Origin of the sequence: Pseudomonas oleovorans subsp. oleovorans, assembly GCF_002197815.1 — a bacterium.
In the GTDB taxonomy this organism is placed as follows: Bacteria; Pseudomonadota; Gammaproteobacteria; order Pseudomonadales; family Pseudomonadaceae; genus Aquipseudomonas; species Aquipseudomonas oleovorans.
Genome location: NZ_NIUB01000011.1, coordinates 56,509 through 114,179, shown reverse-complemented (window position 1 = coordinate 114,179; position 57,671 = coordinate 56,509). Strand labels below are relative to the sequence as shown.

Here is a 57,671-nt window from a genome sequence, read left to right as displayed (position 1 = left end):
TCTATGCCGAGGGCGACTCGATCATCAAACCCAGCGATGGCCCGGTCGAGCACTTCTACATCGTCAAGCAGGGCCGCGTGCACGGTGAACGCCCGCACAGTGCGCGGCGTGGCACCGAGACCACCTTCGAGATCACGGCTGGCGAGTGCTTTCCCCTGGCGGCGCTGATCGGCGAACGCGCCACGCGTACCGAGCACCTGGCCGCCGAGGACACCTTCTGCCTGCTGTTGGCCAAACACGCCTTCATCAAGCTGTTCGCCGTTTCCAACCCGCTGCGCGACTTCGCCCTGCGCGGGGTCAGCAGCCTGCTCGATCAGGTCAACCAGCAGGTACAGCTGCGCGCGGTGGAAACCCTCGGCGCGCAATACTCGCTGGACACCCGTCTGGGCGAACTGGCCATGCGCCAACCCATCGGCTGCGCGCCCGACACGCCTGTTCGCGATGCCGTGCGGCTGATGCACGAGCAGCACGTGGGCAGCATCGTGGTGCTTGATCCGGCCGACAAACCGCTGGGCATATTCACCCTGCGCGACCTGCGCCGGGTGGTCGCTGACGGCGTCGACCTGGCCCAGCCGATCAGCAACCTGATGACCCCCAGGCCCTTCCACCTGGCGCCGGACGCCAGCGCCTTCGACGCCGCCATCGCCATGACCGAGCGGCATATCGCTCACGTCTGCCTGGTGGAGCACGAAAAACTCTGCGGGGTGATTTCCGAGCGCGACCTGTTCAGCCTGCAGCGCGTCGACCTGGTGCATCTGGCACGCACCATCCGCCACGCCGGCAAAGTCGAGACCCTGGCCGGGCTGCGCAGCGACATCCGCCTGCTGGTCGACCGCATGCTCGCCCACGGCGCCAGCTCGACGCAGATCACCCATATCGTCACCCTGCTCAACGACCACACCGTATGCCGAGTGATCGAACTGACCCTCGAGGACATGGGCGATCCGGGCATACCCTTCACCTGGCTGTGCTTCGGCAGCGAAGGCCGCCGCGAGCAGACCCTGCACACCGATCAGGACAACGGCATTCTCTTCGAGGCCGAAAGCGCCAGCGAGTCTGCTGCCATCCGCGAGCGCCTGCTGCCGATCGCCCGCGAGATCAACCAGCGCCTGGCGCAGTGCGGCTTCACCCTGTGCAAGGGCAATATCATGGCCGGCAACCCCGAGCTGTGCCTGTCGCGCGAGGAGTGGTCGCGGCGCTTCGCCGGCTTCGTCCTCGAAGCCACGCCGGAAAATCTGCTGGGCTCGACCATCTATTTCGACCTGCGCGCGATCTGGGGCCCGGACGAAGGCTGCGAACAGCTACGCGAGGAGCTGCTCGGACGCATCGCCAACAACAGCCTGTTCCAGCGCATGATGGCGGAGAACGCCCTGCGCCACCGCCCGCCGGTTGGACGCTTCCGCGACTTCGTGGTGGCCCGTTCGGGCGCCGACAAGGACACTCTCGACCTCAAGGTGCAGGGCCTGACGCCCTTCGTCGACGGCGCCCGTTTGCTCGCGTTGGCCAACGGCATCAGTGCGGTCGGCACCCTGGAGCGCCTGCGCGCGCTGATCACCAAGGGCGTGATCGAGGCCCTGGACGGCGCCGCCTATGAAGAGGCCTACCACTTCATTCAGCAGACGCGCATGCAGCAGCATCAACTGCAGGCACGCGACGAGCTGCCCTACTCCAATCGGGTCGACCCCGACCACCTCAACCACCTGGACCGGCGTATTCTGCGCGAGTCGTTCCGCCAGGCGCAGCGCCTGCAGAGCAGCCTGGCCATGAGGTATCAGTTATGAGCAAGTTCACCTGGTTCACCGGCCGCGGTCCGGCCCTGACCCAGCAGCAGTTGCAGCGCCGCGAGGCCTTGAGCGCCCCGGCGCTGTTCGACGAACGTCCGCTGCACCAGCAGCGCTTCGTCGTCCTCGACCTGGAAACCACCGGGCTGAACATGCGCCGTGATCAGGTGCTGGCCATCGGCGCGGTGGTGATCGACAACGGCGCCATCAATTTCGCCGAACAGTTCGAATGCACCCTGCACCGCCCCGACCATCAGGCCAGCGCCAGCACGCTGATCCATGGCATCGCGCCCAGCGCAGTGGCCCGGGGTGTGGAACCGGCTGAGGCGCTGCTGGATTTCATGGAGTTCGTCGGCAGCAGCCCGCTGCTGGCCTTTCATGCCGAATTCGACCAGCGCATGCTGGCTCGCGCACTGCGCCAAAGCCTGGGCTATCGCCTGCAGCACCATTTCTTCGATGTCGCCGAAATCGCCCCGCTGCTGTGCCCGCAAGCGCGCATTCGTCAGGGCGGGCTCGATGACTGGGTCGCCGAATTCGGCCTGCAGGTGCACCAGCGCCACAACGCCAGTGCCGATGCGCTGGTGACCGCTGAACTGGCGCTGATGCTGTTCAGCAAGGCGCGCCGTCAGGGCATCGACAGTCTTTGCGATCTAGAGCGCCAACTGGCCAGCCAACGCCGGCGTCAACACGCCATGTAAACAGACGCCACGTCGGCTCGTAGGGGGGATCGGGGCGCGTAGTCGACGCTCTTTTCATCCACCTCGAGGGCAACAAACCTGGTGAATGGGTGAAGCGTCATCCACCCTACGAAGCTTATCCACAACTTCAAGGTGCGCACAGCGCACCCTACGGACTGGCCAGCCGGCGTCGGCGTCGGCAGGCCATATACAGCACATCGCCCGCAAGCGGGCTCCCACGACGCAATCCCCCGTAGGAGCCGGCTTGCCGGCGATCCATCTTGGCCGCTCTACAGATCGCGCATCAGCAATCCATAATCCAACCCCACTTCCGCCGGCAACGGCAGGTACAGCACGTGACCGTCCCCCGGCGCCACCTGCTGCGCCTGGCCCTGCGCGTTCTGCAGGTGTTCCAACGTGAAACGCAGATTGCCCTGCGGCGTCATCAGCTCCAGGCCGTCACCCACGGCGAAGCGGTTCTTCACCCGCACCTCGACCAGCTCGCCACGGCGCTCGCCGGTGAGCTCGCCAACGAACTGCTGGCGCTCCGCGACCGAGCTGCCGCGCTCGTAATTCTGGTATTCGTCGTGCACATGACGACGCAGAAAGCCTTCGGTGTAACCGCGATGCGCCAATGACTCCAGGCTGCCCAGCAGGCTCGGGTCGAATGGCTTTCCGGCCAGGGCATCGTCGATGGCTCGGCGGTAGACCTGCGCCGTGCGCGCCACGTAGAAATGGCTCTTGGTGCGCCCCTCGATCTTTAGCGAATGCACGCCCATGCGCACCAGGCGCTCGACGTGCTGCACCGCGCGCAAGTCCTTGGAGTTCATGATGTAAGTACCGTGCTCGTCCTCGAAGGCGGCCATTTCCTCGCCCGGCCGGCCGGCCTCTTCGAGCACGAAGGCTTGCGCAGTCGGCGCACCCTGGCCAAGCGTCGGCTCGACCACGCGGACGATCTCACCCAGCTCGTTCTCGGTCGCGGGCGTGGCCTGGTATTGCCAGCGGCAGGCGTTGGTGCAGGTGCCCTGGTTGGGGTCGCGGCGATTGATGTAGCCCGACAACAGGCAACGCCCGGAATAGGCCATGCACAACGCGCCATGGACGAACACCTCCAGCTCCATGTCCGGTACCTGACTGCGGATTTCCTCGATCTCTTCCAGCGCCAGCTCGCGCGAGAGGATCACCCGGCTCAGCCCCTGCTGACGCCAGAACTCGACACTGGCCCAGTTCACCGCGTTGGCCTGCACCGAGAGGTGAATCGGCACCTGCGGATAGTGCTGACGCACCAGCATGATCAGGCCCGGGTCGGACATGATCAGCGCATCGGGCGCCATCTCGATCACCGGCGCCAGATCCTTGAGGAAGGTCCTGAGCTTGGCATTGTGCGGGGCGATGTTGACCACCACATAGAACTGCTTGCCCTGCGCATGTGCCTCGGCGATGCCCAGGGCCAGGTTGGCGTGGTCGAACTCGTTATTGCGCACGCGCAGGCTGTAACGCGGCTGCCCGGCATACACCGCATCGGCGCCGTAGGCGAAGGCATAACGCATGTTCTTCAGGGTGCCGGCTGGCGACAACAGCTCAGGGAAACGGGGCATGACCGCACGCTCGAAAATCAGGGGCTGGCGATTCTATGCAGGTGGCAGGCGTGGATATTGATCTGGGTCTATCGGGCGCGGAGAAGCACCTGGTGGGTTAAATGGATCAGGCGGTCGCGTAGGGTGCGCCGTGCGCACCACTGCCGCGACACAAGAATGGCGGGCTAGCGACACACTTGGCGGTACAGCGCGTCGTCCTTGTCGATGCGCTTGAGCTGGGCAAGCTGAGGCTGTTTCTTCTCGTCCAGCGGCAGCAACTCGCCAGTTGTGCAATTGAGCAGATGAGCGCGGTGCGATACGTGGTCGATGTGCTGCTTCTCGAAACGATAGAGCATGAACTCGGCCACTTGCGCGTCCGCCACCTGCTCGCGCACGACGCTCTTGCTGTCGAGCACGGTGAACGCGGTGACCATCGGCACGAAGTAGCTCCACGGGCGCCAGAACACATGACCCGCCTCGGTCGCAACGACGACCGATTCCGCGGGCTGACGTGCCTGCTGATGCTCGAACCAGGAGTACTCGTAGAACACCTGATAGCCCAGCATCCCCAGACCACCAAACAGTGGCACGATCCACCGCGGCAGCTTGTTGCGCGTCAATTTGCGTAGCAGCAGAGCGATACCGGCAGCGCCGAGCCCCGCGACCACGATGGCAAGCAAAGTCCACAACATATGACTGTTCCCGAAAAAAGACGGGCCTCCACTGGAGGCCCGTCTGTCAGACCCTGGACCATCGGAAGATGGCCTCAGGCCAGGATTATGCTTAGTGGTTCAGAGCGGCACCAGCACCTTTGGGGGTACGCACGCTTTCCACCAGGTCCTGGATTTCCTGCGGTGGGGCAGCAGTGACGCTCGACACCGCGTAAGCCACGGCGAAGTTGATCAGCGCACCAACGGAACCGAAGGAAGCCGGGGAGATACCCATGAACCACTGGTCCGGAGTGTTGGGCAGCATGTTGGTCTCCGGAATGAAGAACCAGCCCAGGTAGGTGAAGATGTACAGCAGGGTGACCACCAGACCGGCAACCATACCGCAGATCGCGCCCTTGTCGTTCATGCGCTTGGAGAAGATCCCCATCATCAGCACCGGGAACAGGGTCGCCGCCGCGATACCGAAGGCCAATGCCACCACCTGCGCGGCGAATCCGGGTGGATTCAAGCCCAGGTAGGTCGCCAGCAGGATCGCTGCAGCCATCGACAGCCGCGCTGCCAACATCTCGTTCTTCTCGCTGATCTTCGGATTGATCAAGGTCTTGATCAGGTCATGACTGATCGCCGAAGAAATCGCCAGCAACAAACCAGCCGCCGTCGATAGCGCCGCTGCAATTGCACCGGCCGCGATAAGACCGATTACCCAGCCAGGCAGGTTGGCAATCTCCGGGTTGGCCAGAACCAGGATGTCGTTGTTCACGGTCAGCTCGTTACCGTTCCAGCCACGCTCCTGAGCGGTCGCGGTGAAGGCCGGTGCAGCATCGTTGTACATCTGGATGCGGCCGTCACCGTTCTTGTCTTCCCACTTGATCAGGCCGGTCTGTTCCCAGGTCTTGACCCACTCAGGACGCTCTTCATAGGACAGAGCCGGGGCGGAAGCGCCTTCCGGATAAATAGTGGTCATCAGGTTCAGGCGCGCCATCGAGGCAACGGCCGGAGCGGTGAGGTACAGCATGGCGATGAAGATCAGGGTCCAGCCAGCGGACCAGCGCGCATCGGCTACCTTCGGTACGGTGAAGAAGCGAATGATCACGTGCGGCAGACCGGCAGTACCGATCATCAGCGACAGGGTGAACAGCACCATGTTCAGCTTGTTGTCGACATCCGCGGTGTAGGCAGCGAAGCCCAGGTCACGCACCACTTCATCGAGTTTCTGCAGCAGCGGCACGCCGGACTCGACGTGGTCACCGAACAGGCCCAGCGGCGGGATCGGGTTACCGGTCAGCTGCAGGGAGATAAAGATGGCCGGGATGGTGTAGGCCACGATCAGTACCACGTACTGAGCGACCTGGGTGTAGGTGATGCCCTTCATGCCACCGAATACGGCGTAGGCGAAGACCACCGCCGCAGCGATCCAGATACCAGTGGAGTTGCTCACTTCGAGGAAGCGCGAGAAGGCAACACCGGCACCGGCCATCTGGCCGATCACGTAGGTCACGGAGATGATCACCAGGCAGATCACCGCAGTCAGGCGTGCGCCTCGACTGTAGAAGCGATCACCGATGAAATCCGGCACGGTGAACTTGCCGAACTTGCGCAGGTACGGTGCCAGCAGCATCGCCAGCAGCACGTAGCCACCGGTCCAGCCCATGAGGAAGGTGGAGTTGGCATAACCACCGGCGGCAATCAGGCCCGCCATGGAAATGAAGGAAGCAGCGGACATCCAGTCAGCGGCCGTCGCCATGCCGTTGGTGATCGGATGCACACCACCGCCAGCGACGTAGAACTCCTTGGTGGAGCCGGCACGCGCCCAGATGGCGATGCCGATATAGAGCACGAAGGACGCCCCTACGAACAACATGTTGATAACGAACTGGCTCATGACCACTTACTCCTCAACGCCAAATTCTTTATCAAGTTTGTTCAGTCTCCACGCGTAGTGAAAAATGAGCCCGATAAAGAAGAGGATTGAGCCTTGCTGGGCGAACCAGAATCCGAGGTCGGAACCGCCAACGGAGATTCCCGCGACCATCGGACGCAGGATCATGGCGAATCCGTAGGAAACCAGCGCCCAGACAATCAGGCTCCAGGTGATGAGCCGCACATTGGCCTTCCAATAGGCCGCGGCATTGCTTTGTTCAGAAGTCATAGACGCCTCCGGTTATTGTTATTCTGATGCATCTTCAAGCTAGCAGCAGGCCAGCACCTACCGACAGCTAGACATTGGTATTAGCAGGCTGCTGAACACCCCCCCCGGCACTGGCCCCCTGCCCCATGCAGTTGTTGCCCGAACCATCAACGGCCTGCCAGAACTGTAGAAGAAAAGTGGCGTTTTCAAAGGTGACCGGCAACATCACCCCGCATGGCGGGTGATCGGCGGCTATGCCTATGTCGACGCCGAAGTGACCGAAAGCACCACGACCACCATACCGGTGGGCTCGCGCCTGGCCAACGTGCCACGGCATAGCTTCAACCTGCTCGACACCTACGAGTTCGACAGCGGCGCACTGGCCGGCCTGGGCCTGGGCGTTGGTCTGAAATATGTCAGCGAGCGTCAGGGCCAGGCCAGCAACAACACCTTCGACATGGACGGCTACGGCCTGGTCGACCTGCTGGCCTACTACCCGCTGACCGAGAACGTGCGCCTGAACCTCAACCTCAACAACGTCTTCGACAAGCACTACGAGGAACGTCTGGAGCTATCCGGGCGAACCGCGCACCCTGCATGCGGGGATTTCGCTCAGCCTGTAAAAACGGGCGCCAGGTGAACCCGGTTCATCTGGCTTGCCACCTCGTCTCACCATGCAAGCACGCCTTCTGCCGCACCTCGGTATATAACCTCTGACAGGTCCGTTGTTGCGTCTGCCATTGACGAAACAATCCGGCAATCCGCCGCGCCAGCAGATGCCCGGCACGCGCCTCCTCGCGCAGACCGATATGCCCGCCCATGAGCGATACCACAGGCGCATAAAGCCCAGCGCCAGCAGCAGGCCGACCAGGGCGTACTGCATCGGATGCACGGCCAGGCGTTTGAGCACCTCGAAGAGGAAGAAGGTGGCGAAGGTCAGGGCGATGAACAGCAGCGCATATTTGATCGCGCGGTCGGTCTTCAGGTACTGATCCACCGGGTCGACAAAACTCACCCCGAAGTTGCGGCCGAATAGGCCCTGGCAACGCTCGGCGCCCACGCAGTCGCGCAATGCCTCTTCCAGGTTGGTGGCGAAGAAGCTGGTCTGCCACTCGGCGCTGAAGCCCTTGTCAGAGATTTCGCGGCGGCTCGGCAGGTATTCACCGACGAAGCTCGGGTGCGGCCAGTCGGAACTCAGCTTGACCCGGCTGTCGCGCCCGACCGGCACCACCGACAGTTGCTCGGTGCCCTGCAGCTTGAGGTCGAAGGCGAAGTCGAGCGTCTGCCCACTCTGCGCGTCCAGCGCAGGAAGCGGCGCATGCACGCCAGCGCCGAAATTGTCGTCACCGCTGCCCGGCGCGAAGCTCTGGGTCTGGCCATTGAGGCGCAGTTGCAGGTCGTTGCTGATGCCACGGATATCGCTGATGCCGACCGAGAGGAAGGGTTTCTCAAAGCGGTAGAAACCGAGGTCGTCGCCCAGCCCCAGGCGCGCCGGCAGGCGGAATTGGCCGCTGACCTGGCTGTCGCTGCGGTACAGGCGCGCCTCATAGATGCCACGGGCACGCAGCTCGGTGCCAACCGCTCCTTCAAGCACGAAGCGCTCCGGCAGGAAGTACAGGCGACCACGCCGTTGACGCTTTTCGCTATAGCGCTCGCCGGTCTTCTCGTTGGTTTTCCACTCGTGGGTGGTCTTGATGTAAGGCAGCACCAGGATCGGCCCGGTGATCTGCTGGCGGTAGCTGGAACTGCGGGCAATGCCCTGCATCACCTCATAGCGCAGGCCCTGGCGCTCATCGACCAGGCCATCGATCATCAACAGGGGAATCATCAGCAACAAAATCAGCAGGGCGATGGCGCCCAGCTTGAAGCCTAGGGAACGGCTCATGGTACGGCTCTCCGTAGCGAGTGAAGGTACGGCAGAGTCTGCGCAGCGATGGTGGGAGGCGTGTGGGGCGCACGTGGAGATTGTGTGGAGAATGCGGGAGCGCTGTACGCCGATTCGTCATCCAGCAGCTCGGCGGCACTGGCATCTGTATAAAAAACCAGTAAAACTTCGCCCCATGCTCAGCCTCGACGCTCCCGAACTCTATTATCTGGCCAACTTCCGCAAGGCCCTCGCCTGGCTCGACACCCATCACCGTGAACTGATGGATGACGCCGAGCGCGCCTTCGTTGCGGACTTTCCCCAGTTGCCATTGCCCACCCAGGCGCTGCTGGTGCGCCTGGTGATGCGCAAGGGCATTCACTTTCGCGCGAGCAAACTGCGCTACGCCGAGATCGGCGATATCCCAACTGCCGCAGAACCATTGCTGGAACTGGGCTGGCTGATCGACTGCGCCGCACTGAGCTTCGAAGAACTCGGCGCCCTGCTGCTCAAGGACGAACTGGCCGCGCATTTCGCCGCCGACCTGCCGCGCGGGACGTTGAAGAAAAGCGAAGTGCTCGAGCACCTGCGTGAGCTGCATATCGAACCGCGCAGCCTGGCCGACTGGTGCCCGCAACTGGACGAGCGCCTGCTGAGCCTGGCCATCGGCCCACTGTGTGACCGCCTGCGCCTGATGTTCTTCGGCAACCTGGCGCAGGACTGGTCGGAATTCGTGCTCGCCGACCTGGGCATCTTCCGTTACGAACAGGTGCCGATCACCCCAGGTTCGCGCGGTTTTCGCAGCCGCCAGGATGTGGACGACTACCTGCATCTGCGCGCCTGCCGCGAGGCCTTCGAGGCCGGCATGGCGGTCACCGAGGTGCTGCAGCAGCTCGGCGATTTCTGCAGCGACAGCGCGCATATCGGCGAACGCCACCAGCGCCTGCTGCTGCAACTGGCGCAGCATCTGGAACGCGCCGGTAAACTGGACTCAGCGCTTGCGCTATATCGCGACACCCGCGCGGTGGGCTCACGGCAACGGCAGATCCGCGTGCTGGAGCGCCTGGGCCAAGATGCCGAAGCATTAGCGCTGGCCGAACAGGTGATCGCGGCGCCGTACAACGCCGAAGAGGCGCAACTGGCCGAACGAGCCCGCACACGTCTGCGCAAACGCCTCGGCCTGCCGCCAACGGCCAAGGCGGCGAAGCTGATCGAGGATCGCCTCGACCTGCGCCTGCCGCGCGCCGCTAGCGTCGAGCTGGCCGTAGCCATGCACCTGGCCGAACCCGATGCACCGGTGCATTACGTGGAGAACACGCTGATCTGCGGGCTGTTCGGCCTGCTCTGCTGGGAAGCGATCTTCGCCCCGCTGTCCGGCGCCTTCTTCCACCCCTTCCACACCGGCCCGGTGGATCTGCACCGCGCCGACTTTCACGCCCGTCGCAGCGAGCTGTTCAGCGCCTGCCTGGCGCGCCTGGAGGACGGCAGCTACATCGAGGCCATGCGCCGCACGCACGCCGAGAAGTTCGGCATTCAGTCGCCCTTCGTGTTCTGGGAACTGCTCGATACCGAACGACTGGAGCAGGCGCTGGCCTGCCTGCCACCGGCGCACCTGGGCGCCTGGTTTCGCCGCCTGCTGGCCGATATCCGCGAAAACCGCGCCGGCATGCCCGACCTGATCCAGTTCTGGCCGGCCGAGGGCCGCTACCGAATGATCGAGGTGAAAGGCCCGGGCGACCGCCTGCAGGACAACCAGAAACGCTGGCTGGCCTTCTGCGCCGAACACGGCATGCCAGTCAGCGTGTGCTACGTGGAGTGGAGCGATTGAGCCTGCGTATCGCCGTGCGCGAGCTGTGCGAGTTCACCGCCAAGGAAGGTGACCTCGACCTGCGCTTCACCCCCTCGCCCACCGCGCAGGAAGGCATGGCCGGGCACGCCACGGTGGTGGCCCGGCGCGGCCCGGATTATGTCTCCGAGCTGCCACTGATCGGCCAGTTCGAGGGGCTGACGGTCAGCGGCCGCGCCGATGGCTTCGACCCCGAGTTTCGCCTGCTGGAAGAGATCAAGACCCATCGTGGCGACATCTCGCGCATCCCGGCCAACCACCGCCTGCTGCACTGGGCGCAGGTGAAGATCTACGGCTGGCTGCTATGCCAGGAGCTGGGCTTCGATGAACTGGATCTGGCGGTGGTGTACTTCAACGTCATGACTCAGCAGGAAACAGTGTTCCGCGAGCGCCATAGCGCCGCCTCACTGGGCGAGTTCTTCGCCCTGCACTGCCGCCGTTACATCGAATGGGCGCGGCAGGAGCAGGCGCATCAGCAAGCACGCAATCAGGCATTGGACGCGCTGGAGTTCCCCTACGGCGAATTTCGCCATGGCCAACGGCAACTGGCAGAAGCCGTGTACCGCGCCGCGCGCGACGGCCACTACCTGCTGGCGCAGGCCACCACCGGCATCGGCAAAACCCTCGGCACCCTGTTCCCGCAGCTCAAGGCCATGCCTGGCCAGCAGCTCGACCGCCTGTTCTTCCTCAGCGCCAAGACGCCAGGCCGGCGCCTGGCACTGGATGCCCTGCAACGCCTGCGCGAACCCGACACGCCGCTACGCGTGCTGGAACACGTGGCCCGTGACAAGGCCTGCGAACACCCGAGCAAGGCCTGCCATGGCGACTCCTGCCCGCTGGCCAAGGGCTTCTACGACCGCCTGCCGGCAGCACGCAGCGCGGCGCTGAAGGAACGCTGGCTGGATCAGCAAGCCGTGCGCAATATCGCCATCGCCCATGGCGTGTGCCCCTACTACCTGAGCCAGGAGCTGTGTCGCTGGAGCGACGTGGTGGTGGGCGACTACAACTACTACTTCGACCTCGGCGCCCTGCTACACAGCCTCACCCTGATCAACCAGTGGCGCGTCTGCCTGCTGGTGGACGAAGCGCACAACCTGGTGGAGCGCGGACGCGGCATGTACAGCGCCGAGCTGGATCAGGCGCGCTTCAAGGCCATGTGCCGCGATGCGCCGAAGCGTCTGAAAAGCGTGCTGGAACGGGTCGACCGCCACTGGGATCAACTGCACCGCGAGCAAGAGGTGCCCTATCAGGTCTACCCGCTGGCGCCGGACTTGCTGCTTGCCGCGCTGGGCAAGGCGGTCAGCGCCATCACCGACCTGCTTACCGACCAGCCCGAAGGCAATGGCGGTGAACTGCTCAGCTTCTACATGGACGCCATGCTGTTCTGCCGCCTGGCGGAAAGCTTCGGCCCGCATTCGCTGTTCGACATCAACCGCATCGAGGCGGGCAACGGGCGCAGCTACTCGACCCTGTGCATCCGCAATATCCTGCCGGCGCCCTTCCTCGGTCCGCGCTTCGAGGACGCCCACAGCGCCACGCTGTTCTCCGCCACCCTCAGCCCCAGCCACTACTACCTCGACCTGCTCGGCCTGCCGGAAGAGACCCAGTGCCTGGACGTCGCCTCACCGTTCAGCGCCGAACAACTGCACGTACAGGTGGTGCGCAACCTGTCGACCCGCTACCAGCACCGCGACGCCTCGTTGGCGCCGATCTGCCAGTTGATGGCGCGCCAATACGCCGAACGCCCCGGCAACTACCTGGCCTTCTTCAGCAGCTACCAGTACCTGGAACAGGTACTGCAGGAGCTGCGCTGCGACCACCCGCAGATCCCGGTGTGGACGCAGTCCCGGCAGATGGACGAAGCGGCGCGCCAGGGCTTTATCGAGCGCTTCCAGATCGGCGGCCGCGGCATCGGCTTCGCCGTTCTCGGCGGTGTATTCGGCGAAGGCGTCGACCTGCCCGGCGAACGCCTGATCGGCGCCTTCGTCGCCACCATCGGCCTGGCCCAACTCAACCCGATCAACGAAGAAATCCGCCAGCGCATGGACACCCTGTTCGGCAACGGCTACGACTACACCTACCTCTACCCCGGCCTGCAAAAGGTCGTACAAGCCGCCGGCCGGGTGATCCGCACCCCAGAAGACCAGGGCGTGCTCTACCTGATCGACGACCGCTTCGCCCGCCCCGAAGTCCGCCGCTTGCTGCCGAGCTGGTGGCAAGTTGAACTGCTGCGCTTGCCATACAAAACACCCACACCCGAGCCGCAACCCGACCTGTAGGATCGGGTGGGCGGCATTCCGTTTTAGCCGCGATCATCACCGCCAGAGAACCGTAGCCAGGGCTGAGCGAAGCAATACCCGGGAGGATCGTGAGCGTCAGCACGCCACGACTGAATACGAGTTGCCAGCGGTTATCCGACATGGTGTATAACCTGCCAAACACCCCACCGCCTCGCTGCAGGCCGCGAGATAGAGAAGGATTTCGAAAATGACCAGAAAGGTTATCCACCAAAACCACCCGCAGGTTATGCGCCATTTGGTGTCTATTTATAGTTAGGCTATTTCAAAGCATGAGTATGATTGCTCGCATCACCGTAGCCCTTATCCTAGTTATTGTTATAGGTAGCATATATCTAAACTTCACAACGCCTCATACAGAAGAGCAGTCGTTTGACACCACCTTATGGAGTGAGCTCAATAAAGAATCCATGTTAAACGACCCTGGCTGCGTTCGGGGCGGGATGGCTCTATCTCTAATACGAAATGAACGGTTAACTGGCCTTAAAAAACATGAGGTAGATAAACTTTTAGGAGAAGCTACAACACCTTCAACTACTAATGAATTTCGCTATAGCCTCGGTCAGTGCCATTGGGACTGGAAACACAGCTCTATGGTAGTGCGCTTCAATGCCAGCGATGTTGTAACAAGTACATTTATCGAAGTTGAATAAATTACTAAAATCAGTACAGAAACTAAATTACCAATCAGTCGGGGCACAGCGTCAGCGCTACACCGCCTAACAACTTATATGGACTCTCCCCACAAGTAGTGAGCAAAGCTTTGCCTTTGCACCTGTCGTCAGCGCGGTTGCATTCGTATATCCGGCCTGTTCTGAGCGCTAAGGAAGACATAGTGGCGTGGACAACGCGAAGCTTGTCCACCATGCCTGGATTGAGCGCAGCGAAAACAGGAACGTCGCGTTGCTACCCATCCTAAACAGCCGAGAAGTTTCGCGGCTGAAGCGGAGTGCCGCCCAGCCGCTCCTACAAAGGCTGACGCTCAGGCTGTTGAGGGAGGCGCTTTAGCGGCGAGTCGCGGCTAAAGCCCCTCCCACAAGGCAACAGCAGCGCTGCCTACGCGGGTAGTGTCAGACGTACTTCCACACCGCCTTCGACATTACCGATCTGCAACTCGCCACCATGCAGCTCGGCCACCTCCTGCACGAAGTTCAGGCCCAGGCCGGTGCTCTTGCGGCCGCCGTTGGGGCGCGGCAGGGAGTAGAAGCGCTCGGTCAGGCGTGCCAGCGCGTAGCCGGGGATGGCTTCGCCCTGGTTGAACAGACGCAGCGTCACGCGCTCGTCCTGGCGCTCGGCGGCGATGCGGATGCGCCCGCCTGGCGGAGTGAAGTCGAGGGCGTTGTCCAGCAGATTGGCCAGTGCCTGGCGCAGCAGGAAGCGCTCGCCGCGCAGCTCGATGCCGGTAGGCAGTGCCTGTTCGATCTGCAGATTGGCGGCGGTGATGCGTGCCTGCTGCGCCTGCAGCAGTTCGTCTACCAGCGCCGCCAGCGGCACGGCAACGCGCTCTTCCAGGCCCTGGCGCTGCTCCACCTGCGCCAGGTGCAGCAACCGCTCGATCAGGTTCTGCAGGCGTGCGCTTTCCTGCTGGATATTGGCCACGAAACGCTGGCGCTGCTCGGCCGGCATGTCGCCGTCGAGCAGTTCGGCGGCGCCGCGGATGGCGGCCAGCGGGCTCTTCAGTTCGTGGGTCAGGGTGTGCACGTAACGCTCGACGTAGGCCTTGCCTTCCAGCTCGGTGCGCATGCGCTCCACCGCCTTGGCCAGTTGCCCCAGTTCGCCGCCGCGCACAGTGGGCGCCTCGGCGCGCTGCCCCTCGCTGACCGCCTGGGCATAGCGAGTGAGCTTGCCCAGTGCGGCGCTGAGCCACCAGGACAGCCCCGCGCCAATCAACAGGCCAAGGCCGATCAACCCGGCACCGAGCCAGCCAAGACGCGTTTGCGAGCGCTCGATATAGGGCTGCAGGGTGCGGTTGGGTTTGGCCACCGAGACCACGCCAATGATCTGCTCGCCATCCCTGATAGGTGCGGCGACATACATCACCGAAGAGTCGGGATCGTCCGGGTCTTCGCGGGTCGAGCGGGCGCCGTACTGGCCGCGCAGGGTCAGCAGCACATCGTTCCAGCGCGAATAATCCTGGCCGACCGCCAGGCCAGTGGAGTCGAGCAGGACGATGCCCTGGGCGTCGGTGACGTAGATGCGGTGGTTGACCTCGGCCTTGGTCAGCCCCCAGATGCTGGCCTGGGCTGGCGCCGGCCATAGGCCTCCAGTGCGTCGTTCAGGCGGCCCTCGCCGAGGGTGCCGGCCTTGACCTCGTCACGCAGGATCTCGGCCAGCAGGTTGGCGGTGTCGACCAGCGCCTCCTCGGTGCTCTGGCGTACACCGGGCGAATCTCGTCCATCACCGTGCTCAGCACGAACCAGCCGGCCAGGCCGACGAAGAGGAAGTAGACGAGGACGATGCGTACGCCAAGTGGCATGACTCAGGCCCCCCGCTTCGAAACTGTAGCCCAGGCCGCGATGCATCTGGATCGCCTCTTCGCGCGGGGCGATGGCGCGCAGTTTGGCGCGCACACTCTTGATATGGCTGTCGATGTTGCGCTCGTAGCCGGCCTCACTGGCCACGCCGAGGGCATCGAGCAATTGCTCGCGCGCATAGACCCGGCGTGGCTGGCCGAGCAGCGTGCGCAGCAGGCGAAATTCGTGGCGGGTCAGGCTCAGGGCCTGGCCATGGTAGTGAATGCGAAAGGCGGCATCATCGATCTGAAAGGTTCTCGGCGCGCTGGCTGCTGGTGCTTCACGCGGCGCCACGCGTTTGAGGATGGCCTTGACCCTGGCGGCGACCTCACGCGGGCTGAAGGGTTTGACCACGTAGTCGTCGGCGCCGATTTCCAGACCCACCACGCGGTCGATCTCCTCGCTGCGCGCGGTGAGGAAGATCACCGGTAGTTCGGAGAAGAGACGCAGGCGCTTGCACACTTCGAAGCCGCTGATATCGGGCAGACCGACGTCGAGAATGGCCAGGTCGAAGGCGCCATTTTCCAGCAGCGTCAGCGCCTCGCCGCCCAGGCTCGACCAGTGCGTGACGAAGCCTTCAGCCTGCAGGGCATAGACCAGCGTATCGGCAATCGCGGCTTAGTCTTCGTCTACGAGTATCTGCGGCATCGGGCGTCCTGCACCTGTTGGGCAACAGCGGCAGACTGCCGGGGGCCGGATCATGCATCAAGCGGGCGATAGCGTAGGACTGGGGCAGCCCGTCAGGGGTGGTTGGCGGGTTGCACCCGCCCTACGCAACTGGCAAAACGGGAGGAGTCCATATACGGATGGAATCCGGGGGAGTGAACGGACGACTTCCCGGATTGCATTGGGCTACGCGCTCAGGGAATCTCGCCGCGGATGTACTGCTCCAGCTGACGGATCAGGTCGGCCTGTTCGGCAATGGTTTCCTTGACCAGGTCACCGATGGACAGCAGGCCAATCAGTTCGCCCTCGGCCAGCACCGGCAGGTGACGCAGGCGACGCTCGGTCATCAGTTGCATGCAATATTGCAGATTGTCACGCGGGCTGACGCTGATCACCTCACGGGTCATGATCGTGTTGACCTTGGCATCCAGCATCGAGCGGTCGGCCAGTGCCGCCTTGCGCACGTAATCGCGCTCGCTGACGATGCCGACCATACGTCCGCCGGAGAGCACCACGAGCGCACCAACGCCCTTTTCCGCCATGATGCGCAGCCCATCGAGCAGGGAGTCGTCCGCGTCGACGCTGTAGAGAAAGGTGTTGGACTTGGTTCTGAGCAGTTCGGCAACCGTTTTCATGCTGGGGGCTCCGCGTTGTTTGCAGTGTTTTTAGCAGAGTTGGCCAGCCAGGTCAGCCCGGTAATGTTCTACAAGCCGTTTATCGGCGACAGCAACCCGGATATTCCGGGCGCCCGCCTGCGTGGATCATGACGACCTCTGCAATCTTTCCCTGGCTTCAGCTGAGGGTGAAGCGCCCGGTATATTCTGCACCAGCCCTTTCGCTGCCTAGGCGCAGTTGCTCGGCAGCGCTGCTCACGGCCTGGGCGCCATCGAGCAGTTGTCCGGCGGCCTGATCGACCTGCTGGATATTGCCACTGACCTCATCGGCGGTGGCCGCCTGCTGCTCGGCAGCCGTGGCGATCTGCGCCAGTCGGTCGCTGACGCGCTGCACCGAGTCGACGATGTTCTGCAGTTCATCACCCATGGCCAGCACGCTGCCGATGTCGCCGTCGGCCTGGCTGCAGGCTTCTTCCATCAGGGTGACCGACTGTCCAACCACGCGCTGCAGGTTGTCCACGGTCTGGGCGATTTCCTGGGTCGAGTCCTGGGTGCGATTGGACAGCGAGCGCACTTCATCAGCGACCACGGCGAAGCCTCGCCCAGCCTCACCCGCACGCCGTCAGGGAAACACTGAAAAAATCGTCATGCCCGCGCAGCGGGTATCCAAAACCTGCAAAGCATCTGGGCTCACGCCATAGCGGGAGTGACGACAGATGGCTTTTGCAGCACAGTCTCAGCGGCCGCGCCCCTCCAGATCCATCCCACTCCACAACTCGTCGAGCCGCTCGAACCCCCACTCTTCGGCCGACTCGCGCCCGACGATACGGTCCTGGTCGGTAATCTTGCTCAGGTCGACGATGCTTTGCGGCAGCGGCAAGCGCGACTTGGTCGAGAAGAACACCTTGACCCTGGGCGCCAGCAGCGCCTTGGGATTCTGCTCCATGACCACCGCCAGACGCCCGCTCTGCAGGCGCACCAGCGCGCCGACCGGGTAGATGCCAACCGTTTTGACGAAGGCCTGGAACACGGCCTCGTCGAAGTGCCCCTTCCACTCGGCCATCTTGCGGATCGACTCGGCCGGGTCCCAGCCCTGCTTGTAGGGACGGTTCGAGGTGATGGCGTCATACACGTCGCAGACCGCGCCCATCTTCGCCATCAGGCTGATCTGGTCACCCTGCAGACGGTGAGGATAGCCACTGCCGTCGACCTTTTCGTGGTGATGCAGGCATACGTCGAGCACCAGCGCGCTGATCTGTTTGCTCGCCAGCAGAATGCTGCCGCCTTCCTCCGGGTGCTTGCGCACCTTGGCGAACTCGGTGTCGGTAAGCTTGCCGGGCTTGTCCAGCAGCTCCTGCGGGACGGCCATCTTGCCGATGTCATGCAGCAGCCCGGCCAGCCCGGCCTCACGCACGGCATCGTCGGGCAAGCCGAGCTTGCGCGCCAGCGCGATCATCAGCGCGCATACGGCAACCGAGTGCATGTAGGTGTATTCGTTGCTGTGCTTGAGCCGCGCCAGGCTGATCAGCACGTTGGGATGACGCAGAACCGATTCGGAAATCTCCTCGACCAGGGCCTCGGCCTGCTCGAACTGCAGCGCCTGCCCCATGCGCGCATCGTTAAACATCTCCATGACCGCCTGCCGGGAACGCGCGCAGAGTTTGACGGCCTGTTCCAGCTCCTGCTCCATCGACAGGGCTTTGACCTTGGGCGGCTCGATGGCGGCCAGCAGCCGCGCTTCGGCCTCGCATTCGGCCTCTTCTTCGGTCGTGGCCTGCACACCTGGGGCTACATCAGCCCCCTTGCCGACATCGATCCACAGCTCGGTGATCGCACTGCTGTGAATGCGGGCCAGATCCTTTTCCGAGCTGAGCATGAACTTGGACTTCCAGAAGGGGTGATCCATCCATGATCCGCAAAACTCCTGGATGTACATACCGATCCGCAGATCGGCCACCGCAATGCGTTTCAACATCGACATCATCCAGAACGGGTTGGCGAGGGAGTCCGGGAGCTGGGCCTTGTCATTGTCGGATAATTCCCTGTTTTTTCACACTGACCCGCATCAGGGCTTTGACAAAAAATGGCCATAGGCCACTGGTGACGATTTTGAGCCACACCCAACAGGTGCTTATGATGCGGCGTCCACGCCTGCCAAGGAGTTGCCATGCGCCCCCTGTTGATCGGTCTACTCAATGTCATTCTGCTGCTGGGTAACACCCTGCTGCTGATCGGCCCACTGCTGCTGATCGCCCTGGCCAAGTTCGTCCTGCCGGGCCAGGCGGCGCGCGATGCCTGCTCGCGCGGGGTGATGTGGGTGGCCGAATTTTGGGCGGAGAACTGCAAACGCATCTTCGCCCTGCTGACGCCGACACACTGGGACATCCGCGGCAACGCCGAGCTGCGCAGAGACCACTCCTACCTGGTGATCAGCAATCACCAGTCGTGGGTCGATATTCCCGCCCTGGTGCAGGCCTTCAACCGCAGGACGCCCTACTTCAAGTTCTTCCTCAAGCAGCAACTGATCTGGGTGCCCTTTCTCGGCCTGGCCTTCTGGGCGCTCGATTACCCCTTCATGAAGCGTTACTCCAAGGCCTTCCTCGACAAGAACCCGCACATGAAGGGCAAGGATCTGGAGATCACCAAGGCCGCCTGCGAGAAGTTCAAGCGCTTGCCGGTGACCGTGGTCAACTTCCTCGAAGGCACTCGCTTCACACCCGCCAAGCAGGCTCAGCAACAATCACCCTACCGCTACCTGCTCAAGCCCAAAGCCGGCGGTGTGGCCTTCGTACTCGCTACATTGGGTGAGCAGATCGACGCCGTGCTGGACGTTACGTTGGTCTATCCCGAGGGCAATCCCCCTGGCTTCTGGGCCTTGCTCAGCGGCCAAGTGGGCAAGGTGATCGTCGATATCCAGACGCGCAACCTGGCTGCCGAACTGTGGCAGGGCGACTACCAGAACGACCCGGTATTTCGCCAGTACATGCAGGACTGGGTCACTCAACTCTGGCAGGAGAAGGACGCGCGCATCGCGCAAATCCGTGCCGAGTGGCAGTGATTGCACGTAACAGAAAATGGGAGCCCGCAGGCTAATGCCAGTCAGTTAAGCCGTTGCACTCGATCTTTGTAGGAGCCGGCTTGCCGGCGATCCGCCATAAAAAGCATCGCCAGCAAGCTGGCTCCTACGAAAAGCGCCCCCTCTACTGCAAGTAGGAGGGGGTGGTGACGAACTTATCTGATCAGCATTAGCCTGCGGGCTCCCGAAAGACGACGCCAACAACTGCGCCTTTGTCGTGAAAGGTAGCGGCCTGGGACTAAGCCCAGGTCACGACGTCACGCCGCACTGAAGGTCTTATGCGGGTCGATGACGAATTTCTTCGGCACGCCGGCATCGAACTCGCCGTAGCCACGCGGCGCATCGTCCAGGCTGATGACCTGCACACCGACCACCTCGGCGATGTTGATGCGATCCCACATGATGGCCTGCATCAGCGCGCGGTTGTACTTCATCACCGGGGTCTGGCCGGTGTGGAAGCTGTGCGACTTGGCCCAGCCGAGGCCGAAGCGGATGCTCAGGGCGCCGATCTTCGCCGCCGCGTCCACCGCGCCCGGGTCTTCGGTGACGTAGAGGCCGGGAATACCGATCTTGCCGGCCACGCGGGTGACCTGCATCAGCGAGTTGAGCACGGTGGCCGGGGCCTCGTGCTGCGCGCCGTCATGGCCGTGACCGCGGGCCTCGAAGCCCACGCAGTCGATGGCGCAATCGACTTCCGGCTCGCCGAGCAGCTCGGCGATCTGCTCATGCAGCGGCGTGTCCTTGGACAGGTCGGCGATCTCGAAGCCCACCGCCTTGGCATGGGCCAGGCGCACCGGGTTGACGTCGCCGACTATGACCACGGCGGCGCCGAGCAGACGCGCCGAAGCGGCGGCGGCCAGACCGACCGGGCCGGCACCGGCGACGTAGACGGTGCTGCCCGGGCCAACGCCCGCAGTGACCGCACCGTGGTAACCGGTGGGCAGAATGTCGGACAGGCAGGTCAGGTCACGGATCTTCTCCATGGCCTTGTCGCGGTCCGGCAGCTTGAGCAGATTGAAGTCGGCGTAGGGCACCAGCACGTATTCGGCCTGACCGCCGGTCCAGTCGCCCATGTCGACGTAGCCGTAGGCGCCACCGGCACGCGCTGGGTTGACGGTCAGGCAGACGCCGGTGTGCTGTTCCTTGCAGCTGCGGCAGCGACCGCAGGCGACGTTGAAGGGAACGGAAACCAGATCGCCGATCTGCAGACGCTCGACATCGCGGCCCTTCTCGATCACCTCACCGGTGATCTCGTGGCCCAGCACCAGGCCGACCTGTGCGGTGGTACGGCCACGCACCATGTGCTGGTCGGAGCCACAGATATTGGTGGAAACGACTTTCAGGATGACCCCGTGCTCGATCTTCTTGCCGCGCGGATCCTGCATTTTCGGGTAGTCGATCTTCTGCACTTCGACCTTGCCCGTACCGAGATAAACCACACCACGATTACCAGACATGCGTAACTCTCCTTTCTTGTTGTGGACACAAGACGCGACCGACGGGCCGCGCGACCTTGCACTGGAGCTTGTTGCATCTGTTGCCGGAAACCGCCGGTAAAGCCTGGCAGGGCGGTTTCCGTAGGGTGGGCCGAGCGGCGATCCGCCTTAGCCCACCAATTACGTTCTTCCGTTGCGCCTGGTGGGCTAAAGCCCACCCTACAAATGGCACCGTTGTTACCGTAGGGTGGGCTTTAGCCCACCAAATAGCGTTTTACGTTGCGACTCCTTCTCTAGGGTGGGCCGGGCGGCCTTCCACTTTAGCCTACCGAAAAAGCCTGTGGGCTGAAGCGGAGCGCCGCCCGACCCACCCTACAGCCAGGTAGCCTCGTGTTCAGGCGTTGAGCACCACAGTGCGGTTGGCATTGAGGAACACACGGCGGTCGATGTGGTAGCCGACGGCGCGGGCCAGGGTCAGACATTCGATATCGCGGCCCTTGGCGATCAGGTCCTCCGGGTAATGCGCGTGATCCACCGCCTCCACGCCCTGGGCGATGATCGGCCCCTCGTCGAGGTCGTTGTTGATGTAGTGCGCCGTGGCACCGACCAACTTGACGCCCTTCTGGTAGGCCTGGTGGTAGGGCTTGGCGCCCTTGAAACCGGGCAGCAGCGAGTGGTGGATATTGATCGCCCAGCCGTCCAGCCGGCGACACAGCTCGGGCGACAGCACCTGCATGTAGCGGGCGAGCACCACCAGCTCCGCGCCGGTGTCCTCGATCACCTGCAGCACCTTGCGCTCTTGCGCCGGCTTGTCGGCCGGATCGAGCGGGAAATGGTGGTAGGGAATGCCGTGCCAGCGCGCCAGCGGTTCCAGATCCGGGTGGTTGGACACCACCGCCACCACGTCCATGGCCAACTGGCCGATGCGCTGGCGATACAGCAAGTCATGCAGGCAGTGGTCGGCCTTGGACACCATCAGCACCACCTTGGCGCGGTAGCCCGGCGGGGTCAGCTCGACCTGCATGTCGAAGGGCGCCAGACGCTCGGCAACGCCAGCGCGGAAGGCGGCCTCGTCGAAGTCCTGCGGTTGGCGGAACTCGACGCGGATGAAAAAGCGCGAGGACAGCCGGTCATCGAAGCTGTGGTGCTCGGTGACGTAGCAGCGCTGCTCGAAGAGAAAGCGCGTCACCGCGTCCACGGTGCCGAGCACGCTCGGGCAATGGGCGGTGAGAATCCAGGTGTCGGGGGTGCGGCTCATAATAGACTCCATTGCTGTTCACCCCTCTCCCTTGGGAGAGGGGCCGGGGGTGAGGGCTATCCGACACAACTCGGTCTGCCCCTTCCCTCACCCCACCCCTCTCCCGGAGGGAGAGGGGGTTGTTCGTGGCTGCTTGTGAGACCCACGCCAGACACACGTAATAGCGAACTCCCCTCAGCGTTGGCATCCTGCGCCCCCTACCTCCTGCTCCATGCAGTCGTCTCCGGGAGGAAGAGGGAGCTGTCCGCGTATACCTCAGGTTCAGCTTCAGGCCTCAACCGCCAACCCATACTCGGCACTGGCATCCTGCAGCCACAGCCAGAAGTAGTCGGCGAAGCTGCGGCGGATCACCAGCTCCCAGGTCTCCTCGCCAGTGTGGCGAATCACCAGTTGGGACTTGGCGAACACCGTGCCCACCGCCTTGCCCACCGGGAAGTTGCTCGGGTGCACGTCGTAGCTGGTCGATTTCATCAGCAGCTCACGCACCTTCGGCCCGGACAGCTCCAGCAGGGTCTGTCCGCCGCTGACGTTGACCACCGAGATATGCTGGCCATCCAGCGCTTCGCGCAGCCGGCGCTCGACCTCGAACTCGCTGCCGCCGGGCACGATCAGCAGCCATTCGTCCGGGCCCAGCCACTGCAGCGAGGTGTCGCCGTCGGCGACCAGGGTCAGCGCCACCGGCAGTTCCAGACCCAGGGCCTTGTGCACACCGCCGGAGAAACCGGCGTCCTTGGCATCCCCACGAATCACCAGATGCCCGCGCAGTTTCTTCTCGCGCAGGGTGATACCGGCGTTCTTGCGGCCCTTGCCGACCAGCTCATGCAGGCCGGCGTGGTGCAGCGGCGATTGCCCGGCGATGTCGGCGGGACGTTGTGAGTAGACGTTGACGTTAGACATTCTGGCGATCCCCTTTCGGGTCATAGAACACGGAGCTGCAGATTTCGGCTTCGATCACGCTGCCATCGGCCAGCGGTGCGAACACACGCTCGCCCATGCGCTTGAGGCCGCCTTTGACCACCGCCATGGCGAAGCTGTAACCCATCGCCGCGCTCATGTAGCTGGAGGTGACGTGGCCGACCATCTGCATCGGGATGGACTGTTTCGGGTCGAACACCAGTTGCGCACCTTCCGGCAGCACCTGATTCGGGTCGACCGGTTTCAGCCCGACCAGCTGCTTGCGGTCTTCGCGCAGGCAGTCGGCGCGGTTCATGCCGCGCTTGCCGATCCAGGAGAACGGCTTGGTACGGCCGACGCACCAGCCCATGTTCAGATCGTCCGGGGTCACCGAGGCGTCGGTGTCCTGGCCAACGATGATGAAGCCCTTCTCCGCACGCAGTACGTGCATGGTCTCGGTGCCGTAGGGAGTCAGGTCGAACTCCTTGCCGGCTTCGATGATCTGCTCCCACACGCCCAGAGCGTAGTCGGCCTGCACGTTGACCTCGTAGCTCAGCTCGCCGGTGAAGGAAATGCGGAACACCCGCGCCGGCACACCGCCAACCAGACCTTCCTTCCAGCTCATGAAGGGGAAGGCGTCCTTGTCCAGGTCGATATCGGTGACCTTGGCCAGCAGCTTGCGGCTGTTGGGGCCGGACAGGGTCATGGTCGCCCAGTGGTCGGTGACCGAGGTGAAGTACACCTTCAGCTCCGGCCATTCGGTCTGGTGGTATATTTCCAGCCATTCCAGCACGCGCGCCGCGCCGCCAGTGGTGGTGGTCATGAGGAAATGGTTGTCGCCGAGACAGGCGGTAACGCCGTCGTCGAAGACCATGCCATCTTCCTTGCACATCAGGCCATAGCGCGCCTTGCCCACATCGAGCTTGGTCCAGGCGTTGGTGTAGACGCGGTTGAGGAACTCGCGCGCATCCGGGCCCTGAATGTCGATCTTGCCCAGGGTGGAAGCATCGAGGATGCCCACGCTGCTGCGCACGGCCAGGCACTCGCGGGCCACGGCTGCGTGCAGGTCCTCGCCATTTTTCGGGAAGTACCAGGGGCGCTTCCACTGGCCGACGTCCTCGAACTCGGCGCCGTTCTTCACATGCCAGGCCTGCATCGCGGTGTAGCGCTTGGCATCGAACAGCTCACCACAGTGGCGACCGGCCACGGCGCCGAAAGTCACCGGCGTGTAATTCGGACGGAACATGGTGGTGCCCATCTGCACGATGCTGATGCCCATCGAACGCGCGGCGATAGCCAGGCCGTTGATGTTGCCCAGCTTGCCCTGGTCGGTGCCGAAGCCCAGTGCGGTGTAACGTTTGACGTGCTCGACCGACTCGAAGCCCTCGCGCGTGGCCAGCTCGATGCCGGCGGCGGTGACGTCGTTCTGCAGGTCGACGAACTGCTTGGGTGCGCGCGCGGTGGATTTGTCGTGCGGCACCTGGAACAGCGCCAGCATCGGCTCCTCGTGCAACGCCTCGACCTGCGGCAGGCTGCCGCTAACCGCCTTGTAACCGGCCTCGGCAGCTGCCTTGGCGCCCGCCTCGAAGCCATTGGCGAGCACGTCACCGAGGGCGAACACGCCATTCACCGCACCCGCGTCGATGCGCTGCTGGATGCCGTTGCCCGGCCCCGGCACGAAACCGAGGATGTCCTCGCGCCATTCGGGGCGACCACCCAGGTGCGACGCCAAGTGCACCACCGGGCTGTAGCCACCGGAGCTGACGATCAGGTCGCAGTCGAGCACTTCGCCAGGGCTGGTGACCTTGTGTGCCTTGGCATCGATGGCGCAGATACGCGCGCCGGTGACGCGCTTGCTGCCGCGCGCTTCGATCACCGCGCTGCCGGTGAGAATGCGCACGCCACGGGCACGTGCTTCCTCGACCCAGGCGCCACGCGGGTTGCTGCGTGCATCGGCGACAGCAACCACCTTGCGACCGGCATCGAGCCAGTCGAGCACCACGCGGTAGGCATAATCGTTGTTGGTCGACAGCACCAGTTCCTGGCCCGGTGCCACGCCGTAACGGCGGACGTAGGTCGACACGGCGCCAGCCAGCATATTGCCCGGTACATCGTTGTTGGCGTACACCAGCGGCCGCTCATGGGCGCCGCTGGCCAACACCACACGCTTGGCACGCACGCGGTGCATGCGCTGACGGGCCTGTCCCATCGGCGCGGTTTCGCCGAGGTGATCGGTCAGGCGCTGGTGAATGGTGAGGAAGTTGTGGTCGTGGTAGCCGTTGACCGTGGCGCGGGGCAGCAGGGTCACTTCCGGCATGGCCTGCAACTCGGCGATGGCTTGCGCCACCCAGTCGGTGGCAGGCTTGCCGTCGAGGGTCTCGCGGGTGTCGAGCAGGCTGCCACCGAACTCTTCCTGTTCATCGGCGAGGATCACCCGCGCACCGCTACGGCCAGCCGCCAGCGCGGCGGCGAGACCGGCAGGGCCGGCGCCGACGATCAGCACGTCGCAGTGCTGGTTGAGCTGGTCGTAGATATCCGGGTCGACCTCGGTGGGCGAACGGCCTAAGCCTGCGGCCTTGCGGATGTACTTCTCGTAGGTCATCCACAGGTTCTGTGGATACATGAAGGTCTTGTAGTAGAAACCGGGCGGCATCATGCCGCCACCAACCTTGCCGAGGATGCCCATCAGGTCGGTGTTGACGCTCGGCCAGCCATTGGTGCTGTTGGCCACCAGGCCGCTGTACAGCGCCTGCTGGGTCGCACGCACGTTGGGGATCTGCGCCGCCTCGCTGGAGCCGATCTGCAACACGGCATTGGGCTCTTCCGCGCCCGCAGCGACGATGCCGCGTGGGCGCGAGTACTTGAAGCTGCGGCCGACGATGTCGACGCCGTTGGCCAGCAGCGCGGCGGCCAGGCTGTCGCCGGCGAAGCCCTGATAGGTCTGGCCATTGAAGGTGAAGCTCAGCGCCTGGCTGCGGTCGATGCGACCGCCCTTGGCAAGACGATTGACCTGACTCATGCCGTTACTCCTTCTGCCACGACTTGCTTGTCGGGGGCCCCGGCTGCGGTGACCGAAGGCTTCTCGCCGACCTTGTAGGTCTCGAGAATCTCGTAGGTCACGGTGTGGCGGGTGACATTGAAATACTTGCGGCAACCGGCCGCATGCACCCACAGCTCGTGGTGGATACCACGCGGGTTGTCGCGGAAGAACATGTACTCGCCCCACTCTGCATCGCTGCAGGCATCGGGATCGAGCGGGCGAGCGATGTGCGCCTGGCCCTTGGCGTGGAATTCCTCTTCGGAGCGCAGTTCGCCACAGTAAGGGCAGAAGATGTGCAGCATGTTGGCCTCCTGAAACACTCCCCGCTCGCAGATGCCAACGGGGTTTATCTTGTCTCCCCTCTCCCACTTGTGGGAGAGGGGTCGGGGGAGAGGGCATTCGGTGTTGGCCGCGCTACCCTCTCCCGGCCCTGCGGGCCACCCTCTCCCGCAAGCGGGAGAGGGTCATCAGCTTTGCGCTACGCGCGCTTTTAGTGAGCCACCGCAGCGGCGCCGTGCTCGTCGATCAGTGCGCCGGTGTGAAAACGGTCGATGGAGAACGGTTTGGCCAGCGGGTGCATCTCACCCTTGGCCAGGCTGGCGGCGAACACGTGGCCCGAACCCGGCGTGGCCTTGAAGCCACCAGTGCCCCAACCGCAGTTGAAGAACAGGTTGTCCACCGGGGTCTTGGAGATGATCGGGCAGGCATCGGGGCTGGTATCGACGATGCCGCCCCACTGGCGATTCATGCGCACGCGCGAGAGCACCGGGAACATCTCGACGATGGCCTGCAGGGTGTGCTCGATAGTGTGGTAGGAGCCGCGCTGGCCGTAGCCGTTGTAGCCGTCGATGCCGGCACCGATGACCAGATCGCCCTTGTCCGACTGGCTGATGTAGCCATGCACGGCGTTGGACATGATCACGCTGTCGATGATCGGCTTGATCGGCTCGGACACCAGCGCTTGCAGCGGGTGCGATTCCAGCGGCAGACGGAAGCCGGCGAGCCCCGCCATGTGCCCGGAATTACCGGCAGTGACCACACCGACGCGCTTGGCGCCGATGAAACCCTTGTTGGTCTCCACGCCGATCACCGCACCGTTCTGCTTGCGGAAACCGATCACCTCGGTGTTCTGGATCAGATCGACGCCCAAGGCATCGGCGGCACGTGCGTAGCCCCAGGCCACGGCGTCGTGACGGGCGACGCCACCGCGACGCTGTACGGTGGAACCCATCACCGGGTAACGGGTGTTCTTGCTGCAGTCGAGGTAGGGAATCTCCGCCTCGACCTGCTTGGCATCCAGCAGTTCACCATCCACGCCATTGAGGCGGTTGGCGCTGACGCGGCGCTCGGCGTCACGCATGTCCTGCAGGGTGTGGCAGAGGTTGTAGACACCGCGCTGGGAGAACATGACGTTGTAGTTGATGTCCTGCGACAGCCCTTCCCACAACTTCATCGCGTGTTCGTAGAGCTGCGCGGACTCGTCCCACAGGTAGTTGGAACGCACGATGGTGGTGTTGCGCGCGGTGTTGCCGCCGCCGAGCCAGCCCTTCTCCACCACTGCGACGTTCTTCACGCCGAATTCCTTGGCCAGGTAATAGGCCGTGGCCAGGCCGTGGCCGCCACCGCCGACGATGACCACGTCGTACACCGGCTTGGGCGTCGGGTTACGCCACATGCGCTGCCAGTTCTCATGGTGGCTGAACGAGTGCTTGAACAGGCCGAAGCCGGAATAACGTTGCATGGAGATGCTCCTTGAATCTGTTCTCGAACGCCTAACCTGTAGGAGCCAGCTTGCTGGCGATCCATTACAACGAGCTCGGCTGGATCGCCAGCAAGCTGGCTCCTACAACAGAGCAGAAGGCTTTAGCGGTATACGGGGTAGTCCGCGCACAGCCCGGCGACCAGCTTGGCCACCTGCGCCTCGACATCGGCATCGCCGAGGTGATCGAGGATGTCGCAGATCCAGCCGGCCAGCGCCTGGCACTGGGCGACCTTGAAGCCACGGGTGGTCACCGCCGGCGTGCCGATACGGATGCCCGACGTGACAAACGGCGACTGTGGGTCGTTCGGTACGGCGTTCTTGTTCACGGTGATGCCAGCGCGGCCAAGGGCGGCGTCAGCCTCCTTACCGGTCAGCCCTTGCTTGATCAGGCTGAGCAGGAACAGATGGTTGTCGGTGCCACCGGAGACCACCTCGTAGCCGCGCTCGATAAAGACCTTGGCCATGGCCTGGGCGTTGTCGATCACCTGCTGCTGGTAGGCCTTGAACTCCGGCTCCATGGCCTCCTTGAAGCACACGGCCTTGGCGGCGATGACGTGCATCAGCGGGCCGCCCTGGGCACCGGGGAATACGGCGGAGTTGAGCTTCTTCTCGATCTCTTCGTTGGCCTTGGCCAGGATCAGGCCGCCACGCGGGCCACGCAGAGTCTTGTGGGTGGTGGTAGTGACCACATCGGCGAAGGGAATCGGGTTCGGGTACAGACCGGCGGCGACCAGGCCAGCGACGTGGGCCATGTCGACGAACAGCAGCGCACCGACCTTGTCGGCGATGGCGCGAAAGCGCGGGAAATCCAGGGTCTTGGAGTAGGCGGAAAACCCGGCGACGATGATCTTCGGCTTGTGCTCCACGGCCAGGCGCTCGACCTCGTCGTAGTCGATCAGCCCGGTAGCGGTGTCCAGGCCGTACTGCACGGCGTTGTAGAGTTTGCCCGAGGACGACACCTTGGCGCCGTGAGTCAGGTGGCCGCCGTGGGCCAGGCTCATGCCGAGGATAGTGTCGCCGGCATTGAGCAACGCCAGGTACACGGCGCTGTTGGCCGAGGAACCGGAGTGCGGCTGAACGTTGGCGTAATCGGCGCCGAACAGCGCCTTGGCGCGGTCGATGGCCAGTTGCTCGACCTTGTCGACATACTCGCAGCCACCGTAATAACGCTTGCCCGGATAACCTTCGGCGTACTTGTTGGTCAGGCCGCTGCCCTGCGCTTCCATCACCCGCTGACTGCAGTAGTTCTCCGAGGCGATCAGCTCGATATGCTCTTCCTGACGGCGTTCTTCCTGATCGATCGCCGCGAGCAACTCGTCGTCGTAACCCTGAATCTGATCCTGCTTGCTGAACATCTCAACTCTCCTGCAGCGCCTGTGGGCGGCGGTCTTGGACGGGCAGGCCGGCAAGGCCCTGTGCAGCGATGGTAGGGCCGCCCCTGCCCGCTCAAATGCCTGCCAACGCCGTGAGAGCATTCGTTTGCGACATGGCCTTGTCGCAATCAGGCGCGTCGCGGGTGCGCCGCTGGTTTGCACACAAATCACGGGGATCAAACTGTGGATAAACCGTGCATACAACGCCCGCCCCAGGAATGGCAGGGGCTCCCGCAAAAAGGTCATTTCCTGATCGATATCAAGCAGTTAACAACATCAGCCATACACAGAAGCCGTGGACTAGCCTGTGGAAAAGCTGTCAGCAGATTGCTGCCGGCCTTGCACTCACTGCGATACAGGGCTGCGCTCAATATCCATACACCCGCACCGCCACCCTGGCTTATCCACCAGCGACATGAGCGAGAGGCAGGGATCGGTTGGGGATATGCACAGAAGATGTGGATGAAACTGTGCATAGGCTGTTCGACGCAGGCGCGAAGCCAGAGCAGCCGGGGCTTGCCGAGAGACGGCTAAAAATCGAACAGGATCAAATAGATAGACGCGGCTTGTGCACAAATACTGTGGGCGCCACTGTGCACTGCCTGTGGAAATCCGGCGCCAGGCCAGAGCCCACGGGGCTCCGGCACAAGCGCACGTTATTTACTCAGCCACTTATGGCTTGAGTTTCTCTCCGCAACTGCTGGAGGCATTCACCAGGCGCTGCTGCATGGTAGGGTCAGGCGGAGACTGGCGACTCATTTCCTGCAACTCGGCCTCGCTGAATTCCTTGCTGACGCTGGTCGCAGCGCAGTCGCAATAAGCACGCAGTTGTGGCTCCTCGTAGCCTGCCGGTGCGCCAGCGATGCACTGCTGAACGAATTCGGTCTTGGCATCATCCGACCACTCGGCGGCGGAAACGGGCAGCGCCACGGCCAGCGGCAGAGCAAGGGCGAGCAGGTGACGATAAGTCATGGGAAACTCCTTCTCTTGATTGCGGAGAGCGGATCGACTGCCGCCCTCTGGTAAGTGTGAACGCCAGAGCAAGCTTCAAGTTCCATCTGCTAGCCGAACGTTTGGCCACGAACCGACTCGGCAGTACGCTTCAGCGCAACAACTCGTCGCGGCGACGGACGCCTGACAGATAGCCGCAGGGTTAAAGTAGAGGCTTTCCCGGCAGACCCGCCGGCAGGTTTTTCAGAAGGAACGCGCCAATGCCCGACAATGCCCAGCAATTCGCCAGCGACAACTACTCCGGCATCTGTCCCGAAGCTTGGGCCGCCATGGCCGAGGCCAACCAGGGCCACCAGCGCGCCTACGGCGATGACGAATGGACGGCGCGCGCTGCCGATCACTTCCGCCGCCTGTTCGAGACCGACTGCGAGGTGTTCTTCGCCTTCAACGGCACCGCCGCCAACTCCCTGGCCCTGGCCTCGCTGTGCCAGAGCTACCACAGCGTGATCTGCTCGGAGACCGCCCACGTCGAAACCGACGAATGCGGCGCACCGGAGTTCTTCTCCAACGGCTCCAAGCTGCTGCTGGCCAAGACCGATAACGGCAAGCTGACCCCGCAAGCGATCCGCGAGATCGCTCGCAAGCGTCAGGATATCCACTACCCGAAACCGCGCGTGGTCACCCTCACCCAGGCCACCGAAGTAGGCACTGTCTATCGCCCGGAAGAAGTCCGCGCCATCAGCCAGGTCTGCGAGGAGCTGGGCCTGCACCTGCACATGGACGGCGCACGCTTCTCCAACGCCTGCGCCTTCCTCGGCTGCAGCCCGGCAGAGCTGACCTGGAAGGCCGGCGTCGACGTGCTGTGTTTCGGCGGCACCAAGAACGGCATGGCCGTCGGTGAGGCCATCGTCTTCTTCAACAAGGATCTGGCCGAGGACTTCGACTACCGCTGCAAGCAGGCCGGCCAACTGGCCTCGAAGATGCGCTACCTGTCCGCGCCCTGGGTCGGCATCCTGCAGAACGATGTCTGGCTGAAATACGCCAACCACGCCAACCGCTGCGCGCAGTTGCTGGCCAACCTGGTGGCGGATGTACCCGGCGTCAGCCTGATGTTCCCGGTGGAAGCCAACGGCGTGTTCCTGCAACTGTCGGAGCCGGCCATCGCCGCCCTCACCGCCCGTGGCTGGCGCTTCTACACCTTCATCGGCGCCGGCGGCGCGCGCTTCATGTGCAGCTGGGATACCGACGAAGCCCGCGTACGTCAGTTGGCCGCGGATATCCGTGAAGTAATGAGCGCCTGAATGACGCCATGACGCACCTGTGGGAGGGGCTTTAACCGCGACCAGAACCAAGGTGGCGATCAATAGTCGATCGCCACATCCCCTTTCGGCACGCTGCAACACGACAGGATGTAGCCCTCGGCCACATCCTCGTCGGTGATGCCGCCGTTGTGCTCCATTTCCACTTCCCCGGCGGTCTTCATCACCTTGCAGGTACCGCAGATACCCATGCCACAGGCCTTAGGGATATGCAGGCCAAGCTTGGCCGCAGCGGCGTGCACGGTTTCACCAGGCACCACACGGATGCTCTTGCCGGTACTGATGAACTCCACCTGATTGAGCTCGGCCACCGGCACCTCGGGCGCCTCGGCGGCTTCGGCGGCCAGTTCCTTGACCTCGGCGCGGATCTCCGGTGGCGTCGGGCCGAAGGCCTCCTCGTGGTAGCGGCTCATGTCATAGCCCGCCGCCTCGAGCAGACGCTTGACCGCGCTCATGTAGGGCGTCGGGCCACAGCAGAATATTTCGCGTTCGAGGAAGTCCGGTGCCATCAGCTCCAGCATTGGCTTGTTCAGGTAACCGCGATAGCCAGCCCAGGACTCACCCAGGCCATGCTTTTCGCAGATCACGTGCAGGCTGAAATTGTTGATGCGCGCCGCCATGTGCTCCAGCTCGCGCTGGTAGATGATGTCCTTCGGCGAACGGGCGCTGTGCACGAAGACCATGTCGACATTGGCATTGGTGTCGTAGAACCAGCGCGCCATCGACATCACCGGCGTGATGCCGACCCCACCGGAGAGGAACAGCACCTTGTCGGAGGGAAAATCGATGGCATTGAACAGGCCCACCGGCCCATGCACTGGCACCTCGTCGCCTTCCTTGAAGTTGTCGTGCAGCCAGTTCGAGACCTTGCCGCCCGGCACCCGCTTGATGGTGATGGAGAAGCTGTACGGCACCGAAGGCGAGCTGGAAATGGTGTAGGAGCGCATGATCGGCTGGCCATCGATCTCCAGCTCCAGGGTGACGAACTGCCCGGGCTTGAAGAAGAACAGCACGGGCTGGTCGGCCATGAAGCAGAAGGTGCGCACATCCCAGGTTTCCTGGATCACCTTGACGCAACGCACCAGGTGGCGGCCGTTGGTCCAGGTCTGCGTGGTAACCGGGTTGAGGAAGGCGTTGGTGGTGGTCATGAACAGCTCTCCACACGGCCGGATATCGGCCTATATACGGCGGATTGTGCGAAAGGCCGAGCACCGTCATTTATCTACCAGCGACATCCACATGCTTATCGCGACCTGCCTGATAGCACGGGGGCTAGCGCGTCGGAAACGCATCCGGCCATGTCGCCCATGGATAAGGTTTCGCCTTGGCTCGGCTCCACACTCCGCCTCACCACGCATGCACGCCCATCGCAGGCGGCAGTGATAAACGACCACCTTGCGGCACATACCGTATCAGCCACTTTTTCCGGCAGGCATAACGCGCCAGCCACTGAGGAGCCAACATGGACTGCACCCAAAATCTGAGCCTGGGCGACCCGCTGGAGCCCGTCCGCAAGGCCACCGCGCAGATGCTGCACGAACGCGACCACAGCTTCTCGCTGCCGCAGCCGTTCTACAACGACGAGCGCCTGTTCCAGGTCGACATGCAGGAGATCTTCCACAAGGAATGGTTGATCGCCGGCATGACCAGCGAAATCCCGACCAAGGGCAACTTCCTCACCCTGCAGATCGGCGACAACCCGATCATCGTCATCCGCGGTGCCGAAGGTCAGATCCATGCCTTCCACAACGTCTGCCGCCATCGCGGTTCGCGCCTGTGCGTCTCCGACAAAGGCAAGGTCGCCAAGCTGGTCTGCCCCTACCACCAATGGACTTATGAGCTCGATGGTCGCCTGTTGTTCGCCGGCACCGAGATGGGCGAAGGCTTCAAGCTCTCCGACTACAACCTCAAACCGGTCAACTGCAAGACCGCTGGCGGCTTCATCTTCATCAGCCTGGCGGACAACCCGCCGGCCATCGACGAGTTCCTGAGCACCCTGGCTCATTACATGGAGCCGTACGACATGGAGAACACCAAGGTCGCGGTGCAGAGCGTCATGCACGAGAAGGCCAACTGGAAGCTGGTGATCGAGAACAACCGCGAGTGCTACCACTGCAACGGTTCGCACCCGGAACTGCTCAACACCCTGCTGGAATGGGATGACGTCACCGACCCGCGCGCCAGCCAGGCGTTCAAGGATCAGGTGGCCGAATGCACCAGCCGCTGGGACAAGGACAACATCCCCTACGCCCACGCCAGCTTCGGTCTGCGCAACCGCATCGTGCGCATGCCGCTGCTCAAGGGCACCGTCTCCATGACCCTGGACGGCAAGCCAGGCTGTAACAAGCTGATGGGGCGCATCACCGACCCGGACCTGGGCTCCATGCGCATCCTGCACCTGCCGCATTCGTGGAACCACTGCATGGGCGATCACCTGATCAACTTCACCGTATGGCCGATCAGCGCCCAGGAGACGATCGTCATCACCAAATGGCTGGTGCACAAGGATGCAGTAGAAGGCGTCGACTATGACGTGGCGCGCCTGCGCCAGGTGTGGGACGCCACCAACGACCAGGATCGACGCCTCGGCGAGGAAAACCAGCGCGGCATCAACTCCACCGCCTACCAGCCGGGCCCGTATTCCAAGACCTACGAGTTCGGCGTGATCAACTTCCTCGACTGGTACAGCGAGCGCATGCTCAACAACCTCGGCGACACCCCGGCGCAACTGCGCCAGGTAGAGGGCTGACGCCGCCCCGCTGGGCCATGCCAGTGGCCGGCCTCATTAAGCCGGCCACTTCCCCCGTATGCCTCCCCGCAGCAAGCGCATCACAGAACGCCGAGCGCTGACTGGCTCAGCACAAACGCCGCGCGGGCGCGCAGACTGATCCCTACTGAGCGTCGCCCTTGAAGCCCTTGGCGACGAAATACACCTCACGCGAACGCGGACGCGAGGCTGCCGGCTTGCGCACCATGACCTTCTCGAAGGAACGCCGGACGTCGCGCAGGTACTCATCCGAACCCTCGCCCTGAAACACCTTGGCGACGAAGTTGCCGCCAGGCTTGAGCACCTGTCGGGCCATGTCCAGCACCAGCTCCACCAGATACATCGACGCCGCCTGATCGGCCACGCCGACGCCGCTGATGTTGGGGGCGATGTCAGAGACGATCAAATCCGGGCGACGACCATCGAGCAGATCGAGAATCTGCTGGAACACCTTGTCGTCGGTGAAGTCACCCTGAATGAAGTCGACGTTATCGAGCGAATCCATCGGCAGGATGTCGCTGGCGATTACCCGGCCGGTGGCCCCCACCATACGTCCGGCGATCTGCGACCAGCCACCGGGGGCCGAGCCCAGGTCCATCATCAGCATACCGGGACGAATCAGCTTGTCCTTTTCGTTGATCTCGATCAGCTTGTAGGCGGCACGCGAGCGGTAGCCGTCCTTCTGCGCCTGCTTCACGTAGGGATCGTTCACATGTTCGTTCAGCCAGCGGCTGCTGCTTTTTGAGCGTTTCATCGTTCAACCAGATCAATTCCAGGAAGGCAGCCCGCCGGCATGGTGACCCGGGCTGCACAATTGTCGCGAGTATAAGCCATCGCAGCCCTCCGGCTCACGCCGGCCGGCCCTGCAGCCTGACAGCCCGCCGGGTGGCAGGTACAATCGCAGCGGCCTCGCTACCGCGAGGAGCCCCGCTTTCACGCCCCTTTCCAGGCCTTCCATGAAACTCGACGACGTTAAGAAACTGCAGCAGAAAAAGTACCGGGAGCAATTCGGCCACTTCCTCGTCGAGGGCGAACACCTGGTGCTGGAACTGCAGAAAGCGGCGCAGCACGCGCCCCTGCTGGCAAGCAGCGAACTCTACGTCACGGCCGCCTACGAGCACTGGCAGAGCCCGTTCAGGACGCACCTGATCAGTGACCGGCAGATGGCGCAGATCGCCGACACCAAGACCCCCCAGGGGATCATCGCGGTAGTGCCGATGGCGGCGATTGGCTCCGACCCGTCGGCGCCGGCCGGCAAGGCCATCTACCTGCACGAGATCCAGGACCCCGGCAACCTCGGCACCATCCTGCGCAGCCTCGCCTGGTTCGGCGGCTTCCGCTGCCTGCTCAGCCCCGGCAGCGTCGACCCCTTCAATCCCAAGGTGGTGCGCGCCAGCATGGGGGCAATCTTTCACACCCCCATCGAGCAGGATGTCAGCCTCGACAACCTGAGCACGCGCTTTGCACGCATCGCCTGCCTCGACATGCAGGGCCAAAGCCTGCGCGCACCGGCCTTCGCGCAGGCCGAGTGCTACCTGTTCGGCAACGAAGCGCGCGGCGTCCCCAGCCAGGCGCTGAGCGAGCTCAACGCCACGCCGTTCACCATCGCCGGCAGCGGCGCGATCGAGTCACTGAACCTGGCCAGCACGGTAAACATCTGTGTGTATGAGCTGAGCCGCTAGCCCGCGACTCATGCCCGCGCGTCCCGGCGCTCGGCGAAAACCCACAAAAAAGCCCCGCCAGATCGCTCTGGCGGGGCTTTTCAGTTACAGCGCTAAGCTAGCCGCATCAAGCCTTGTTGGCTTTCTTGGCAGCGCGGGTGCGCTCGCCTTCGTCGAGGATCTTCTTGCGCAGACGGATCGACTTCGGCGTCACTTCGCACAGCTCGTCATCCTGGATGAACTCCAGAGCCTGCTCCAGGGTGAAGCGAACCGGCGGTACCAGGGCGATAGTTTCATCCTTGCCCGAAGCACGCATGTTGTCGAGCTTCTTGCCCTTGGTGGGGTTGACGCCCAGGTCGTTGTCGCGGCTGTTCAGGCCGATGATCTGACCGTTGTAGATTTCCTGGCCGTGCTCGATGAACAGCTTGCCGCGCGCCTGCAGGGTTTCCAGGGAGTAGGTCAGCGCCTTGCCGGTATCGATCGACACCAGTACGCCGTTCTGACGGCCAGACATGGTGCCCGGCTTAACGGTGTCGTAACGGTCGAAGATCGAGGTCAGGATGCCGGCGCCGTTGGTCAGGGTGAGGAACTGGTTACGGAAACCGATCAGACCGCGAGCCGGGATGTTGTATTCCAGGCGCACACGACCTTTGCCGTCCGGCGCCATGTTGGTCAGGTCGCCCTTACGCAGGCCCATCTCTTCCATGACCTTGCCCTGGGCTTCTTCCGGGATGTCGATGGTGACGTTCTCGTACGGTTCCTGCTTGACGCCGTTAACTTCACGGATGATCACTTCCGGACGGCCGACGCCCATTTCGAAGCCTTCGCGGCGCATGGTTTCGATCAGTACCGAGAGGTGCAGCTCGCCACGACCGGAGACCTTGAACTTGTCGGCGCTGTCGCCCTCTTCAACGCGCAGGGCCACGTTGTACAGCAGCTCCTTGTCCAGACGCTCCTTGATGTTGCGGCTGGTGACGAACTTGCCTTCCTTGCCGCAGAACGGCGAATCGTTGACCTGGAAGGTCATCGACACGGTCGGCTCGTCGACGGTCAGCGGCTTCATCGCCTCGACATGGTTGATGTCGCACAGGGTGTCGGAGATGAACAGCTGGTCCATGCCGCTGACGCAGACGATGTCACCGGCGGTGGCTTCTTCGACGTCTACGCGGTGCAGGCCATGGTGGCCCATCAGCTTGAGGATACGGCCGTTACGCTTCTTGCCGTCGACGTCGATGGCCACTACCGGCGTGTTCGGCTTGACGCGACCACGGGCGATACGGCCGACACCGATGATGCCGAGGAAGCTGTTGTAGTCCAGCGCGGAGATCTGCATCTGGAACGGGCCGTCGAGGTCGACGTTCGGCGCCGGTACGTGGTCGACGATGGCCTGGTACAGCGGGGTCAGGTCTTCGGCCATGGCGGTGTGGTCGAGACCGGCGATGCCGTTCAGGGCGCTGGCGTAGACGACCTGGAAGTCGAGTTGCTCATCGGTGGCGCCGAGGTTATCGAACAGGTCGAAGATCTGATCCATGACCCAGTCAGGACGCGCGCCCGGACGGTCGATCTTGTTGATCACGACGATCGGCTTGAGGCCGGCTTCGAAGGCCTTCTTGGTCACGAAGCGGGTTTGCGGCATCGGGCCGTCCTGGGCGTCGACCACCAGCAGTACGGAGTCGACCATCGACATCACGCGCTCTACTTCACCGCCGAAGTCGGCGTGGCCGGGGGTGTCGACGATGTTGATGCGGTAGTCGTTCCATTTGATGGCGGTGTTCTTGGCCAGAATGGTGATGCCGCGCTCTTTTTCCTGGTCGTTGCTGTCCATCACGCGCTCGTCGTTGAGCTCGTTACGCTCAAGGGTGCCGGATTGACGCAGCAGGGCGTCGACGAGGGTGGTTTTGCCATGGTCGACGTGGGCGATGATGGCGATGTTGCGCAGTTTTTCGATCACTGTATGTATCTCGATCAGAGGATTCGGTGTGTCGCCCAGCCTGGACGACGAATATGTAGAAACTGGGATCAGCGAGCTGATCGGGGCACCTCTATAAACGTAGGCGAGGCAGTCAGTGCAAGGCAGAAACAAGCGAAAAACGGTCGGAGTCGCGCTCGACTTTACGAGCTATGTGAGCATTTTGAGCTTGTTTTTAACGCAGCAATGACAACGCAGGTAGTTTTTAGAGGTGCCCCGGGTCGGGAGGGCGATGGCGGATACTGCCGCCATTAAGCCCCGGCGTCTTATGTCGGACGATAAACGCGCACATTGGCATGCCCCTCGCTCAGCAGGTGATGGGCATGCAGGCGGCTCATGACGCCCTTGTCGCAATACAGCAGGTACTGGCGGTTCTCATCCAGTTCCTTGAATTTGTTGTTCAGCGCGTAGAACGGCAGCGCCTGCACCTCGACACCCGGCACGTCCAGCGGCTCGTCTTCGGCGGCGTCGGGGTGGCGAATGTCGATGACGATGTGCCCGGCCAGCGCCTCACGCACTTCCTCGACCTGCACATCCTTGCCCAGCTCGTCGATGACGCGGTCGATGGGCAGTTGGGTGGCGCGTTCCAGGGCGCGATCGAGGATGGCCATGTCGAACTGGGCCTCCTCCTTCTCCACGCGATAACTGCGGGCCTTGGTGGTCGGGTTGACCGAGATCACGCCGCAGTACTCGGGCATGTTCTTAGCGAACTCGGCGGTACCGATTTGCGTGGCGGTGTCGATGATGTCCTGCTTGTGGCTGGCAATCAGCGGGCGCATCACCAGCATGTCGGTCGCCGAATCGATCACCGCCAGGTTGGTCAGAGTCTGGCTCGACACCTGGCTGATCGCCTCGCCGGTGACCAGCGCTTCGATCTGCAGCTTTTCGGCAACACGGGTGGCGGCGCGCAGCATCATGCGCTTGAGGATCACACCCATCTGGCTGTTGTCGACCTTGCCGAGAATCTCGCCGACCACTTCCTCGAACGGCACGCTGACGAACAGCACACGCTGCGAGCGGCCGAACTTCTGCCATATATAGTGCGCCACTTCCATCACGCCCAGTTCATGGGCACGGCCACCGAGATTGAAGAAGCAGAAGTGGCTGACCAGGCCGCGGCGCATCATCTGATAGGCCGCGACGGTGGAGTCGAAGCCGCCGCTCATCAGCACCAGGGTCTGTTCCAACGAGCCCAGCGGGTAACCGCCGAGGCCTTCGTGGCGGTTATGCACCACGAAGAGGCGCTGGTCGCGAATTTCCATGCGCACTTCGACGTCCGGTTTCTTCAGGTCGATACCGGCCGCACCGCACTCCTGACGCAGACGTGAACCGACATGGCGTTCGACATCGATTGAGCTGAACGCGTGCTTGCCGCCACGCTTGCAACGCACGGCGAAGATCTTGCCCGGCAACTGGTCGGCGTAGTGGCGCTTGCAGTGTTCAGTGATCTCGTCCAGATCGCCCAGCGGGTACTCATTCACCTCGAGGAACAAACCAATGCCCGGCGTGTTGCGCAGGCGTTCGGTCATCTCGGCCAGCAGCTTGGGATCGTCCAGGTCGGTCTCGACCTCGAGGTTGTCCCAGACACCCGTGACCCGCAGAGCAGGGTCAAGATCACGCAGCACGGAGCGAATGTTCTTCCCCAGCTGGCGAATGAACTGCTTGCGCACCGGGCGGCTCTTGATGGTGATTTCCGGGAAAACTTTGACGATGAGCTTCATGAATAGAGCGCCCGCTTGGGGGACGAAAAAACAGGGGCGCGGATTATAGCGGAAATTGTTCAAGCTTTGACCAAAAATACTGCAACCCCAAGTTGGCGCACCAAAATAGGCCTTTTCCATAAATTTCAGCCCTTAAATAGTGCAAATATCTCCGCGGAATCGGCGCGCAGCCGGCGTAGCGCCTGAGTTTCGCGGCCTCTGCCCAATAAAGGGCACTGGCATGCAATTTGCTCCCTTGTGAGGCAGGTCGCCCTAAAGGACTATCCCGCCGGGCTTCACCGCACATATCGGGGCTCCACGAAGCGAGCCTTTTCCATCTGGAGGACAACATGTCTAAGGCTGTTCAACTGATCAAAGAACACGACGTGAAGTGGGTAGACCTGCGCTTCACCGATACCAAAGGCAAGCAGCACCACGTGACCATGCCGGCCCGTGACGCCCTGGACGAAGACTTCTTCGAGCACGGCAAAATGTTCGACGGCTCGTCCATCCATGGCTGGAAAGGCATCGAAGCCTCCGACATGATCCTGATGCCGGTCGACGAAACTTCGGTACTGGACCCGTTCACCGAAGAGCCGACCCTGATCATCGTTTGCGACATCATTGAGCCAAGCACCATGCAGGGCTACGATCGTGACCCGCGCTCCATCGCCAAGCGTGCCGAAGAGTTCCTGAAAACCACCGGCATCGGTGACACCGTATTCGTCGGCCCGGAGCCCGAGTTCTTCATCTTCGACGAAGTGAAGTTCAAGTCCGACATCTCCGGCTCGATGTTCAAGATCTACTCCGAGCAAGGCTCCTGGATGACCGACCAGGACGTGGAAGGCGGCAACAAAGGCCACCGTCCCGCCGTCAAAGGTGGTTACTTCCCGGTTCCGCCGTGCGACCACGACCACGAAATCCGTACTGCCATGTGTAATGCCATGGAAGAAATGGGCCTGGTCGTCGAAGTGCACCACCACGAAGTGGCCACTGCCGGTCAGAACGAAATCGGCGTGAAGTTCAACACCCTGGTCGCCAAGGCTGACGAAGTTCAGACCCTGAAGTACTGCGTGCACAACGTGGCCGACGCCTACGGCAAGACCGCTACCTTCATGCCGAAGCCGCTGTACGGCGACAACGGTTCGGGCATGCACGTGCACATGTCGATCTCCAAAGACGGCAAGAACACCTTCGCTGGTGAAGGCTATGCCGGTCTGTCCGAGACCGCCCTGTACTTCATCGGCGGCATCATCAAGCACGGTAAGGCCCTGAACGGCTTCACCAACCCGTCGACCAACTCCTACAAGCGTCTGGTTCCGGGCTTCGAAGCGCCGGTCATGCTGGCCTACTCGGCTCGCAACCGCTCCGCCTCGATCCGTATCCCGTACGTTGCCAGCCCGAAAGCCCGCCGCATCGAAGCGCGCTTCCCGGACCCGGCTGCCAACCCGTACCTGGCCTTCGCTGCTCTGCTGATGGCCGGTATCGACGGCATCCAGAACAAGATCCACCCGGGCGATGCGGCCGACAAGAACCTGTACGACCTGCCGCCGGAAGAAGGCAAGCTGATCCCGCAAGTCTGCGGCAGCCTGAAGGAAGCCCTGGAAGAGCTGGACAAGGGCCGCGCGTTCCTGACCAAGGGCGGCGTGTTCTCCGACGACTTCATCGATGCCTACATCGAGCTGAAATCGGAAGAAGAAATTAAGGTACGTACCTTCGTACACCCGCTGGAATACGACCTGTACTACAGCGTCTAAGCCAGTCTCGCGCCGCCCTCGTGCGGCGCGTTTCAAAAGCCCTGCCCGGCCCTGCCTGGCGGGGCTTTTTCATGGACACGCAGCGGCACCATGCCCTGTAGGAGCGAGCATCGCGAGCGGACCTGGCGACCTGAAGAGCTTCGCTCGCGACGCTCGCGCCTACGGCAGATCCGAGTCCACTTTTTGTAGCCGAATATCACAGCCATGGAGCCCTGCGCTTGCCAGGAACCGATAGCAGTGCAAGGCTTAGCGCATCATCCGCGGAAGGATCGGCCCATGCGCCCGCTACTCGTCTGCCTGCTGCTTGCCCTGGCCTTGCCGGCCAGTGCGCAGATCTACAAATACATCGACGCCAACGGCAACACGGTCTTCACCAACCAGCCGCCCGATGGCGCAGCAGCCGAAAGCGTCAACCTGCCGCCAACCAATACGGTAGAGATGCAGACACCCAGCATTCCTGCGGACACCAGCGGCGACACCTCAGCACAGAGCGCGGCCCCTTACTCCGTGTTGAGCCTGACCGGCATCCCGGATGATGAAGCCATGCGCGCCAACAACGGTACCTTCGTCGTCGGCGTGAACATCCAGCCACGCTTGCAACCCGGCCACCAGCTACGACTGATTCTCGATGGCGAGCCATACGGCCAGGCCAGCAACGTACCGAGCCTGCAGTTGACCAATGTCGAGCGCGGCGAACACAGCCTGGCGGTAGCAGTGGTGGCCGGCGAACGCATCATCCAGCAGAGCGCCACCGAAACCTTTACCGTGCAGCGCATCAGCGTCAACAGCCCTGCTCGCCCACCGGTCACGCCACCGCGCCCGACCCCAAGACCGACGAACTGACCACGATGCGTACACTGCTGCTCTGCCTGCTGTTCATCACCCAAGCTGCTTCGGCTCAGGTCTATACCTATATCGATGCTGAAGGTAACCGCGTTTTCACTGACAAACCGCGCAGCAGCAATGCCGAACGAGTGGTGCTCGCGCCGTCCAACAGCGCGCAAATGAGCCAGCCCCAACCCACGGTGCGCATGGCCCCGCCACCCGCGGTAAGCAAACCGACCGTGCACTATCAGCTGCTGCGCATCCTCGTGCCGGAGCCGGACGCCTCGATCCATAACGGTTCCGGCGACATGATCGTTACCCTGACCAGCGAGCCCGGCCTGCTGCCGGGGCACAGCTACCGCCTGCTACTCAACGGTGAGCAGCAGGGTGGCACCAGCCGCAGCCCGGTTTTTTCCCTGCAGCACATCGACCGGGGCACGCACCAACTGGCAGCAGAGATCATCGACTCTGCCGGCCTCATCGTCGAACGTACGCCGGCGCAGCCATTTCATATGCATCGCATCAGCCTGTCGCAAAAGCGCAAGATCAATCCGTGCCAGAAAGATGAATACGGCGTTCGCCCCGAGTGCCCACTCAAAGACAAACCCAAGGAACAGAGCAGCATCCTTCCATTCCTCTGAGCGCAATCGCACCATAACAGTGCAATATGGCGCACCATCCCCTAAGCTCTCCCTGTTTTGGGTCACCTCGATCAGCCCGCCCCCCGCAGCAACCCCACTAAAACCTGGCAGGCTGCACAAAAAATGCGTCTTTTCGGGGCTTTGGTTTGCTTCTTGCATTTTCCTGCCCATCGCCGGAACGCACTGCCTATGACCATCAACGACGCGCTGCACCGCCTGCTACTCGACAACCTGACCACCGCCACCCTGCTGCTCAACAGCCAGCTGTGCCTTGAATACATGAACCCGGCGGCGGAAATGCTCCTGGCCGTCAGCGGCCAACGCAGCCACGGTCAGTTCATCAGCGACCTGTTCACCGAATCGCCCGAGGCGCTGTCATCCTTGCGCCAGGCGGTGGAACAGGCGCATCCATTCAACAAGCGCGAAGCCGTATTGACCTCGGTCACCGGCCAGACGCTGACCGTGGACTACGCGGTAACGCCGCTGTTCAGCATGGGCGAAACCCTGCTGCTGCTGGAGGTGCACCCGCGCGACCGCCTGCTGCGCATCACCAAGGAAGAGGCGCAGCTGTCCAAGCAGGAGACCACCAAACTGCTGGTGCGCGGCCTGGCTCACGAGATCAAGAACCCGCTCGGCGGCATTCGTGGCGCAGCGCAGCTACTGGCCCGCGAACTGCCCCACGAAGACCTCAAGGACTACACCAACGTCATCATCGAAGAGGCCGACCGCCTGCGAAATCTGGTCGACCGCATGCTCGGCTCGAACAAGCTGCCGTCGCTGGCCATGACCAACGTGCATGAAGTGCTCGAGCGCGTCGCCAATCTGATCGAAGCGGAATGCCAGGGCGGCATCACTCTGGTGCGCGACTACGACCCGAGCATCCCGGATCTGCTGATCGACCGTGAGCAGATGATCCAGGCCGTGCTCAATATCGTGCGCAACGCCATGCAGGCCATCGCCGGGCAGAAGCACGACATGGGCCTCGGGCGCATTAGCCTGCGTACCCGTACCCTGCGCCAGTTCACCATCGGCCACACGCGCCACCGCCTGGTGGTCAAGGTCGAGATCATCGACAACGGTCCCGGCATTCCGCCGGAACTGCAGGAAACCATCTTCTACCCCATGGTCAGCGGTCGTGCCGACGGCACCGGTCTGGGCCTGGCCATCACCCAGAACATCATCAGCCAGCACCAGGGGCTGATCGAGTGCGAGAGCTATCCCGGCCACACCGTATTCTCGATCTTCCTACCGCTGGAACAAGGAGCGCCCACGCCATGAGCCGCAGTGAAACCGTCTGGATTGTCGACGACGATCGTTCCATCCGCTGGGTACTGGAAAAGGCCCTGCAACAGGAAGGCATGACCACCCAGAGTTTCGACAGTGCCGACGGTGTACTCGCCCGCCTGACCCGCCAACAGCCGGACGTGATCATCTCCGACATCCGCATGCCCGGCGCCAGCGGCCTCGACCTGCTGGCCCGCATCCGCGAGCTGTATCCGCGCTTGCCGGTGATCATCATGACCGCGCATTCCGACCTGGACAGCGCGGTGGCCAGCTACCAGGGTGGCGCCTTCGAATACCTGCCCAAGCCGTTCGACGTCGATGAAGCGGTGTCGCTGGTCAAGCGCGCCTTCCAGCACGCCCAGGAACAGCAGAGCCTGGCCGCTCCCGCCGCACAGGCGCGTACCCCGGAAATCATCGGTGAAGCACCGGCGATGCAGGAGGTGTTCCGCGCTATCGGCCGCTTGAGCCACTCCAATATCACCGTGCTGATCAACGGCGAATCCGGTACGGGTAAAGAGCTGGTGGCGCACGCCCTGCACCGCCATAGCCCACGCGCAGCAGCGCCGTTCATTGCCCTGAACATGGCGGCAATTCCCAAGGACCTGATGGAGTCCGAGCTGTTCGGCCACGAGAAAGGCGCCTTCACCGGCGCGGCCAACCAGCGCCGTGGTCGCTTCGAGCAGGCCGACGGCGGCACGCTGTTCCTCGACGAAATCGGCGACATGCCGGCCGACACCCAGACCCGCCTGCTGCGCGTGCTGGCCGATGGCGAGTTTTACCGCGTCGGTGGTCACACCCCGGTGAAGGTTGACGTGCGCATCATCGCCGCCACCCACCAGAACCTGGAAACCCTGGTACAGGCCGGCAAGTTCCGTGAAGACCTGTTCCACCGCCTCAACGTCATCCGCATCCATATCCCGCGTCTGGCCGACCGCCGCGAGGACATTCCGACCCTGGCTCATCACTTCCTCGCCCGCGCTGCGCAGGAGCTGGCGGTAGAGCCCAAGCTGCTCAAGAGCGAAACCGAGGATTACCTCAAGCACCTGCCCTGGCCGGGCAACGTGCGCCAGCTGGAGAACACCTGCCGCTGGATCACCGTCATGGCCTCGGGCCGTGAGGTGCATGTCGACGACCTGCCACCGGAGCTGCTGACCCAGCCGCAAGACGCCGCACCGGTGACCAACTGGGAGCAGGCGCTGCGCCTGTGGGCCGACCAGGCCCTGGCACGCGGCCAGTCCAATCTGCTCGACAGCGCCGTGCCGGCGTTCGAGCGCATCATGATAGAGACCGCGCTCAAGCACACCGCCGGTCGCCGCCGCGACGCCGCCCTGCTGCTGGGTTGGGGTCGCAACACCCTGACGCGCAAGATCAAGGAGCTGGGCATGAAGGTCGACGGCGGGGACGACGACGACAGCGACGACTGATTCCGCCAACGCTACGAAAAAGGGCATTCCGTGGGATGCCCTTTTTCATTTTCCCCGGAGTGCATCCGGGCAACGGCGCTTGACTCCCCTCTCCCGCTTGCGGGAGAGGGGCCGGGGGAGAGGGTCTATCCGGCGACACCGAACCGCCTGAACCACCCTCTCCCCAGCTCTCTCCACTAGGCGTGCCCCAATAAATGGGAGAGGAGGCAGATCGTGCAAATCACTTGCCTCTGACTCAACCACGCTGCGCGTTCTTGATCGAGATCTGCGTATTGAGCGTCCAGAAGTCGTAGAGCACGCCGATCAGGAACAGGCCGCCAGTGAACAGGTAGATGATCCCGGTGATCCACTTGCCCTGATACATGCGGTGTACGCCGAAAATGCCAAGGAAGGTCAGCAGGATCCACGCCACGTTGTAGTCAGTATCACCTGCGGTAAAACGCAGGTCGGCCTCGCGATCCATCGAGGGAATCAGGAACAGGTCAATGATCCAACCGATGAAGAACAATCCCAGGGTGAAGAACCAAATGGTGCCGGTGACCGGTTTGCCGTAGTAGAAACGGTGCGAACCGAGAAAGCCGAAAATCCACAGCAGGTAGCCAATCAGCTTGCTGTGCGTATCCTGTCGTTGCATGGCGAACTCCTTGTGCGAGATACAGCTATGACGCTGCGCGCCGAGTGAAGGTTTCATTTGCAATGAGGCAGCGCAACACAACGAATGGCTTGATAGCTGTACGACGCCCATATACTGTATAAAAAAACAGTATAGATATTGCCCGCCATGCAACTGATCGAAAAGCTCACCATCCTCGCCGACGCCGCCAAGTATGACGCCTCCTGCGCCAGCAGCGGCGCACCAAAACGCAGCTCCAAGGGCAAGGACGGCATCGGTTCGACCAACAGCATGGGCATCTGCCACAGCTATACGCCAGACGGTCGCTGCGTGGCGCTGCTCAAAGTACTGCTGACCAACTTCTGCCTGTACGACTGCCAATACTGCATCAACCGTCGTTCCAGTGACGTACCTCGCGCGCGCTTTACCCCCGAGGAAGTAGTGACGCTGACACTGGACTTCTACAAGCGCAACTGCATCAGCGGCCTGTTCCTCAGCTCCGGCATCATCCGCTCGGCCGACTACACCATGGAGCAGCTGATTCGCGTCGCCAAGCTGCTGCGTCAGGAGCACCAGTTCCGCGGCTACATTCACCTCAAGACCATTCCCGATGCCGCACCGGAGTTGATCGCCGAAGCCGGCCTGTACGCGGACCGCCTCAGCGTCAACATCGAGCTGCCCACCGAAACCAGCCTGGTGCGCCTGGCACCGGAAAAGAACGTCGGCAGCATCCACCAGGCCATGCACAACATTCATCTCGGCGAGCGCGAGGCCCAGGAAGAACGTCGCGCGCCACGTTTCGCCCCAGCCGGACAAAGCACGCAGATGATCGTCGGCGCCGACGCCACCGATGACAGCACCATCCTGCACAACGCCCAGAGCCTGTACCACGACTACCGCCTGCGCCGCGTCTACTACTCGGCCTTCAGTCCGATTCCGCAGAGCCCCAAGACCGTGCCCTTCGAGGCGCCGCCACTGCTGCGCGAGCATCGCCTGTACCAGGCCGACTTCCTCATGCGCGGCTACGGTTTCAGCGCCACGGAGCTGCTCGCCGGCCCCGGCAACCTGGATCTGGATATCGACCCCAAGCTGGCCTGGGCCCTGGCCAACCGCGAGCAGTTTCCCGTCGATCTCAACCGCGCAGACGAATCACTGATTGCCCGTGTACCCGGCATCGGCGTACTCAGCGCACGACGCCTGGGCGCGCTGCGGCGTGAACGGCGCATCCGCTACGAGGATCTGACCCGCCTGCGCTGCGTACTGGAAAAGGCCAAGCCGTTTATCGTCACTCAGGACTACCGGCCACCGCGCGCCGAACACGAATCCGTGGTGCTGCGTCAGCAACTGCGCGACACCCCGGCACAAATGGCGTTGTGGTGATGCACAGCCTGCGCTTCGACGGCAGCTTCGCCACCTGGCGCCAGGCCGCGCGCCGTGCTCTGCTGCAGGGTCTGGCTCCCGATCAGTTGCAATGGCTGGACGAGGAGGCCCCACCCAGCCTGTTCGACCAACCCGCCGAACGCGCGCCGGAGCCCAATGGTCGCTTGCGCGTGTCCCCCGAACTGCTGGACTTGCTGGGAAGTGCCTCCCAGTACCGCGGCGATGAACGCTGGAGCCTGCTCTACCGCGTGCTCTGGCGCTTCGTGCAGGGTGAACGCAGCGCTGTGCTGGCCGGCGATCCGGACGGCAGCGAGCTGCATCGCCGGCTCAAGGCGGTGCGCCGCGAGGCGCATCACCTGCATGCCTTCGTGCGTTTCCAGCCATGCAAAACCCCTGACGCGCCGGACTTCGTCGCCTGGTTCGAACCCGCGCATGACATTCTCGCCTCGGCCAGCGGGCACTTCGCCGAACGCCTGGGCAAACACAGCTGGCTGATCGCCACGCCGCGTGACGGCGTGTACTGGGATGGCCAGCGCCTGCAGCACGAACGCCGCTGCCCGGTACAATGGCAGGCTTGGGCACAGCAGCCCGAGGATGACGGCCAGGCCCTGTGGCGCGCCTATTACGGCAGCACCTTCAACCCGGCACGCCTAAACCGCACGGTGATGCAGCAGCATCTGCCACTGAGGTTCTGGAAGCACTTGCCGGAAGGCCCACTGATTCCGCAACTGATGAGCGAAGCACGCGCCGGCGCGCAGCGCGATGGCCAGGCATTGGTGCTGGCCGGCAGAAAGGGCAAACGCATCGTCCAGATAAACGAAGGGGACGCATCGCGTCCCCCGTCAGCCAGCGTCAGCGGAAGCGACGCCCCGGATCTTCCTCGCTGACCTCCAGCGCCAACCCCTGAGCCATGCTGGTCAGGTGATCGCCATCGGTTTCCGAACCGAGCTTGATCATCAGGCGCAGGTCGTTGGCCGAGTCGGCGTAGAGCAACGCATCTTCGTAGGTGATCTCGCCCTGGGTGTAGAGGTTGTACAGCGCCTGGTCGAAGGTCTGCATGCCCTGCTCGGTGGAGCGCTTCATCAGGCCCTTGAGCTCGTGCACCTCGCCCTTGCGGATCAGGTCGGCGGCCAGCGGGGTGTTGATCAGGACCTCGATCACCGCGCGGCGACCTTTACCATCTGGGGTTGGAATCAGCTGCTGAGCGACAATGGCCTTGAGGTTGAGCGACAGGTCCATCCACACCTGGTTCTGCCGGTCGGCCGGGAAGAAGTTGATGATGCGGTCCAGCGCCTGGTTGGCGTTGTTGGCGTGCAGGGTGGCCAGACACAGGTGACCGGTTTCGGCGAAAGCCACGGCATGGTCCATGGTCTCGCGGGTGCGCACCTCACCGATGAGGATCACGTCTGGCGCCTGACGCAGGGTGTTCTTCAGCGCCACTTCGAAGGACTCGGTGTCGATGCCCACTTCACGCTGGGTGACGATGCAGCTCTGATGCTGGTGGATGTACTCGATCGGGTCTTCGATGGAGATGATATGGCCGCTGCTGTTCTTGTTGCGGTAGCCGATCATCGCCGCCAGCGAGGTGGACTTACCGGTACCGGTAGCCCCGACGAACAGCACCAGGCCGCGCTTGGTCAGCGCCAGCTTCTTGAGGATGTCCGGCAGCTTGAGGTCGTCGATGGTGGGGATATTGGTCTCGATGCGGCGCAGCACCATGCCCACCAGGTTGCGCTGGTAGAAGGCGCTGACACGGAAGCGACCGATGCCGCGGGCGCTGATGGCGAAGTTGCATTCGTGCTTTTCGGCAAACTCGCGACGCTGCGCCTCGTTCATCACCCCCAGCACGGTTTCGCGGGTCATTTCCGGCGACATGGCGTTCTTGGTCACCGGCATGATCTTGCCATTGACCTTCATCGACGGCGGCACGCCAGCGGTGATGAACAGATCGGAGCCGCCTTTTTCGACCATCAGACGCAGTAGTTTTTCGAATTCCATCGTCGTGTTCGCTCATCCGCACGCATGAATGCATGGCCCCGCAGCGCAGGGCCAGCGGCTGCGAGCGTGTCATCACAGCCGTGAAGCAGTCCGTAGGGTGGGCTTCAGCCCACCAACAGTGGCCGGCCTTGGTGGGCTGAAGCCCACCCTACCCACTGGGTTTTCCTAGAAGTTTTCCGGGCTCTTGGCCTTCTCGCGCGCACTGTCGCGGCTGACCAGGCCCTTGGATACCAGGGTCTTGAGGCAGGCATCGAGGGTCTGCATGCCCAGCGCACCGCCGGTCTGGATCGCCGAATACATCTGCGCGACCTTGTCCTCGCGGATCAGGTTACGAATGGCAGGCGTACCGATCATGATTTCGTGCGCGGCCACGCGACCGCCACCGATCTTCTTCAGCAGGGTCTGTGAGATCACCGCCTGCAGCGACTCGGAGAGCATCGAACGCACCATCGACTTCTCTTCGGCCGGGAACACGTCGACCACGCGGTCGATGGTCTTGGCAGCGGAGGTGGTGTGCAGGGTGCCGAACACCAGGTGACCGGTTTCCGCGGCGGTCAGCGCCAGGCGGATGGTTTCCAGGTCGCGCATCTCACCCACCAGGATGATGTCCGGGTCTTCACGCAGGGCCGAACGCAGCGCTTCGGAGAAGCCGTGGGTGTCGCGGTGCACCTCGCGCTGGTTGACCAGGCACTTCTTCGACTCGTGAACGAATTCGATTGGGTCTTCGATGGTGAGGATATGGTGGTACTTGTTGCTGTTGAGGTAGTCGAGCATCGCCGCCAAGGTGGTCGACTTGCCCGAACCGGTGGGGCCGGTGACCAGCACCAGGCCGCGCGGCACGTCGGTGATCTTGCGGAACACCTCGCCCATGCCCAGGTCTTCCATGGTCAGCACCTTGGACGGAATGGTACGGAACACCGCACCGGCGCCACGGTTCTGGTTGAAGGCGTTGACCCGGAAACGCGCCACACCCGGCACTTCGAAGGAGAAGTCGGTCTCGAGGAACTCTTCGAAGTCCTTGCGCTGCTTGTCATTCATGATGTCGTAGATCAGCGCGTGTACCTGCTTGTGATCCAGCGGCGGCAGGTTGATGCGGCGTACATCGCCGTCGACGCGGATCATCGGCGGCAGACCCGCCGAGAGGTGCAAATCCGACGCGCCTTGCTTGGCGCTGAAGGCGAGCAGCTCAGTGATATCCATGGGACTCCCCAATTACAAGCAAGCAGGTAGAATGCCGCGAACGCAACGGCCAGGCTTATAGAGCGCAGGTAATGTCCACGATAGCAGAGAATATTGCAAAGGTCGGAGCGCGCATCCGTGAGGCGGCGCAAGCCTCGCAGCGTAATTTGACGGATATCGGCCTGCTCGCGGTGAGCAAGACCAAACCGGCAGCGGCCATTCGTGAAGCTCATGTGGCTGGTTTGCGCGATTTTGGCGAGAACTACCTGCAGGAAGCGCTGGAAAAACAGACCGAACTGAGTGATCTGCCCTTGATCTGGCACTTCATCGGCCCCATTCAATCGAACAAGACCCGGCCCATCGCTGAGCATTTCGACTGGGTACATTCGGTGGATCGCCTGAAAATCGCCCAACGCCTCTCCGAGCAGCGCCCCGCCCACCTGCCGCCGCTGAATATCTGCCTGCAGGTCAACGTCAGCGGTGAGGACAGCAAATCCGGCTGCAGCCCGGAAGCGCTGCCAGAGCTGGCCAAGGCTGTAACCGCCCTGCCCAACCTGCGCCTGCGTGGGCTGATGGCGATTCCCGAACCTACCGACGATATCGCGGCGCAACATGCCGCCTTCGCCCACTTGCGCCAATTGCGTGATGAGCTGGCGCTGAACCTCGATACCCTGTCCATGGGCATGAGCCATGACCTGGAGGCCGCAATCGCCGAAGGCGCCACCTGGGTGCGCATCGGCACGGCCCTGTTCGGCGCCCGCGATTACGGCCAGCCCACTCACTGAATGAAGGAATTTCTGCAATGAGCAACCCGAGCATCGCCTTCGTCGGCGCCGGCAACATGGCCGCCAGCCTGATTGGCGGCCTGCGCGCCCAGGGCGTGGCGGCCAGCGCCATTCGTGCCAGCGAGCCTGGTGACGAACAACGTGCACGCCTGCAGCAGGAGCACGGTATCGCCACCTTCGCCGACAACGCTGAAGCCATAAAAGGCGCCGATCTGATCGTGTTGGCGGTCAAGCCGCAGATCATGAAGGCGGTATGCCTGGATCTGGCACCGCACCTGGCTCCCAATCAGGTGATCATCTCCATCGCCGCCGGCATCAGCTGCGCCAGCCTGGAAAACTGGCTGGGCGAGCGTGCAGTGGTGCGCTGCATGCCCAACACACCGGCGCTGCTGCGTCAGGGCGTGTCCGGGCTGTTCGCCAATGCCCGCGTAAGCGCCGCGCAGAAGGCCCAGGCCGAGCAGGTGCTGAGCGCCGTTGGCCTGGCGCTGTGGCTCGATAACGAAGCACAGATCGACGCAGTCACCGCCGTGTCCGGCAGCGGCCCGGCCTATTTCTTCCTGCTGATCGAGGCGATGACCGAGGCTGGTGAAAAACTCGGCCTGCCTCGCGAAACCGCTGCCCAACTGAGCATCCAGACCGCTCTGGGCGCCGCACGCATGGCCAGCGAGAGTGATGTCGACGCCGCCGAACTGCGGCGCCGTGTGACCTCGCCGAACGGAACCACCGAAGCGGCGATCAAAACCTTTCAGGCCGGCGGCTTCGAAACGCTGGTACAACAGGCACTCAACGCCGCCGCCAATCGCTCGGCCGAACTGGCCGAACAACTGGGTCAATAAAGGAAGCACACATGTCCGGACTCATCGAAGCCCTGATCTACATCATTCAGACCCTCGGCAGCCTGTATCTGCTGATCGTCCTGCTGCGTTTCATCCTCCAGCTGGTACGCGCCGACTTCTACAACCCGCTGAGCCAGTTCATCGTCAAGGCCACGCAACCGCTGGTAACTCCACTGCGCCGGATCATTCCGGGCTTCGCCGGGCTGGACCTGGCTTCGCTGGTGCTGGCTATCCTGGTACAGCTGCTGCTGATGATCGTCACCCTGACCCTAATGGGCTACAACGTCGGCGGTTTCATCCTGCAGCTGCTGGTGTGGTCGATGATTGGCGTGACCTCGCTGTTTCTCAAGGTGTTCTTCTTCGCCCTGATCATCAGCGTGATCCTCTCCTGGGTCGCTCCGGGCAGCTACAACCCGGGCGCACAGTTGGTGAACCAGATCTGCGAGCCGCTGCTGGCGCCATTCCGTAAGCTGCTGCCAAACCTCGGCGGCCTGGATATCTCGCCGATCTTCGCCTTCATCACCATCAACCTGATCGATCGTTTCGTGATTGGCGGTCTGGCGGCCTCCACTGGTCTGCCGCCGATGCTCAGCCCCTTCCTTTAAACATAAAAGTCGCGCAGCGACGCTTTCCTTGCCGACCTTCTCCCAACGGGAGAAGGTGGCGCGCAGCGCCGGATGAGGGGCATGTCCATCAAGACCACAAACTTCTACCGCTGGGATGGCGAGGACCTGATCCTCGACTGCCACCTGCAGCCCAAGGCGAGCAAGGACGAGTTCGCCGGGCTGCAGGGTGAGCGGCTAAAAATCCGACTCACCGCCCCGCCGGTAGACGGCAAGGCCAACGCCCACCTACAGGCCTTCCTGGCCAAGGCCTTCGGCGTGGCCAAGAGCCAGGTGAGCCTGGAAAGCGGCGAACTCAATCGACATAAACGCCTGCGTATTCGCGCCCCGCGAAGCCTGCCGCCGATTCCTGGGCTGCAGCGCGCCTGACGACCGCTCAGTCGCCGCACCCGACCATAAGGCGGGACTGTCGAAGAGGCCAATTGACGGCTGCCTTGCAGCTCGCATAATGCAAACTGTTCTCGCGAAATGCCGTGCTTCCTGGCGGCACCCCGAACCGAACCGTTACGCAGCCCCCGCAAGAGGTGATCTTGCCGAGAGGAGAGCCAGGATGAGCATGGAACGTCTCAGCCAGCAGGTTGACGCCTACGTCGCCTGGAAACGCGAACTGATGCGTGAGATCACGCGTTATCGCAGCTGGCTGGAGCACAACCGGCTCAACTCCGAGGCGGTTCAGGCCAAGCTCGAACGCGCGCTGAAGATCCTGCGTACCGACCACATCACCCTGGCTTTCGTCGGCGAGTTCTCGCGCGGCAAGACCGAGCTGATCAACAGCCTGTTCTTCTCCGAATACGGCCAGCGCATGCTGCCTTCGCATGCCGGGCGCACCACCATGTGCCCCACCGAGCTGTTCTTCGACCCACGCTCGGAGCGCCCCTACATTCGTCTGCTGCCGATCGAGACCCGCACGGCCTCGGCCAGTGTCGCGCAGTTCAAGCGCATTCCCCGGCACTGGGTGAACATCCCGCTGGATACCAGCGACCCCGCCAACATGGCGCTGGCTTTCAGCCAGGTGGCCAAGACCAAAGCCATGCCGGTGGAACAGGCGATCCAGCTCGGCTTCCACCCAGACATGCTCGAAGGCACCGGCAAACGCGGCCAGGTGCTGGTGCCTGCCTGGCGCCATGCGATGGTCAACTTCGATCATCCGCTGCTGCGCCAGGGCTTGCGTATTCTCGACACCCCCGGCCTAAACGCCTTGGGCAGTGAACCCGAGCTGACCCTGTCGATGCTGCCCAATGCCCAGGCGATCATCTTCCTGCTGGCCGCCGATACCGGCGTCACCGCCAGTGACATGCACATCTGGCAGCAGCACATCCGCCAGCTCGACGACGACGCGCAAACCTGCCTGTTCGCCGTGCTGAACAAGATCGACGTACTGTGGGACGACCTCGCCGGCGAAACTTTCGTGCAGAACGCCATCGGCCAAATCCAGAGTGCCACCGCCAAACAGCTGGGCATCGCCAGGCAGGACGTGCTGCCGCTGTCCGCCAAGCAGGCGCTGCTGGCCAAGGTGCGCCAGGACAAGGCATTGCTGGCGCGCAGCCAGATGGCCAATCTGGAGAACCTGCTGTGCGAACGCATCGTCGCGCAGAAGGAACGCCTGATCGAAGATCATGTGGTGCGTCAGGTGCTGGCCTTGCTGAACAACAGCCAGCACGTGCTCAACCTGCGCCTGGAAAAGGTCAGCGAACAACTGGCGCTGCTCGGCAACCACCAACAGGACAATGGCCAGTTGCTGTTCGAGTTGACCGCCAAGACCAAGGAAGATCACACCCAGCACCACAAACGCCTGCTCGGTCTGAAGACCAACCAGCGCCTGCTGCAACGCCAGGGCCAGTTGCTGCGCCACGCCGCACGCGCCGAACGCCTGGAAGAGCACCTGAGCGAAGTCCGTCGCAACCTCACCGGCAGTTGGACCACTCTGGGCATCAACCAGGCCATCCTGCAGTTCTTCCGCGCCGTCGAACAGGATCTGCACAACCTGCAGCACGAGGCGGAAATGGCCAACAAGATGGTCGCCGCCATCTATCGCCGACATAACGAAGAGAGCCCGCTGGGCGGGGTCGACGCGCCGCAGTTCAAGATCCAGCGCTATCTGCGCGAGCTGAAAAAACTGCAAGCCAAGGGCGACCAGTTCCGCCTGCACCTGAAGACCCTGCTCACCGAGCAGCGCAGCCTGACCCGGCGCTTCTTCGCCACCCTGGCCCAGGAAGTGATCGGCCTACACCAGCGCCTGCGCCAGGACGCCGAGCAATGGGCCAACGATGCCTTGATGCCGTTGATGCAGCACACCCTTGAGCACAAGCAGATGCTGGAAAGCCACATGCTGCGCCTCAAGGCCCTGGCCCAGGAAACCCAGCAGACGCACAAGCGCAGCCAACAACTGGCGCGCTACCAGGAAGAGCTGGAGCAACAACTGGCCCTGGCCAGCGACATGCTGCGCGTGCTGCGCTGCCCGGCGCCAGTGCAGCGTCAGGGCAAGGTGGTCAGCCTGCCGTCGGCGGCACGGCAACAAAGCCAGTAGCACAAGCGAACGCCCTGCTCGCTTGCCGCTACCGGCGGTGCTCTTTAGACTGGCGCCCTCCTCCGATTCATTAGCAGCGCCTCAATGCCCACTGCATTTCCCCAAGATTCCGTCGGCCTGGTCAGTCCCCAGGTATTTCGCTTCAGCGAACCCCTGGCGCTGGCCTGCGGGCGCAGCCTGGCCGAGTACGAACTGGTCGTCGAAACCTATGGCGAACTGAACGCCGCGCGCAGCAATGCGGTGCTGATCTGCCACGCTCTGTCCGGCCACCATCACGCCGCCGGCTACCACAGCCCGGATGATCGCAAGCCCGGCTGGTGGGACAGTTGCATCGGCCCCGGCAAACCGATCGACACCAACAAATTCTTCGTCGTCAGCCTCAACAATCTGGGTGGCTGTAACGGTTCCACCGGCCCCAGCAGCACCAATCCGGCGACCGGCAAGCCCTATGGCGCCGACTTCCCGGTGATGACGGTGGAAGACTGGGTGCACAGCCAGGCACGCCTGGCCGATGCTCTGGGCATCGAGCAGTGGGCGGCAGTGATCGGCGGCAGCCTCGGCGGCATGCAGGCCATGCAGTGGACCATCAGCTACCCCGAGCGCGTACGCCACTGCCTGGCGATTGCCTCGGCGCCCAGGCTGTCGGCGCAGAACATCGCCTTCAATGAAGTGGCGCGTCAGGCAATTCTCACCGACCCGGATTTCCACGGCGGACACTTCCTGGAACAGGGCGTGACCCCCAAACGCGGGCTGATGCTGGCGCGCATGGTCGGCCACATCACCTACCTGTCCGACGATGCCATGGGCGAGAAATTCGGCCGTGGCCTAAAGAGCGAAAAGCTCAACTACGACTTCCACAGCGTCGAATTCCAGGTGGAAAGCTACCTGCGCTACCAGGGTGAGGAATTCTCCGGCCGCTTCGACGCCAATACCTATCTGCTGATGACCAAGGCGCTGGACTACTTCGACCCGGCCGCCGCCCATGACGGTGATCTGGCCAAGACCCTGGCCGTGGCCAAGGCGGACTTCTGCGTGATGTCCTTCACCACCGACTGGCGCTTCTCCCCGGCCCGCTCGCGGGAGATCGTCGATGCGCTGACGGCAGCGAAGAAGAACGTCTGCTACCTGGAAATCGACGCGCCGCAGGGCCACGATGCCTTCCTCATGCCGATCCCGCGCTACCTGCAGGCATTCGGCAGCTACATGAAGCGAATCGAGGTATGAGCATGCGAGCGGATCTGGACATCATCCAGGAATGGATCGCCCCGGGCAGCCGTGTGCTCGACCTGGGCTGCGGCGACGGCGAGTTGCTCGCCTGGCTGCGTGACAACAAGCAGGTTTCCGGCTACGGCCTGGAAATCGACCCGGACAAGATCGCCCTGTGCATCGAGCGCGGCGTCAACGTCATCGAGCAAAACCTCGACCTGGGCCTGGGCAACTTCGCCAGCAACAGCTTCGACGTGGTGGTCATGACCCAGTCGCTGCAGGCGCTGCACTACCCGGACAAGGTGCTGGCCGAGATGCTGCGCGTCGGCAAGACCTGCATCATCACCTTCCCCAATTTCGGCCACTGGCGCTGCCGCTGGTACCTGACGACAAAAGGTCGCATGCCGGTGTCGGACTTCCTGCCCTACACCTGGTACAACACACCGAACATCCACTTCTGCACCTTCGAGGACTTCGAGCGCCTGTGCCATGCCCAGGGTGCCCGCGTGGAAGAACGTCTGGCGGTCGACCGTGACCACCGCCATGGCCTGGCAAGCCGCATCTGGCCCAACCTGTTGGGCGAGATCGGCATTTACCGCATCAGCGGCGCGGACCTGTCCGCCCACCGCGTTGCGGTCTGAACGAGGAGAACATCATGCGCCGCATCATCCCCTTCCTGATCGCCCTGTGCCTGGCCCTGCCGGCCGCCGCCGAGCGCAAGCAGAGCTTCGGCGACCTCGACGTGCACTACAG

General features: G+C 63.0%; 47 protein-coding genes and 3 pseudogenes (2 of these 50 only partly in view). 25 read left to right on the top strand and 25 right to left on the bottom strand.

Going from position 1 to position 57,671, the window contains the following annotated elements; all coding sequences use genetic code 11:
* Positions 1 to 1,781, top strand: the 3' portion of a protein-coding gene (locus PSOLE_RS08910; protein ID WP_074855410.1) for a putative nucleotidyltransferase substrate binding domain-containing protein. It extends 151 nt beyond the left edge of the window; 1,781 of the gene's 1,932 nt are visible here — the last part of the coding sequence; its start codon lies beyond the left edge, outside the window; it ends in the stop codon at positions 1,779 to 1,781.
* The gene (locus tag PSOLE_RS08905; protein ID WP_074855409.1) at positions 1,778 to 2,479 is read left to right on the top strand and encodes a 3'-5' exonuclease; all 702 of its coding nucleotides are present in this window, start codon (positions 1,778 to 1,780) and stop codon (positions 2,477 to 2,479) included. Before PSOLE_RS08910 ends, PSOLE_RS08905 begins: the two co-directional genes overlap by 4 nt.
* Before the next feature lie 269 nt (positions 2,480 to 2,748).
* On the opposite strand, the gene trhP is transcribed toward PSOLE_RS08905, so the two are convergent.
* From trhP to PSOLE_RS08885, 4 genes are all read right to left on the bottom strand, one after another.
* A complete protein-coding gene (gene trhP, locus PSOLE_RS08900; protein WP_074855408.1) occupies positions 2,749 to 4,056 on the bottom strand; it encodes a prephenate-dependent tRNA uridine(34) hydroxylase TrhP in 1,308 nt (435 codons plus the stop codon).
* Positions 4,057 to 4,220: 164 nt separating this feature from the next.
* Positions 4,221 to 4,727, bottom strand: a complete 507-nt coding sequence (locus tag PSOLE_RS08895; protein ID WP_003463855.1) for a hypothetical protein — start codon at positions 4,725 to 4,727, stop codon at positions 4,221 to 4,223.
* Between the two features lie 91 nt (positions 4,728 to 4,818).
* Entirely contained in the window at positions 4,819 to 6,588 is a 1,770-nt protein-coding gene (locus PSOLE_RS08890; RefSeq protein ID WP_003463857.1) for a sodium:solute symporter family protein, read from the bottom strand.
* A 6-nt stretch (positions 6,589 to 6,594) separates the two neighbouring features.
* Entirely contained in the window at positions 6,595 to 6,855 is a 261-nt protein-coding gene (locus PSOLE_RS08885) for a DUF4212 domain-containing protein (protein WP_003463859.1), read from the bottom strand.
* A gap of 220 nt (positions 6,856 to 7,075) precedes the next feature.
* Between PSOLE_RS08885 and PSOLE_RS08880 the strand changes: the two genes are divergently transcribed.
* Positions 7,076 to 7,474, top strand: coding sequence for a TonB-dependent receptor domain-containing protein (locus PSOLE_RS08880; RefSeq protein WP_373855193.1), 399 nt, complete (start codon positions 7,076 to 7,078; stop codon positions 7,472 to 7,474).
* Here the strand turns inward: PSOLE_RS08880 and creD are convergent.
* A complete protein-coding gene (gene creD, locus PSOLE_RS08875) occupies positions 7,406 to 8,719 on the bottom strand; it encodes a cell envelope integrity protein CreD (protein ID WP_244597225.1) in 1,314 nt (437 codons plus the stop codon). The two genes, PSOLE_RS08880 and creD, sit on opposite strands and share 69 nt — an antisense overlap.
* A gap of 175 nt (positions 8,720 to 8,894) precedes the next feature.
* Between creD and PSOLE_RS08870 the strand changes: the two genes are divergently transcribed.
* The 3 genes from PSOLE_RS08870 to PSOLE_RS23660 all read left to right on the top strand — a co-directional run bounded on the left by PSOLE_RS08870 (position 8,895) and on the right by PSOLE_RS23660 (position 13,494).
* Entirely contained in the window at positions 8,895 to 10,526 is a 1,632-nt protein-coding gene (locus PSOLE_RS08870; RefSeq protein ID WP_074855407.1) for a VRR-NUC domain-containing protein, read from the top strand.
* The gene (locus tag PSOLE_RS08865; protein WP_074855406.1) at positions 10,523 to 12,823 is read left to right on the top strand and encodes an ATP-dependent DNA helicase; all 2,301 of its coding nucleotides are present in this window, start codon (positions 10,523 to 10,525) and stop codon (positions 12,821 to 12,823) included. Before PSOLE_RS08870 ends, PSOLE_RS08865 begins: the two co-directional genes overlap by 4 nt.
* A 290-nt stretch (positions 12,824 to 13,113) precedes the next feature.
* Entirely contained in the window at positions 13,114 to 13,494 is a 381-nt protein-coding gene (locus tag PSOLE_RS23660) for a hypothetical protein (protein ID WP_139204904.1), read from the top strand.
* 403 nt (positions 13,495 to 13,897) lie between these two features.
* On the opposite strand, the pseudogene creC reads toward PSOLE_RS23660, so the two are convergent.
* The 5 genes and pseudogenes from creC to PSOLE_RS08840 form a co-directional block, all read right to left on the bottom strand.
* Positions 13,898 to 15,317, bottom strand: a pseudogene (gene creC / locus PSOLE_RS08860) (two-component system sensor histidine kinase CreC).
* A gap of 19 nt (positions 15,318 to 15,336) precedes the next feature.
* Positions 15,337 to 15,966, bottom strand: a pseudogene (creB, locus tag PSOLE_RS08855) (two-component system response regulator CreB); the annotation flags it as partial.
* 248 nt (positions 15,967 to 16,214) lie between these two features.
* Entirely contained in the window at positions 16,215 to 16,655 is a 441-nt protein-coding gene (locus PSOLE_RS08850) for a CBS domain-containing protein (protein ID WP_003463876.1), read from the bottom strand.
* 157 nt (positions 16,656 to 16,812) lie between these two features.
* Positions 16,813 to 17,253, bottom strand: a pseudogene (locus PSOLE_RS08845) (methyl-accepting chemotaxis protein); the annotation flags it as partial.
* Positions 17,254 to 17,370: 117 nt separating this feature from the next.
* Positions 17,371 to 18,609, bottom strand: a complete 1,239-nt coding sequence (locus PSOLE_RS08840; protein ID WP_074855405.1) for an HD-GYP domain-containing protein — start codon at positions 18,607 to 18,609, stop codon at positions 17,371 to 17,373.
* A 192-nt stretch (positions 18,610 to 18,801) separates the two neighbouring features.
* On the opposite strand from PSOLE_RS08840, the gene PSOLE_RS08835 reads away from it, so the two are divergent.
* A complete protein-coding gene (locus PSOLE_RS08835; RefSeq protein WP_074855404.1) occupies positions 18,802 to 19,692 on the top strand; it encodes an acyltransferase in 891 nt (296 codons plus the stop codon).
* A 275-nt stretch (positions 19,693 to 19,967) separates the two neighbouring features.
* On the opposite strand, the gene fdhA is transcribed toward PSOLE_RS08835, so the two are convergent.
* From fdhA to PSOLE_RS08795, 8 genes are all read right to left on the bottom strand, one after another.
* Complete coding sequence (gene fdhA / locus PSOLE_RS08830; protein WP_074855403.1) at positions 19,968 to 21,167, bottom strand: formaldehyde dehydrogenase, glutathione-independent; 1,200 nt, start codon at positions 21,165 to 21,167, stop codon at positions 19,968 to 19,970.
* A 373-nt stretch (positions 21,168 to 21,540) separates the two neighbouring features.
* A complete protein-coding gene (purU, locus tag PSOLE_RS08825) occupies positions 21,541 to 22,404 on the bottom strand; it encodes a formyltetrahydrofolate deformylase (protein ID WP_074855402.1) in 864 nt (287 codons plus the stop codon).
* 267 nt (positions 22,405 to 22,671) lie between these two features.
* Complete coding sequence (locus PSOLE_RS08820) at positions 22,672 to 23,301, bottom strand: sarcosine oxidase subunit gamma (protein WP_074855401.1); 630 nt, start codon at positions 23,299 to 23,301, stop codon at positions 22,672 to 22,674.
* Positions 23,294 to 26,317, bottom strand: coding sequence for a sarcosine oxidase subunit alpha (locus tag PSOLE_RS08815; RefSeq protein WP_074855400.1), 3,024 nt, complete (start codon positions 26,315 to 26,317; stop codon positions 23,294 to 23,296). The genes PSOLE_RS08820 and PSOLE_RS08815 overlap by 8 nt, the downstream gene beginning before the upstream one ends.
* Positions 26,314 to 26,640 carry a sarcosine oxidase subunit delta gene (locus PSOLE_RS08810; RefSeq protein ID WP_074855399.1) on the bottom strand — a complete coding sequence of 109 codons (327 nt, stop codon included), beginning with the start codon at positions 26,638 to 26,640 and terminating at the stop codon, positions 26,314 to 26,316. The genes PSOLE_RS08815 and PSOLE_RS08810 overlap by 4 nt, the downstream gene beginning before the upstream one ends.
* A 188-nt stretch (positions 26,641 to 26,828) precedes the next feature.
* On the bottom strand, positions 26,829 to 28,079 hold the full coding sequence (locus PSOLE_RS08805; RefSeq protein WP_074855398.1) for a sarcosine oxidase subunit beta family protein: 1,251 nt from the start codon (positions 28,077 to 28,079) through the stop codon (positions 26,829 to 26,831).
* 122 nt (positions 28,080 to 28,201) lie between these two features.
* The gene (glyA, locus tag PSOLE_RS08800; RefSeq protein WP_017675820.1) at positions 28,202 to 29,455 is read right to left on the bottom strand and encodes a serine hydroxymethyltransferase; all 1,254 of its coding nucleotides are present in this window, start codon (positions 29,453 to 29,455) and stop codon (positions 28,202 to 28,204) included.
* A gap of 690 nt (positions 29,456 to 30,145) precedes the next feature.
* Complete coding sequence (locus tag PSOLE_RS08795; RefSeq protein ID WP_003463904.1) at positions 30,146 to 30,445, bottom strand: hypothetical protein; 300 nt, start codon at positions 30,443 to 30,445, stop codon at positions 30,146 to 30,148.
* A 239-nt stretch (positions 30,446 to 30,684) separates the two neighbouring features.
* Here PSOLE_RS08795 and PSOLE_RS08790 point away from each other — a divergent pair, with 239 nt between their 5' ends.
* Positions 30,685 to 31,725, top strand: a complete 1,041-nt coding sequence (locus PSOLE_RS08790; protein ID WP_074855397.1) for a threonine aldolase family protein — start codon at positions 30,685 to 30,687, stop codon at positions 31,723 to 31,725.
* A 59-nt stretch (positions 31,726 to 31,784) separates the two neighbouring features.
* Here PSOLE_RS08790 and gbcB read toward each other — a convergent pair whose 3' ends face one another.
* Complete coding sequence (gene gbcB / locus PSOLE_RS08785) at positions 31,785 to 32,891, bottom strand: glycine-betaine demethylase subunit GbcB (protein ID WP_074855396.1); 1,107 nt, start codon at positions 32,889 to 32,891, stop codon at positions 31,785 to 31,787.
* A 314-nt stretch (positions 32,892 to 33,205) separates the two neighbouring features.
* Here gbcB and gbcA point away from each other — a divergent pair, with 314 nt between their 5' ends.
* A complete protein-coding gene (gene gbcA, locus PSOLE_RS08775; RefSeq protein WP_074855395.1) occupies positions 33,206 to 34,492 on the top strand; it encodes a glycine-betaine demethylase subunit GbcA in 1,287 nt (428 codons plus the stop codon).
* Between the two features lie 142 nt (positions 34,493 to 34,634).
* Here the strand turns inward: gbcA and rlmE are convergent, their stop codons facing one another.
* The gene (rlmE, locus tag PSOLE_RS08770; protein ID WP_003463912.1) at positions 34,635 to 35,264 is read right to left on the bottom strand and encodes a 23S rRNA (uridine(2552)-2'-O)-methyltransferase RlmE; all 630 of its coding nucleotides are present in this window, start codon (positions 35,262 to 35,264) and stop codon (positions 34,635 to 34,637) included.
* Positions 35,265 to 35,466: 202 nt separating this feature from the next.
* Between rlmE and PSOLE_RS08765 the strand changes: the two genes are divergently transcribed.
* On the top strand, positions 35,467 to 36,192 hold the full coding sequence (locus tag PSOLE_RS08765; protein ID WP_074855394.1) for a TrmH family RNA methyltransferase: 726 nt from the start codon (positions 35,467 to 35,469) through the stop codon (positions 36,190 to 36,192).
* Positions 36,193 to 36,298: 106 nt separating this feature from the next.
* Here the strand turns inward: PSOLE_RS08765 and typA are convergent, their stop codons facing one another.
* Together typA and thiI are read right to left on the bottom strand one after the other, a co-directional pair.
* A complete protein-coding gene (gene typA / locus PSOLE_RS08760; protein ID WP_039965278.1) occupies positions 36,299 to 38,122 on the bottom strand; it encodes a translational GTPase TypA in 1,824 nt (607 codons plus the stop codon).
* Positions 38,123 to 38,406: 284 nt separating this feature from the next.
* Positions 38,407 to 39,861, bottom strand: a complete 1,455-nt coding sequence (gene thiI, locus PSOLE_RS08755; RefSeq protein ID WP_074855393.1) for a tRNA uracil 4-sulfurtransferase ThiI — start codon at positions 39,859 to 39,861, stop codon at positions 38,407 to 38,409.
* A 329-nt stretch (positions 39,862 to 40,190) separates the two neighbouring features.
* Between thiI and glnA the strand changes: the two genes are divergently transcribed.
* The 5 genes from glnA to ntrC all read left to right on the top strand — a co-directional run bounded on the left by glnA (position 40,191) and on the right by ntrC (position 45,771).
* Positions 40,191 to 41,597, top strand: coding sequence for a glutamate--ammonia ligase (gene glnA, locus PSOLE_RS08750; RefSeq protein WP_003463918.1), 1,407 nt, complete (start codon positions 40,191 to 40,193; stop codon positions 41,595 to 41,597).
* 276 nt (positions 41,598 to 41,873) lie between these two features.
* Positions 41,874 to 42,440 (top strand): DUF4124 domain-containing protein, encoded by a 567-nt coding sequence (locus PSOLE_RS08745; RefSeq protein WP_074855392.1) that lies wholly within the window; start codon positions 41,874 to 41,876, stop codon positions 42,438 to 42,440.
* A 5-nt stretch (positions 42,441 to 42,445) separates the two neighbouring features.
* The gene (locus tag PSOLE_RS08740; RefSeq protein ID WP_003463922.1) at positions 42,446 to 43,063 is read left to right on the top strand and encodes a DUF4124 domain-containing protein; all 618 of its coding nucleotides are present in this window, start codon (positions 42,446 to 42,448) and stop codon (positions 43,061 to 43,063) included.
* Between the two features lie 189 nt (positions 43,064 to 43,252).
* Positions 43,253 to 44,341 carry a nitrogen regulation protein NR(II) gene (gene glnL, locus PSOLE_RS08735; RefSeq protein ID WP_074855391.1) on the top strand — a complete coding sequence of 363 codons (1,089 nt, stop codon included), beginning with the start codon at positions 43,253 to 43,255 and terminating at the stop codon, positions 44,339 to 44,341.
* Positions 44,338 to 45,771 carry a nitrogen regulation protein NR(I) gene (gene ntrC / locus PSOLE_RS08730; RefSeq protein ID WP_003463926.1) on the top strand — a complete coding sequence of 478 codons (1,434 nt, stop codon included), beginning with the start codon at positions 44,338 to 44,340 and terminating at the stop codon, positions 45,769 to 45,771. The genes glnL and ntrC overlap by 4 nt, the downstream gene beginning before the upstream one ends.
* Positions 45,772 to 46,006: 235 nt before the next feature.
* Here ntrC and PSOLE_RS08725 read toward each other — a convergent pair whose 3' ends face one another.
* Positions 46,007 to 46,405 carry an NINE protein gene (locus tag PSOLE_RS08725; protein WP_074855390.1) on the bottom strand — a complete coding sequence of 133 codons (399 nt, stop codon included), beginning with the start codon at positions 46,403 to 46,405 and terminating at the stop codon, positions 46,007 to 46,009.
* A gap of 147 nt (positions 46,406 to 46,552) precedes the next feature.
* Between PSOLE_RS08725 and PSOLE_RS08720 the strand changes: the two genes are divergently transcribed.
* Both PSOLE_RS08720 and PSOLE_RS08715 read left to right on the top strand, forming a co-directional pair.
* Positions 46,553 to 47,764 carry a putative DNA modification/repair radical SAM protein gene (locus PSOLE_RS08720; protein ID WP_074855389.1) on the top strand — a complete coding sequence of 404 codons (1,212 nt, stop codon included), beginning with the start codon at positions 46,553 to 46,555 and terminating at the stop codon, positions 47,762 to 47,764.
* Positions 47,764 to 48,651, top strand: a complete 888-nt coding sequence (locus PSOLE_RS08715) for a TIGR03915 family putative DNA repair protein (RefSeq protein WP_003463932.1) — start codon at positions 47,764 to 47,766, stop codon at positions 48,649 to 48,651. Before PSOLE_RS08720 ends, PSOLE_RS08715 begins: the two co-directional genes overlap by 1 nt.
* On the opposite strand, the gene PSOLE_RS08710 is transcribed toward PSOLE_RS08715, so the two are convergent.
* Positions 48,617 to 49,762, bottom strand: a complete 1,146-nt coding sequence (locus PSOLE_RS08710; RefSeq protein WP_074855388.1) for a PilT/PilU family type 4a pilus ATPase — start codon at positions 49,760 to 49,762, stop codon at positions 48,617 to 48,619. The two genes, PSOLE_RS08715 and PSOLE_RS08710, sit on opposite strands and share 35 nt — an antisense overlap.
* Before the next feature lie 165 nt (positions 49,763 to 49,927).
* A complete protein-coding gene (gene pilT / locus PSOLE_RS08705) occupies positions 49,928 to 50,962 on the bottom strand; it encodes a type IV pilus twitching motility protein PilT (RefSeq protein ID WP_003463935.1) in 1,035 nt (344 codons plus the stop codon).
* A 71-nt stretch (positions 50,963 to 51,033) separates the two neighbouring features.
* On the opposite strand from pilT, the gene PSOLE_RS08700 reads away from it, so the two are divergent.
* The 8 genes from PSOLE_RS08700 to PSOLE_RS08665 form a co-directional block, all read left to right on the top strand.
* Positions 51,034 to 51,726 carry a YggS family pyridoxal phosphate-dependent enzyme gene (locus PSOLE_RS08700; RefSeq protein WP_074855387.1) on the top strand — a complete coding sequence of 231 codons (693 nt, stop codon included), beginning with the start codon at positions 51,034 to 51,036 and terminating at the stop codon, positions 51,724 to 51,726.
* Positions 51,727 to 51,743: 17 nt separating this feature from the next.
* Entirely contained in the window at positions 51,744 to 52,562 is an 819-nt protein-coding gene (gene proC / locus PSOLE_RS08695; RefSeq protein ID WP_003463939.1) for a pyrroline-5-carboxylate reductase, read from the top strand.
* A gap of 11 nt (positions 52,563 to 52,573) precedes the next feature.
* A complete protein-coding gene (locus tag PSOLE_RS08690; protein WP_003463941.1) occupies positions 52,574 to 53,167 on the top strand; it encodes a YggT family protein in 594 nt (197 codons plus the stop codon).
* Positions 53,168 to 53,248: 81 nt separating this feature from the next.
* On the top strand, positions 53,249 to 53,554 hold the full coding sequence (locus PSOLE_RS08685; protein WP_074855386.1) for a DUF167 domain-containing protein: 306 nt from the start codon (positions 53,249 to 53,251) through the stop codon (positions 53,552 to 53,554).
* Positions 53,555 to 53,735: 181 nt separating this feature from the next.
* A complete protein-coding gene (locus PSOLE_RS08680) occupies positions 53,736 to 55,712 on the top strand; it encodes a dynamin-like GTPase family protein (protein ID WP_074855385.1) in 1,977 nt (658 codons plus the stop codon).
* An 84-nt stretch (positions 55,713 to 55,796) separates the two neighbouring features.
* On the top strand, positions 55,797 to 56,936 hold the full coding sequence (metX, locus tag PSOLE_RS08675) for a homoserine O-succinyltransferase MetX (protein WP_074855384.1): 1,140 nt from the start codon (positions 55,797 to 55,799) through the stop codon (positions 56,934 to 56,936).
* A gap of 2 nt (positions 56,937 to 56,938) precedes the next feature.
* On the top strand, positions 56,939 to 57,559 hold the full coding sequence (gene metW / locus PSOLE_RS08670) for a methionine biosynthesis protein MetW (RefSeq protein ID WP_003463948.1): 621 nt from the start codon (positions 56,939 to 56,941) through the stop codon (positions 57,557 to 57,559).
* Between the two features lie 14 nt (positions 57,560 to 57,573).
* Positions 57,574 to 57,671: the beginning of a DUF4426 domain-containing protein gene (locus tag PSOLE_RS08665; RefSeq protein WP_003463950.1), read on the top strand. Its footprint extends 319 nt past the window's final position; 98 of the gene's 417 nt are visible here — the first part of the coding sequence; its start codon is at positions 57,574 to 57,576; the stop codon falls past the right edge of the window.

Coding starts and splice junctions, on each gene's coding strand:
- PSOLE_RS08820 (WP_074855401.1), bottom strand. CDS start 23,301: ATGTCTAACGTCAACGTCTACTCACAACGTCCCGCCGACATCGCCGGG.
- purU (WP_074855402.1), bottom strand. CDS start 22,404: ATGAGCCGCACCCCCGACACCTGGATTCTCACCGCCCATTGCCCGAGC.
- PSOLE_RS08720 (WP_074855389.1), top strand. CDS start 46,553: ATGCAACTGATCGAAAAGCTCACCATCCTCGCCGACGCCGCCAAGTAT.
- PSOLE_RS08700 (WP_074855387.1), top strand. CDS start 51,034: ATGTCCACGATAGCAGAGAATATTGCAAAGGTCGGAGCGCGCATCCGT.
- PSOLE_RS23660 (WP_139204904.1), top strand. CDS start 13,114: ATGAGTATGATTGCTCGCATCACCGTAGCCCTTATCCTAGTTATTGTT.
- rlmE (WP_003463912.1), bottom strand. CDS start 35,264: ATGAAACGCTCAAAAAGCAGCAGCCGCTGGCTGAACGAACATGTGAAC.
- gbcB (WP_074855396.1), bottom strand. CDS start 32,891: ATGACCACCACCAACGCCTTCCTCAACCCGGTTACCACGCAGACCTGG.
- PSOLE_RS08835 (WP_074855404.1), top strand. CDS start 18,802: ATGCGCCCCCTGTTGATCGGTCTACTCAATGTCATTCTGCTGCTGGGT.
- proC (WP_003463939.1), top strand. CDS start 51,744: ATGAGCAACCCGAGCATCGCCTTCGTCGGCGCCGGCAACATGGCCGCC.
- PSOLE_RS08795 (WP_003463904.1), bottom strand. CDS start 30,445: ATGACTTATCGTCACCTGCTCGCCCTTGCTCTGCCGCTGGCCGTGGCG.
- PSOLE_RS08725 (WP_074855390.1), bottom strand. CDS start 46,405: ATGCAACGACAGGATACGCACAGCAAGCTGATTGGCTACCTGCTGTGG.
- PSOLE_RS08790 (WP_074855397.1), top strand. CDS start 30,685: ATGCCCGACAATGCCCAGCAATTCGCCAGCGACAACTACTCCGGCATC.
- glnL (WP_074855391.1), top strand. CDS start 43,253: ATGACCATCAACGACGCGCTGCACCGCCTGCTACTCGACAACCTGACC.
- PSOLE_RS08895 (WP_003463855.1), bottom strand. CDS start 4,727: ATGTTGTGGACTTTGCTTGCCATCGTGGTCGCGGGGCTCGGCGCTGCC.
- creD (WP_244597225.1), bottom strand. CDS start 8,719: ATGAGCCGTTCCCTAGGCTTCAAGCTGGGCGCCATCGCCCTGCTGATT.
- PSOLE_RS08805 (WP_074855398.1), bottom strand. CDS start 28,079: ATGCAACGTTATTCCGGCTTCGGCCTGTTCAAGCACTCGTTCAGCCAC.
- metX (WP_074855384.1), top strand. CDS start 55,797: ATGCCCACTGCATTTCCCCAAGATTCCGTCGGCCTGGTCAGTCCCCAG.
- gbcA (WP_074855395.1), top strand. CDS start 33,206: ATGGACTGCACCCAAAATCTGAGCCTGGGCGACCCGCTGGAGCCCGTC.
- pilT (WP_003463935.1), bottom strand. CDS start 50,962: ATGGATATCACTGAGCTGCTCGCCTTCAGCGCCAAGCAAGGCGCGTCG.
- PSOLE_RS08765 (WP_074855394.1), top strand. CDS start 35,467: ATGAAACTCGACGACGTTAAGAAACTGCAGCAGAAAAAGTACCGGGAG.
- PSOLE_RS08745 (WP_074855392.1), top strand. CDS start 41,874: ATGCGCCCGCTACTCGTCTGCCTGCTGCTTGCCCTGGCCTTGCCGGCC.
- PSOLE_RS08715 (WP_003463932.1), top strand. CDS start 47,764: ATGCACAGCCTGCGCTTCGACGGCAGCTTCGCCACCTGGCGCCAGGCC.
- PSOLE_RS08740 (WP_003463922.1), top strand. CDS start 42,446: ATGCGTACACTGCTGCTCTGCCTGCTGTTCATCACCCAAGCTGCTTCG.
- fdhA (WP_074855403.1), bottom strand. CDS start 21,167: ATGTCTGGTAATCGTGGTGTGGTTTATCTCGGTACGGGCAAGGTCGAA.
- PSOLE_RS08685 (WP_074855386.1), top strand. CDS start 53,249: ATGTCCATCAAGACCACAAACTTCTACCGCTGGGATGGCGAGGACCTG.
- PSOLE_RS08690 (WP_003463941.1), top strand. CDS start 52,574: ATGTCCGGACTCATCGAAGCCCTGATCTACATCATTCAGACCCTCGGC.
- PSOLE_RS08905 (WP_074855409.1), top strand. CDS start 1,778: ATGAGCAAGTTCACCTGGTTCACCGGCCGCGGTCCGGCCCTGACCCAG.
- PSOLE_RS08680 (WP_074855385.1), top strand. CDS start 53,736: ATGAGCATGGAACGTCTCAGCCAGCAGGTTGACGCCTACGTCGCCTGG.
- PSOLE_RS08890 (WP_003463857.1), bottom strand. CDS start 6,588: ATGAGCCAGTTCGTTATCAACATGTTGTTCGTAGGGGCGTCCTTCGTG.
- PSOLE_RS08885 (WP_003463859.1), bottom strand. CDS start 6,855: ATGACTTCTGAACAAAGCAATGCCGCGGCCTATTGGAAGGCCAATGTG.
- PSOLE_RS08840 (WP_074855405.1), bottom strand. CDS start 18,609: ATGTTGAAACGCATTGCGGTGGCCGATCTGCGGATCGGTATGTACATC.
- PSOLE_RS08710 (WP_074855388.1), bottom strand. CDS start 49,762: ATGGAATTCGAAAAACTACTGCGTCTGATGGTCGAAAAAGGCGGCTCC.
- glnA (WP_003463918.1), top strand. CDS start 40,191: ATGTCTAAGGCTGTTCAACTGATCAAAGAACACGACGTGAAGTGGGTA.
- metW (WP_003463948.1), top strand. CDS start 56,939: ATGCGAGCGGATCTGGACATCATCCAGGAATGGATCGCCCCGGGCAGC.
- glyA (WP_017675820.1), bottom strand. CDS start 29,455: ATGTTCAGCAAGCAGGATCAGATTCAGGGTTACGACGACGAGTTGCTC.
- PSOLE_RS08850 (WP_003463876.1), bottom strand. CDS start 16,655: ATGAAAACGGTTGCCGAACTGCTCAGAACCAAGTCCAACACCTTTCTC.
- PSOLE_RS08815 (WP_074855400.1), bottom strand. CDS start 26,317: ATGAGTCAGGTCAATCGTCTTGCCAAGGGCGGTCGCATCGACCGCAGC.
- PSOLE_RS08870 (WP_074855407.1), top strand. CDS start 8,895: ATGCTCAGCCTCGACGCTCCCGAACTCTATTATCTGGCCAACTTCCGC.
- thiI (WP_074855393.1), bottom strand. CDS start 39,861: ATGAAGCTCATCGTCAAAGTTTTCCCGGAAATCACCATCAAGAGCCGC.
- trhP (WP_074855408.1), bottom strand. CDS start 4,056: ATGCCCCGTTTCCCTGAGCTGTTGTCGCCAGCCGGCACCCTGAAGAAC.
- PSOLE_RS08810 (WP_074855399.1), bottom strand. CDS start 26,640: ATGCTGCACATCTTCTGCCCTTACTGTGGCGAACTGCGCTCCGAAGAG.
- ntrC (WP_003463926.1), top strand. CDS start 44,338: ATGAGCCGCAGTGAAACCGTCTGGATTGTCGACGACGATCGTTCCATC.